The following is a 56,118-nucleotide window of genomic DNA, read 5'->3' on the forward strand; positions in this document are numbered from 1 at the left end:
GCCAGGGGTCCAGGGGACGCAGTCCCCGCCAGGGGTCCAGGGGACGCAGTCCCCGCCAGGGGTCCAGGGGACGCAGTCCCCGCCAGGGGTCCAGGGGACGCAGTCCCCGCCAGGGGTCCAGGGGGCTTCGCCCCCTGGTGGGGGCGAAGGGGCGGAGCCCCTGGGGATGGGAACGGGTAGGGGCGGCGGGGGCGAGGAAAGGCTGGTGCAGGACCCCCCGACAGCCGGCCGCCTCCCCTCACCCCGAACGACCAACCCCCTAGCCCCCAAGCTCCTGATACCGAGCCGCCAGTCCCCCCGCCCCCTCCTCCGTCAGCGAGCCGAACAGCCGCAGCCGGGCGATCCCGCCGTCCGGATAGATGTCCACGCGCGCGTGGGTGCCCGTTGCCGGGGACGGCAGGACGAAGCGGTGGTTCGTGTCGGGCTGGAGGCGGGTGCGCGGGAGGATCTCCGTCCAGTCGCCGTTCTCGCCGTCCCGGAGCGACACCGTCGCCCAACCCGCGCTGTTCCCCTTCAGGTACGCCGTGTCGATCTCGATCGCCCGGATCTCCGACCGGGCCACCAGGCGGTAGCGGATCCAGTCGTTGCCCTGGTCTCGGCGGCGGCGCGTCTCCCAGCCGTCGTCCATCTTGCGGGACCGCCCGGGCTGAATGGTGTTCGACGCCGGTGAGTAGAAGAGGTTGGACGCGTCCTCGGCCCAACCGCCGTTTTCCAGGGCGACCACGTCGAAGGTGCCGAGCACCGCCAGCCACGCCGGGTCGGGGACGACCTCGCCGTACACCCGCAGGCGCGCGATGCCCCCGTCGGGATGTTGGTTGACGCGCAGGTGCGTGAAGCGTTGCTCCAGCGACACCTCGAAGCCGTTCGCCGCGTGGCCGCCGACCTTCGTGCGCGGTACCAGCGTCGTCCACTTCACGTCGTCCGCAAGCAACTCCTCGGGGGACGGGGAGCCGGGCACCGACACCCCCTCCACAGACACCGCCTGCGGATAGTTGCCGCGGAAGTGGGCCGTGTCGACCACGATGCCCCGTACGACACCCGGCGCGCCGAGCCGGACGAGGGCCCAGTCGTGGTCCTCCGCCGTCGGCCACGGGTGCTCCGCCGACGCGCCGCGCCTGCGCCGTGTCTCCCAGCCGTCCATGACCTTGCCCTTGTGGCCGAAGTGCTCGGGCACGAACTCGGCGGGCCCGGGCACGAGCATGTTCTCGCGGTGGGCGAAGAACTCGTCGTTGGCGGCGATCACCCCGGCTCCGAGACGGCGGTCGGCGAGGTCGGCGTACTGGGTGAAGGGGAAGTCCGCGGTGCGGTAGTCCGCGTACGGGTCGCCGCCTCCGTACGGGTTCGCGTCGCCTGTGAAGCTCGGAATCGCGGTCACGGTGATCAGTTCTGCCTTTCGGAGTCGGCCGCTGCGGGTGCGGAAGCGGAAGCAGGAATGGGTTGGGATCAGTGGGGGCGGGTCAGGAGTTGTCCCTTCGGTTCCGTGAACTCGCCCTCCGCCACGATGCGTTCGCCGCGCAGCCATGTCGACTTGACGACACCGGTGAGGGTCTTGCCCGCGTACGCCGTCACGCGGTTGCGGTGCTGGAGGGCTGCCGGGTCCACGGTGAACGTCTCGTCCGGGGCGAGCACCGCGAAGTCGGCGTCGCGGCCCGCCTCGATCGCGCCCTTGCGTGCGTCGAGGCCCACCAGGGCGGCCGTACGCGTGGACATCCAGCGCACGACGTCCTCCAGGGAGTGACCCCTCCCCCGCGCCTCCGTCCACACCGCCGCGAGGCTCAGCTGGAGCCCCGAGATGCCGCCCCACGCCGTCGCGAAGTCGGCGGTCTTGAGGTCGGCGGTGGACGGCGAGTGGTCGGTGACCACGCAGTCGATCGTGCCGTCGGCGAGCGCCTGCCACAGCAGGTCCTGGTTGGCGGCCTCACGGATGGGCGGGCAGCACTTGAACTCGCTGGCCCCGTCGGGGACTTCCTCGGCGGTGAGGGTCAGGTAGTGCGGGCACGTCTCCACCGTGATCCGCACGCCCTCCGCCTTCGCCTCGGCGATCAGTGGCAGCGCGTCGCTCGACGACAGGTGCAGCACGTGCACGCGCGCGTGCAGCCGCTTCGCCTGTTCGATCAGGTTCGCGATGGCCTTGTCCTCCGCGCCGCGCGGGCGCGAGGCGAGGAAGTGTGCGTACTCGGGGCCGCCCTGCTGGGGGGCCGTGTCGAGGTGGTGCGGGTCCTCGGCGTGCACGATCAGCAGTCCGCCGAAGCCGGCGATCTCGGCCAGCGACAGGGCCAGTTGGTCCTGGTCGAGGTGCGGGAACTCGTCCACGCCGGACGGCGACAGGAACGCCTTGAAGCCGAAGACCCCGGCGTCGTGCAGCGGGTGCAGGTCCTTGACGTTGTCGGGCAGCGCGCCGCCCCAGAACCCGACGTCGATGTGCGCCTTGGAGGCGGCCACTTCCCGCTTCGTACGGAGGTGGTCGACCGTCGTCGTCGGCGGGAGGGAGTTGAGGGGCATGTCGACGAGGGTGGTGATGCCACCGGCCGCCGCCGCGCGCGTGGCGGTCCAGAAGCCCTCCCACTCGGTGCGGCCGGGGTCGTTGACATGCACGTGGGTGTCGACCAGTCCGGGCAGCAGGACGTCGTCGCCGAAGTCCTCCAGGCGCGCGCCGGGCGGCACCTCGGCCTCGTACGGGAGTACGGCCGTGATCCGGCCGTCGGCGACCGCGACCGTGGCCGCGCGCGTCCCCTCGGGCGTGATGACGCGCGTCGAGCGCAACACCAGTTCGACGTCGGACACTCGGAGACCCCTCTCTGCCACCGTGAATCCCGCCGTTAACTTCCACGTAACGGAATTCAACGTTCTGTTGAAGGAGTCTTCACCGCCCACCTCATACCGTCAAGAGTGACCCCGGCGACAACCTGGATGTTTCCACAGAACGGAATTACAGTTCCAGAAATCAGAACGTAGCCACATACAAGCAGGCCGTCAAGCAACCGCCCGGTAGGCTGCATCATCGCCTGTCAGCCGTGAAAGGAACGCGCCGTGCCGACGCCCAGCGCCAGCTCCACCGACGCCGCCAAACCCGCCGCCGCCAGCGGTGGTGTGCAGTCCCTGGAGCGTGCCTTCGATCTGCTGGAGCGCATGGCCGACGCGGGCGGTGAGGTCGGCCTGAGCGAACTCTCCGTGAGCAGCGGACTGCCGCTGCCCACCATCCACCGGCTCATGCGCACGCTCGTGGTCTGCGGCTACGTCCGACAGCAGCCCAACCGCCGGTACGCGCTCGGCCCGCGCCTCATCCGCCTCGGCGAGTCCGCGTCCCGGCTGCTCGGCACCTGGGCCCGCCCCTATCTGGCCCGGCTGGTCGAGGAGACCGGCGAGACGGCGAACATGGCGCTCCTGGACGGCGACGAGATCGTGTACGTGGCGCAGGTCCCGTCCAAGCACTCGATGCGCATGTTCACAGAGGTCGGCCGACGCGTCCTGCCGCACTCCACCGGCGTCGGCAAGGCCCTGCTCGCCGATGTCCCGCCGGACGAGGTGCGTGCCCTGCTCGCCCGTACGGGCATGCCGGCCGCGACGGACAAGACGATCACGACCCCGGACGACTTCCTGACCGCTCTGGAGGACGTGCGCCGACTCGGCTTCGCGGTCGACGACAACGAGCAGGAGATCGGCGTCCGCTGTCTCGCGGTCTCCGTGCCCAACTCCCCCACCGCCGCCGCGATCTCGATCTCGGGCCCGGCGGGCCGGGTCACGGAGGAGGCGACGGAGAAGATCGTCCCCGTACTGAAGCAGGTCGCCACGGAACTGTCGGAGGCACTGGCCAGCTCGGGCAGCCCCGCGCACTGATCTCGGGTGCGCCACAGCGCCCCAAAGGGGGCGCGGGGCTGTGTCGATCTGCGGCTCCGCCGCGGGGCGCGACCAGCCCCCACCGGGCCCGCAGCAAACGACCCGCCCACCCAGCGGCTCGACGAACCCCGGCGCAGCACAGCGCCCCAAAGGGGCGCGGGGAACTGCGCGACCAGCCCCCACCGGCCCGCGGCGTACAAACCACCCGTCCAACGGAGTTCTCAGCGCCGCTGGTCCCCGAACAGCTCCACCGCCGCCCGCACCTCCGACAGCCCCCGAGCCAGCGCACTGACCGAGCCGATCGCGCCGACGACCAGGAGTAACGAGCGGCGCAGGCGCGGGATTTCGGGGCGGCCGGTGATGGCCATCGCGGCCAGGGAGGCCAGTTCGTCCTCGGCGATGCCACGGTCGGGGAACTCGGCCGGGTGCGCGGCGAGTTCGCGGCGCAGCCGGGACACCGCGGTCCGCAACTCCGCCACTCTCGGATCCTCGTCGCTGCCGGTCACCGACCTCTGCCCCAAGCTCCGCAACACAGCTCCCCCACGGCCCCCAGACACGCCCCGCACGCCCCCATCGCGCTGGTCGGGCGCCGGGGACGCGGGACAGTAAACGCCACCCGCGCGACAGGCGCCACACCATGGGCCGAAATTCAGCCCGCGAACGTCCGTGAACACCGCCGGTTCGCCTCCGCGTCAGGTATGCAGGAGGCATGACGGAGAAGCCGGACCAGGTACCGGACCAGGTGGCGGGGCTGCTGCTCGCGGCGGGCGGGGGGCGACGGCTCGGCGGACACCCCAAGGCCCTTCTCGAACACCGCGGACGCCTCCTCGTCGAACACGCGGCCGACGCCCTGCGTACGGCGGGCTGCGATCCGATCCATGTCGTCCTCGGGGCGCAGGCCGACGACGTACGGAAGCGGGCCGTCCTACCCGGGTGCGTCCTGATCGACAACCCGGAGTGGACGGAGGGCATGGGCTCCTCGCTGCGGGCCGGGCTGACGTCCCTGCGGGCCACGTCGGCCAGCGCGGCCCTCGTCTCGCTGGTCGACCAGCCGGGCATCGGACCGGAGGCCATGGCCCGCGTCCTCGCCGCCCATACGTCCGAGGAGTCCCTCGCGGCGGCCTCGTACGGGGGAACGCGCGGCCATCCGGTGCTGTTCGGCGCCGCGCGCTGGGCGGGTGTCGCGGCGGTCGCGGTCGGGGACCGGGGCGCGCGGGACTATCTCAAGGCCCACGGCGACGCGCTCACCCTCGTCGAGTGCGGTGACGTGGCACAGCCGTACGACATCGACACGGCGGCCGACCTGGACCGGCTGGAGTAGAGAATCTCGACATCAACAAATTATTGAACTTCCACGATGAGGAAACTAGCATCCGTTCAGCAGAAACACCCGTTCCAAGCAGCACCCAGCAACCCACAGCCCAGCCCGCTGAAGGAAGTGACCGCTCATGTCCGCACCAGCGCCGTCCCCGCTGGCCATCGTCGACGCCGAGCCCCTGCCCCGGCAGGAGGAGGTGCTCACCGACGCGGCGCTGGCCTTCGTGGCCGAGCTGCACCGGCGGTTCACACCCCGGCGTGACGAGCTGCTCGCGCGCCGTGCGGAGCGCCGCGCCGAGATCGCCCGCACCTCGACCCTCGACTTCCTCCCCGAGACGGCCGCGATCCGCGCCGACGACTCCTGGCGGGTCGCCGAGTCGCCCGCCGCGCTGAACGACCGGCGGGTCGAGATCACCGGCCCGACCGACCGCAAGATGACGATCAACGCCCTCAACTCGGGCGCCAAGATCTGGCTCGCGGACTTCGAGGACGCCTCCGCGCCGACCTGGGAGAACGTGGTCCTCGGGCAGGTCAACCTGGCCGACGCCTACACCCGGAACATCGACTTCACCGACCCGAAGAGCGGCAAGTCGTACGCCCTCAAGGCCGATGCCGAACTCGCGACCGTCGTCATGCGGCCCCGTGGCTGGCACCTGAACGAGCGCCACCTCCAGGTCGACGGGGAGCAAGTGCCCGGCGCCCTGGTCGACTTCGGCCTCTACTTCTTCCACAACGCGCAGCGGCTCCTCGACCTCGGGAAGGGCCCGTACTTCTACCTCCCCAAGACCGAGTCGCACCTCGAAGCCCGGCTGTGGAACGAGGTGTTCGTCTTCGCGCAGGACTACGTCGGTATCCCGCAGGGCACGGTCCGCGCGACCGTCCTCATCGAGACGATCACGGCCGCGTACGAGATGGAGGAGATCCTCTACGAACTCCGCGACCACGCCTCGGGGTTGAACGCGGGCCGCTGGGACTACCTGTTCTCCATCGTGAAGAACTTCCGTGACGGCGGCGCCAAGTTCGTCCTCCCGGACCGCAACGCCGTGACGATGACCGCCCCGTTCATGCGCGCGTACACCGAACTCCTCGTCCGCACCTGCCACAAGCGGGGCGCGCACGCGATCGGCGGGATGGCGGCGTTCATCCCGTCCCGGCGCGACGAAGAGGTCAACAAGGTCGCCTTCGAGAAGGTCAAGGCCGACAAGGACCGTGAGGCCGGGGACGGTTTCGACGGCTCCTGGGTCGCCCACCCCGACCTCGTCCCGATCGCCCTGGCTTCCTTCGACGCGGTCCTCGGCGACCGGCCGAACCAGAAGGACCGCCTCCGCGAGGACGTCCACGTCGAGGCCGCCGACCTGATCGCCGTCGACTCGCTGAAGGCGAAGCCGACGTACGACGGGCTCGTCAACGCCGTGCAGGTGGGCATCCGTTACATCGAGGCGTGGCTGCGCGGGCTCGGCGCGGTCGCCATCTTCAACCTGATGGAGGACGCGGCCACCGCCGAGATCTCGCGCTCCCAGATCTGGCAGTGGATCAACGCGGACGTCGAGTTCGAGAACGGCGAGAAGGCCACCCCGGAGCTGGCCCGCAAGATCGCCGCCGAGGAACTCGCGAACATCCGCGCCGAGATCGGCGAGGATGCCTTCACGGCCGGCCACTGGCAGCAGGCCCACGACCTGCTGCTCACGGTCGCCCTCGACGCCGACTACGCGGACTTCCTGACCCTGCCGGCGTACGAGCAGCTCAAGGGCTGACGTCCTCCTGAGAGACCTTGTCCGAGTGGCCCAGGGACCTTCCCGGGGCCACTCGGTCGCGTACGACCTGCTTCACGGCCGTGGGCTCCGGGAAGCCCTGTTCCTTGCGGTCCCAGACCACCTCGCCGTCGACCCGGACGACGAACACGCCGCCCGTGCCGGGCTTGAGCGACAGCTCGCCCAGCTCCGTCTCGAAGGTGGTGAGCAGCTCCTGTGCCAGCCAGGCCGCGCGGGGCAGCCAACGGCACTGGGTGCAGTACTCGATCTGTACGACGGGTGCGTGGGGGCTCATCCGAGATGCACCGACCAATCCTGTTCCGCCGCCGGCTTGCCGTGCAGGTCGGGGACCCGCTTGAGCCAACTCGGGCGGTCTCGCTGTGTCTTCGCCGCCCGGAGGGCCTCCTCGGCGGCGAGTTCCTCCCGGGTGGGGAAGTCGGTGGGCAGCCAGGCCGCCGAGGCCCGCACACGCGCGTGCAGGTAGCCGACGTACGCCTCTCTGACGTCGTCCGGTGTCGCGAAGCCCGGTTCGCCTGCCAGCCAGGCGTCCGGTACCTCGGCCGCGATGCCGCGCAGTAGGTCCTCGGTCACCCGGGGAGCCAGTTCGGTGTCGGCGGCCCGGGTGTCCGGGGTGTAGTGGCCGAGGGCGTGGTGGCGGAAGTCGTAGGCCTTCGCGGGGTCGGCGCCGTCCCAGCGGTGGTGGAAGACGAGGGCGGCGCCGTGGTCGATGAGCCACAGGCGCGGGGGCGCGATGCCGAGCGTCGGCCAGATCATCAGGTTGGAGCTGTGGACCGTACGGTCGACGTTGACGGTCAGTGCGTCGAGCCAGATGATCTTCCCTGCCTCCAGCGGGTCGACCGTGCAGTTCGCGGCGACCTCCGGGGTGAAGTCCCGCGCGCCCGGCAGATAGTCCATGCCGAGGTTCAGGCCTGCGCTGGCGCTGTGCAGGTCCCGTACTTCCTGGTGGGGTTCCTCGTCGGCGATCGCCGGGTCGAAGTGCACGAGGACGAGTTCGGGGAAGCGCAGTCCCAGGGCGCGGGACAGCTCTCCGACGATCACTTCGGCGACCAGTGCCTTGCGGCCCTGCGCGGAGCCGGTGAACTTCACGACGTAGGTGCCGAGGTCGTCGGCCTCGACCACGCCGGGGACGGAACCGCCCGACCTCAGGGGCTCTACGTAGCGGGTTGCCGTGACCTCTCTCATGCCGCGAGCATAGTGATCAGGTGTGACAGCCACTACGGCGTTTCTCGGCGCCGACCTCAGCGCCAGGAAGGGTGCCCCTCCGGTGTGCTGCCGGTGGTGAGCTTGCGGGCGCCCGTGCCGTCCGCGCGGATCGCCCAGATCGCCGGCCGGTCGAACGGCCCCCGCACGAAGGCCACCCACTTGCCGTCCGGTGACCAGACCGGGTCCATCTCCTGGGCGGCCGTCCGCACCAGTGCCCTGTCGCCGCTGCCGTCGGTCTTGGTGATGTGGATGTCGCCCCCCGTCCCCTCGTCGGGTGCTCCGGCGGTGTACGCGAAGTAGCGGCCGTCCGGGGACCAGACGGGGTCCAGCGCCCGCCGGGACTGGTGGGTCACCTGCCGGGGTTCGGCGCCCGGCTGCGCCGGATCGACGACGTGGACCTGCCAGCCCGACGTCTTCTGCAGGCAGACGGCGATGAGCTTGCCGTTGGGGGACCAGGCCGGGTCGTCCACCTTCCCGGTGCCGGTGGTCAGTTGCTGCGCGGAGCCGTCCGAGACGTTCACGGCGAACAGTTGCTGCACACCGTCCGCGTCGCGGCGCAGGACGGCCAGTCGCTCGCCGTCCGGGGACCAGGAGACCCGGCCGCCCGAGATGTCGGCGACCTTGCGGACATCGGTACCGTCCGCGTTCGCCGTCCACACGGCGGACCCTTCCGACGTCTTACGGGTGAACGCGAACGACTTGTGGTCGGGGGACCACTGCGGGAGGGCGTCGCAGGTCCCGTCGATCAGCTGTTCGGGGTTGTCCTTGGTGGAGTCGCGGCGGCCGATCACGCTGTGGCAGTCCGCCGATCCGGGTTCGGTGTCCAGCCGGACCAGCAACGGGTCGTCGGGGAACGCGGCGGGGGCCGAACTCCGGGGCGACGGCGAGGCTCCGCCGGCCTTGTCGGCTCCGGGCTCGCCGGAACCGGTCCAGGGATGCCACACGAGCAGCCCCGCGACGGCCGCCGCGACCAGCAGCGCCGCCAGGGCGACCGTCCCTCGACGCCCACGCCGCGCCCCGGCACCGCCGGACGGGACGAACCCTCCGGGCGGCTGTACGGACGTGACGTCCGGCGGCGGCCCGAAGCCGGGGCCGGGCGGCGACTGGTCGGTCCGGGGGTAGGCGGCCACGGCCCGGCCCTCGGCGGACGCAGACGTGGCGGAGTGCGGGTCGGTGGCCATTGGCCGCCGTTCGGCGCCCGGGGGCGGCGCGGAGACGGTCGCGCGCTGATCCATCGCCAAGGCCGGTCCGTCGGCGCCCGGAGGCGGCCCGGAAACCGTCGCGCGCTGATCCATCGCCAGGGGCTGTCCATCGGCGCCCAGCGACGGCCCGGAGACCGCCGTACGCGGATCGGTGGTCAAGGACTGCGGATCGGTGGCCACGGACTGTCGATCAGCGACCGGCGGCGGCGCGGACGCCGACGCACGCTGGTCACCGGCCAGTGCCCGCCCATCGGCAACCGGGGGCAGCGCTGACACCGTCGCACGCCGGTCCGGCGCCAGGGGCTGCCCATCGGCGCCCAGCGGCGGACCGGACACCGCCGTACGCGGGTCCGTGGCCGATGCCTGCCCGTAGGCGACCGGCGGCGGCCCGAACGCACCCGCGCGCGGGTCGGTGGATGTGGATGCCGGAGACGGGCGGTCCGCCGCCGGGGCCTGTCTCCGCAGGAGCGCGGTCGCCTCGGCCGGGAGCCAGGTGTCCGACGGGTGCCGGACCGTGAGCTGGTCGAGGAACTCCCACGGGCCGGGGCGGTCGAGCGGGTCCTTGGCCAGGCAGGCCGCGACCAGTTCGCGCAGCCCGCCGGGAAGGCCCGTGAGGTCCGGCTGTTCGTGGACGACGCGGTAGGGCCAGGCGGCCGACGCCCCGTCGCCGAAGGGAGCGTGGCCCGCCGCCTGGCTGAGCACCACGCCCAGGGCGAACATGTCCACCGCGGGAGTGAGCGTGCCGCCGGTGAGCTGCTCCGGCGCGAGGAAGCCGAGGGTGCCGATCTGGAACCCGGTCTGGGTGAGGGCCGTACCGTCGAGGGCGCGTGCGATGCCGAAGTCGATGACCCGGGGACCGTCCTCCGCGACGATGATGTTGGCGGGTTTCAGATCGCGGTGGATGACCCCGGCCTGGTGGATGGCGGCCAGCGCCTCGGCGAGCCCGGCGGCCAGCACGGTGAGCGTGTCCGCGGGCAGGGGGCCCACCTGGTCGAGCACGTCCCGCAGCGTGGGACCGGGTACGTAGGCCGTCACCAGCCAGGCCGGGTCGCCCTCCGGGTCGGCGTCCACGACCGGCGCGGTGTGGAAGCCGCCGACACGGCGGGCCGCGGCCACCTCGTCGGCGAATCTGCGCCGGAAGCCCGGTTCCGTGCTCAGTTCGGGCCGTACGACCTTGACGGCCACCGCCCGGCCCGACCGCGACCGGCCGAAGTAGACGACGCCCATGCCGCCCTGGCCGAGCCGTCCGACCAGCCGGTATCTGCCCTCCCCGACAGAGGTGGGATCACCTGCTCCGAGCGGTTTCATGACTCCCCCATCCCCCCGTCGAGCGGCCACAATCAGCCGCAAGTCTCCCCAATACCGGCCATCAGTCTAGATGTCTCGCTCATGACGTCACCGGGTCCGGAACGGTTCCCCTCCGCCCCACCGGTTCACTCCGCCAGCGGATTCCGCAACGGCAGATAGCGGGCGTCGGCCCCGTCCGCGCCCGTCCAGCGCAGCAACAGGTTCGTCTTTCCGGGGAGCGTGGGCGCGGCGAGCAACTCGGCGGCCTCGGGAAGGCCGTGGCGGGACAGCTCCCGGCGTACGGCCTGCCAGGGGTCGAAGCCCGGGTGGCGTTCCCGCAGCACCTCCGCGACCTCCGTGAGGTGGTTGACGACCAGGCAGTACACGAGCCGCTCCCAGCCCGCCGCCCGTGTCACGTCCGGCACCAGCTTCACGCCCTCCGCGTCCCGGTACAGGGCCTGTACCGGGGTTCCGTGGGCGTCGACCGCGATCAGGCAGTTCTGGAGGTGGGCCTCGATGACGACGCCGGAACGCGCGAACAGTTCGACGACCGGTGGCACGGCACAGCGCAGATACGCCGTCCACCAGGCGGCCGGGTCGGCGAGCCCGTCGAGCGGGTTGCCGTCGAAGCCCTCGACCAGCGCGGCGGCGAGCAGCGGGGTGGCGCCGGGGACGACGTGGTCGCGCAGGCCGTCTCGGACCAGGACCGCCAGCTCCTCGAAGGCGAAGTCGGCGGTGCGGTAGCCCCGGTCGCTGAGCCAGACCGGCCGGCCCTCGGCCGCGGCGACGACCGCCGCGTCCGTGCGGCGCAGTGTCAGCAGGTCGTGGCGCCAGAGCCGGCGTACGTCGTTGGTGATGCGGACGTCGAGGCTGAACTTGACGAAGAGGTCGTGCTCGGGCGCGTACAGCGTGCGGATGGCGGCCGTGGGCCAGGTGTCGGACGTGGTCGTGCCGAGCCGGATCAGCCGACCGTCCGCGAAGGCGTCCGTCAGGCTCGGGCCGACGAGGTCGAGCTGCCAGGGGTGGGCGGGCAGCAGCCGGTAGCCGGGCGGGGCCGTGCCGAAGGCGTCCAAGGCGGATACGTCGCCCTCCTCGGCGACCGCGTCCTCTCGCACGCCGAGCAGCACCAGCGGGAAGGCGGCGTACGCCTCGGGCGCGTACGGCAGCCAGCCCGCGACCGGGCCGCCACCGCGCGCCTTGGGCGCCGGATGGTAGGGGTGCCCGGTGAGGAGGGACTGCTCGGAGCGGCGGTACGGGTCGTCGGGCGGGATGGCCAGGTCGCGGGCGGTGAGCAGCGCGGCGACCGCGTCCCGGCTGTCGGCCATCTCGGCGGGCAGCTCGGGGTTGGAGAGGCCGGTGTGCGCCTGGAGTTCCTCGGCCACGAGCTTGACGAGTTCGGCGTGGCCGACCGGGTGCCAGGTGCCGTCGCCCGTGTTCACCTCGGGCGCGGCGGGCCGCCGTGCACCGTTCACGCGTAGCAGGCGCTGTCCGCTCGGCAGCCGGTACACGTGCGGCTCGCCGGTGCCGGGGACCGGCTGTGCCACTTCCCGGAGCAGACAGTTGAGCAGGGGCGCGGTCGCGTAGGCGTCGGCACGCCCTCCGGTGCCGTCGTGCGCGGGCACGTCCGGGGGTGCGGTGGGGGGCATGGTGGGGTCCACGCGTTCCCTCGTTTCTTACGGTGCTTCCCTACGGTGCGGTTTCCCGCGGTGCACTGACGATCAGTATGTCTGTCGTCGGCCCACCCGCTCACCAGCACATACCCGCACCCAAACCCGCACCTGAGGAGCCCGCCGTGCACCGTCCCTCCAGCGCAGAGGCCGAGGTCGCCGACGAACTGGCCGCCGTACGCCCGGACCTCGCGTCGCGGTACGCGGCCGAGCTGCCCGGCGCGCGGGCCGCCGTACTGACCCGTCTGTGGCGGGCGCTCGTCCATGAGCCGCTGCCGTGGATCGTGCGCCGCGAGGGCGGGGCGGGTCTTCTGCTGGCGGACGGCCGCCGTCTGGAGGGCCCGTACGCCGATCCGTACGCCGTCGACGGCCGCGTGACCGCCGTACGGCTCGGGAGGGTCTCGTACGACGATCCGGCGCGGCTGATGACGGACCTGGCCGTCCCGCACGGTCCCGCCTTCGCGGCCGAACTGGGCCACAGCGTCGCCTCGTTGGCGCTCTCCCGCGCGAACCAGGACGGCTCCCTGCCTGCCCCTCCGGCGAGCTGGGAGTGGGAGCAGCGGGTCGTCGACGGGCATCCCTTCCACCCCAACTGCCGTTCCCGGCCCGGGTTCTCGGTGGCCGAGCAGCTCGCGTACGGGCCCGAGCACCGGCCGGTCGTGGAGCTGGCGCTGGTGGCGGCGGACGACTGTGCCGTGCGGGGCGAGTGGCCCGAGTGGCTGTGGGACGGGGAGCGTCCGCTGATCCCGGTGCACCCCTGGCAGTCGGCGCATGTGCTCCAACTCCCCGGCAGGGGCAAGCTGTCGACGCATCCCCTGATGTCCCTGCGCAGCCTCGCCCTCCCGGACGGGGGCCCGCATCTCAAGACGGCGTTGAGCGCCCGGCTCACCTCCTCGGTACGGGACATCTCCCCGTACTCGATCGAGACGGCGGCGACGGTGTCGGCGTTCATGGAGTCGATGGCCGCGCGTCTCGACGGACTGCTGCACATCACCCGCACGCTGGGCGCGGTCACCGCCAACTCGCCCGATCTGGCGGCGGTGTTGCGGGAGCCGCCGGACCAGTACGCGGACGTGGTGGCGGGCGAGCGGGTCGTTCCCGTCGGGGCACTCGCCGCCACGGGACTCCACCGATCCCCCTCCTGGCTGGCCGAGTTCACACGTCTCGCCCTCACCGTCGGTCTGCGCCTGCTCGATCTGGGCGTCGCCCTGGAGGCGCACGGCCAGAACCTGCTCGTCGTGCTGTCGGCGGACGGGGACCCGCTGCGGCTGGTCTACCGCGACCTCGCCGACATCCGCGTCAGCCCGGCCCGGCTGGCCCGGCACGGCATTCCGGCGCCGCAGCTGACCGGACGGATCGTCACCGACGACGAACCCACTCTGCGCCGCAAGCTGTTCGGCTCGCTGGTGGCGGGGGCGCTGGGCGCGACCGCCGGTTCGGAGGCGGCACTCCGGGAGGCGCTGGAAGCGGCCGTACGAGGGCTGCCGCGCACGCCCGATCTGCTCGCGCTGCTCGAACAGCCCCTGCCCACCAAGGCGTTGACGCTGATGCGGTTGTCGCCGGAGACGCCCGGGGACCAGTGGACCCAACTCCCCAATCCCCTGGGGGAAGTCAAGCCGGCGGGCGACTGACGGGACCCGTTTTGAAGCGCGTCGCCCTGGGTCAATAGGATCCGTCGATGATCACAAGACAACGGCTGGCGGTGGGCGCCTGTGCCCTGCTCGCCGCCCTGGCGGCCGGGATCGCGGTCCCGGCCGGAGCCGTCGCCGACGAAACCACCGCACTCGCGCCCAAGGTCAACCTCCTTCTCGACGTCAGTGGTTCGATGCGGGCGAAGGACATCGACGGGCAGTCGCGGATGGCCGCGGCGAAGCAGGCGTTCAACGAGGTGCTCGACGCGACCCCCGAGGAGGTCCAGCTCGGTATCCGCACGCTGGGCGCCAACTACCCGGGCGACGACCGCAAGGAGGGCTGCAAGGACACCGCGCAGCTCTATCCGGTGGGCCCGCTCGACCGCACCGAGGCCAAGACGGCCGTCGCGACGCTCACGCCCACCGGCTGGACGCCGATCGGCCCCGCCCTGCTGAAGGCCGCCGACGACCTCGACGGCGGCGAGGGCACCAAGCGCATCGTGCTGATCAGTGACGGCGAGGACACCTGCGCACCGCTCGACCCGTGCGAGGTGGCCCGGGAGATCGCGGCCAAGGGCATCGGTCTCACCATCGACACCCTCGGTCTGGTCCCGAACACCAAGATGCGGCAGCAGCTGAGCTGTATCGCGGAGGCGACCGGCGGGACGTACACGTCGGTCGAGCACACCGACGAACTCGCCGACAAGGTAAACCAGTTGGTTGTCCGCGCCGCCGACCCGGTGGTGACGCCGGTGGCCGTCGAGGGCGCCGCCGGGTGCACGAACGCCCCGCCGGTGAAGTCCGGTCTGTACACGGACCGCGAGGAGTTCGGGCAGCAGCGCTGGTACAAGGTCGAGGTCCAGCCGGGGCAGGAACTGCGGGCCTCGGTGAGCGTGTCGGCCGACCGGGCCGTCAACCCCGACTACGGGGTGCTGCTGCGGGCGATGACCGCGAAGGGCCGCGAGATCGTGCGCGGCGAGGGCAACGGCACCGGCCGTACCGATGTCATCTCGACGGGTCTGCGCTATGCGAAGGCGGAGGCCGACAACGAGGACGACGCCGAGCAGACGGCCACCGAGACCGTGTGTCTCCAGGTCACCAACTCCTTCTCGGCGGCGAGCGGTGTGGCGTCCACGCCCGGTCTGCCGCTCGAACTGACCGTCGACGTCGTCGACGGTCCGAGTCAGGCGAGCGATGTGGCCTCCTTCGGCCTCGGCCGTGGCTGGTGGCTGCTGGGCGCACTCGTCCTGGTCGGCTTCCTCACGGGCGTCCTGTGGGGCTGGATCTCTCGTTGGCGGCTCGCGGTCTGGAGGACCAACTGATGCGTGCTCTCAACAAGCAACTGATGTGCGGCACCCGCGTGTTGGGCTCGACCTTGCTCCTGTTGGGGCTTGCCGTCACCCCGGCCGTCGCCGACGAGACGCCCTCCGCGAGCCCCTCGGACGACAGCTCGGCCCCCACCTCGGCGGGCACGTCGTTCCGTACGGCGACGGAGATCGACCAGGGGCAGCAGGCCACCGCGAGCGGCTCGGCGGGCGACTACCTGTACTGGTCGTTCCCCGCCGACGCCGGTCAACGTCCCACCGTCAAAGCGACGGTGAAGCTCCCGGACACCCACGCGTCCGAGGCGTGGCAGCTCGACGTGTACGACGGTCTGCGGCGCCGTCAGGCCTGCCAGTACGGCGCCCAGACCCGCACCGCCGCCGCGGGCGTCGCCTCCGTGGAGCTGGCGTGCACGCTGCGCACGGTCAGGGCCTGGTCGGAGCAGTGGGCCAACGACCCGCTGCCGGGCACGTATTACGTCCGTCTGACGGCCGTGAACCTCCCGACCTCCGACCTCGGCCTCCCGGTCGAGGCCGAACTGCGGGTCGACTCCAAGGACATCGGCGGTTCGGCGGCCGTGGACGGTTCGCTGGCCGAGCCGCTGGTGCCCGGGATCGCGGTCAAGTCCGAGAACTCCGAGGACACGGAGGACAGTTCGACGACATCCGCCGTGCTGTCGAGCATCGAGCCCGACGACGGCTGGGCCTCCGGCTGGTGGTCCGACCGCTGGGTCTGGACGGCGATCGGCGGCGTGCTGGCGGCCCTGGCGGGCGTCGGCGGCTACGCCCTGACGCGTGGCTCGGGCCGGCCGAGGCAGGTCCCGCCGGGGGCCTGAGCAAACTCTGACGGTTTGTCAACATGCCCGCCGCGCACGGCAGTACGCGGCGGGCATGTCCCGTTCCTGACCCCGGTCCCGCGTCTCACGCCTCGCGCAGGGCCTTGGCGAGCGTCCCCTCGCCGGTCACCTCGATACGTCCGCCCCGGACCGCGTCCAGCACGCTCACGTCCCCCCGGCCGACCGCCGCGCAGGTGCCGGTGTCCATCGACAGCCGGGCGTCGGGCTCCTCGGGGGCGGGCCCGGCCCCGTACACTGGAACGTCCTCGGCACCGACGTACAGATGGAACTCGCCCTCCTCCAGCCGGACTTCGACGAGTCCCCCGCCACTCACGCCCTCCAGCCCGCGCAGCAGCGGCAGTGCGAACCAGTGGGCGCGGACGGCGTCCGTGGCACGGCGCTCGGTCAGCTCGGGGGCGCCCCACTCCCCCAGCGCCTGGAGGACCGGCAGCAACTGCCGTCCCCGGGCGGTGAGTTCGTAGACGTACGCGGCACCGGGCGGAGGCAGCCGGCGCCGGGTCGTCAGCTCCTCGCGCTCCATGTCCTTCAGCCGGGAGGCCAGTACGTCCGTGCTGACGCCCGGGAGATCCGCGTGCAGGTCCGTGTAGCGGCGCGGGCCGGCCAGCAGTTCGCGGACGATCAGGAGGGTCCAGCGGTCGCCGACGACGTCGAGGGCGCGCGCGGTGGAACAGTACTGGTCGTAGCTTCGGCGAGGTGACATGCGACGCAGTCTAGACATGTCGTTGGACTTTCCAAGCTGGAACTTGGTAAAACCAAGCAACACACGAAACCGGAGGGGCGAGCGCGCATGGAGTTCCGGCAGTCGAACAAGCTCAGCGAGGTCTGCTACGAGATCCGCGGCCCGGTGATCGAGCACGCGGACGCGCTGGAGAAGGCGGGCCACAGCGTGCTGCGCCTGAACACCGGCAACCCCGCGCTGTTCGGCTTCGAGGCGCCGGAGGAGATCCTCCAGGACATGATCCGCATGCTGCCGCAGGCCCACGGCTACACGGACTCGCGCGGCATCCTCTCCGCCCGCCGCGCCGTCGCCCAGCGCTACCAGACGCTCGGCCTGGAGGTCGGCGTCGACGACGTCTTCCTCGGCAACGGCATCTCCGAGCTGATCTCGATGGCCGTACAGGCGCTGGTCGAGGACGGCGACGAGATCCTCATCCCCGCCCCGGACTTCCCCCTCTGGACGGCGGTGACGACCCTCGCGGGCGGCAAGGCGGTCCACTACCTCTGCGACGAACAGGCCGACTGGTACCCGGACCTGGACGACATGGCGGCGAAGATCACCGACCGCACCAAGGCCGTGGTCATCATCAACCCCAACAACCCCACGGGCGCGGTCTATCCGAAGGAGATCATCGAGGGCATCCTCGACCTGGCCCGCCGGCACGGTCTGATGGTCTTCGCCGACGAGATCTACGACCAGATCCTGTACGACGACGCCGTGCACCACTCGGTCGCCGCGCTCGCCCCCGACCTGGTCGTCCTCACCTTCTGCGGACTGTCGAAGACGTACCGCGTGGCCGGCTTCCGCTCGGGCTGGCTGGTGGTCACCGGCCCGAAGCAGCACGCGAAGAGCTACCTGGAAGGTCTGACGATGCTGGCCTCCATGCGGCTGTGCGCCAACGCGCCCGCGCAGTACGCCATCCAGGCCGCGCTCGGCGGTCGCCAGTCCATCCACGAGCTGACCGCCCCGGGCGGACGGCTGCACGAACAGCGCACCGTGGCCTGGGAGAAGCTCAACGAGATCCCGGGCGTCTCGTGCGTGAAGCCGAAGGGCTCGCTGTACGCGTTCCCGCGCCTCGACCCCAAGGTGCACAAGATCCACGACGACGAGAAGTTCGTCCTGGACCTGCTCCTCCAGGAGAAGATCCAGGTCGTGCAGGGTACGGGCTTCAACTGGCCCACCCCCGACCACTTCCGCATCCTCACCCTCCCGTACGCGGACGACCTGGACGTCGCGATCAGCAGGATCGGGCGGTTCCTGAGCGGTTATCGGCAGTAGTGGCAGCCGGGCGGTCGACCGCTGTCCGTCATGGGTAACCCTTCCCCATGACGGACCGACCGCTGCTGCTCCTCGACGTCGACGGCCCCCTCAACCCGTTCCGCGCCCGATTCCTGCGCCCGCGCGGCTATGTGACCCGCCGGGTGCATCCCGCGAGCTGGTCGGCCAAGCAGAAACCGGGCTCCCGGAGGCTCCGCCGGGGCCTACGGCTACGACTGCACCCGGGGCACGGCGCCCGGCTGCTCGCCCTGCCGTACGACCTGGCGTGGGCAACGGTCTGGATGCACGGGGCGAACAAGATGATCGGCCCGGCGATCGGACTGCCGGCCGACCTGCCGGTCATCGAGTTCACCAATATGTTCGCCGAGGATCCCGACGGGCTGTTCTGGAAGACGCGCCGCGTCGTGGAGTGGGCGGACGGACGCCCCTTCGCCTGGGTCGACGACATGATCACCGACCTCGACGTCCGCCATGTGGCCGAGCATCACCCCGGGCAGGCGCTGCTGCTGCGGATCGACCCGCGCAAGGGGCTGCGGGAGCGCGAGTTCGCGCAGCTGGAGCGCTGGGCCCTCGATGTCAGTGCCGGGTCGTAGTCTTCGAACGGGTCGAATCCACCGAATCGGCACATGACCGAGGAGACCCCTGACCGGGGAGGAGTGCGCCATGACCCGACCGCCGACCGCCGCCCAGCGACGCGTCATCGACGCCGCCGACCCCGTCACCGGACGGCTGCGGGGTACGGAGTACCAGCTCGCCGCACTGGTGAAGCGCGGGCTCGCCTTCCGTCACCCGCGACCACCGCACGACCACTTCCTGACCCCGACAGGCCATCGCATACGGGAGGGACCAGAGGAAGCGCAGCCCACGGACCCGGCCTCGGCCACGGACACTCCGACCGCCGCAGGGGTGTTCGCCGCGCGGGTGGGCGGCGAGGAGGAGATACCGGCCGCCGGGCCCGCCCGGACGCGTGAGGTGCACAGTGCCTGGCAAGGGCTGCTGGAGCTGCGCCGGATGACCAACACGGACGGGGCCATGGACCGTCCGTGCGGCTGGGAGCGTACGCATCTGGTGCAGGCCGCCGCGCTGGCGCTGGAGGCGGCCGGTCACCGCCCGGCCGACGGGGGTGGGAGCGGCAGTGGCTATCGGGTGCGGGCGACCCCGCAGCCGGAGGCCGTCGCCGTGCGCGAGCCCGACGGTGACGCGCTGCGGGCCTGCGCGGCCACGCTGGAGAAGGCGGGCTGGCAGGTCGGCGAGCACACCGAGCCGCGTACCGGCGCCCGCTATCTGCTGGCGTCGCCCCGACGGACGTAACAGCTGTTCACACAAAGGCAGTTGACGCCTATGAGCGACCGCTCAGTACGCTGGCTCCGTCATCGTGAAGCCGAGCAGTCGTGAAGGGGAAAGTCGTGGCCGAACCGTTTTCCGTCCCGGTGACCGTGCGCGGGTACGAGACCGATGTACAGGGGCACCTGAACCAGAGCGTGTACGTCAACTACGCGGAGCACGCCCGCTGGGCGTTGCTCAAGGAGGCCGGGATCAGCCAGTCGGGGCTGATGTCGAAGGGCGTCGGACCGGTGGCCCTGGAGACCACCATCCAGTACCGGCGGGAGCTGCTCGCGGGCGACGAGGTCGAGGTGACGTGCGACTTCGCGTGGGGTGAGGGCAAGACGTTCCGCATCCGGCAGACGATCCGCAAGACCGACGGCACGGTCGCCGCCGAGATCACGGCGGTCGGCGGACTGATGGACCTCAAGGCGCGCAAACTGGTCGCGGACCCCAAGGAGTACTTCCGGGCACTGGCGTCGGAGCCGCAACTCTTCGGACTCTGACCGGTACTCACAGCGACCTCCTACCCGTACCCCACGGCATTCCCAACTTGGCGCGCGACCCTCGACCTCTTCCTTTCGCGCCCTTTTGGAGTTCACGTGCCGATGAAGCACAGAGCCGCCGCCCGCCGTACGCTGCTGGCGGCGCTCGGCGCCACCGCGATCCTCACCACCCAGCGGATCGCGTCCGGCGCGACCACCGACGCGACCGGGACCGGGCTCGACGACCCGGCCAAGAAGGACATCGCGATGCGGCTGGTGTGCAGCGCGGAGAACTCGTCCCTGGACTGGCGGGCGCAGTACAAGTACATCCAGGACATAGGCGACGGGCGCGGCTACACGGGCGGAATCATCGGCTTCTGCTCCGGTACGAGCGACATGCTGGCCCTCGTCGAGCTGTACACCGAGCGGGACCCGGACAACGTCCTGGCCGCCTATCTGCCCGCCCTGCGCGCGGTGGACGGCACTGACTCGCACGAGGGCCTCGACCCTGGCTTCCCCACCGCCTGGCGCCAGGCCGCGAAGACGTCCGTGTTCCGTGCGGCCCAGAACGACGAGCGCGACCGTGCCTACTTCACCCCGGCCGTGGCCCGCGCCAAGAAGGACGGTGTCGGCACGCTGGGCCAGTTCGTCTACTACGACGCCATGGTCATGCACGGCCCCGGCACGGACGGCGTCTCCTTCGGCGGGATCCGCACCCGGGCCCGCGCGAACGCGGCCACTCCGGCCGAGGGCGGCGACGAGACGACGTATCTGAACGCCTTCCTCGACGCCCGGGTGTGGGCGATGGAGCAGGAGGCCGCCCACGAGGACACCAGCCGCGTGGACACCGCCCAGCGGGTCTTCCTCGACCAGGGGAACCTCAACCTGGATCCGCCGCTCGACTGGAAGGTGTACGGGGACAGTTACTACATCGGCTGACCGATCACTGCTGATCGGTACAGCAGGACTCCGGCCGAGGGCCGTCCCCCTCGGCCGGAGGTCTCTTCGGGCCCCTGTTTCAGGCCTGCGCCGCGATGGCCGCCAGCCGCCGGGCCTCGGTACGCGTCGAGCGGGCGATCTCGTCCTCGTCGACGCGCAGCAACCGCCCGTTCTCGACGATCTGTTCGCCGTTGACGAAGGACGCGGTGACCGGGGCCGCCGCGCCGAAGACAAGGGCGGTGACCGGGTCGGCGATCGACGCGTGGGCCAGCGTGTCCAGGTTCCAGAGGACCAGGTCGGCGAGCTTGCCCGGCTCCAGCGAGCCTGTCTCCCTTGCCCTGCCCAGGACTTGGGCCCCGCCGTACGTTCCGAGGCGCAGCGCCTGTCGGGCGTTCAGGGCCGCTTCCCGGTGCGCCCCGAGGCGGTTGATGAGGAGGGCGTTGCGCAGTTCGGTGTGGAGTTCGCCGGACTCGTTGGAGGCGGTGCCGTCGACACCGAGGCCGACCGGGACGCCGGCCGCCAGCATGTCGGGGACGCGCGCGATGCCCGCCGCCAGACGGGCGTTGGAGGACGGACAGTGGGCCACCCCCGTCCTCGTACGGGCGAAGGCGGCGATGTCCGAGTCGTTCATGTGGACGCAGTGCGCCATCCACACGTCCTCGCCGAGCCAGCCGGTCGACTCGAAGTAGTCGGTCGGGCCCATGCCGAACAGTTCCTTGCAGAACTGCTCCTCCTCGACGGTCTCGGAACCGTGCGTGTGCAGCCGTACGCCGAGGCGGCGGGCCAACTCGGCGCCCTCGCGCAGGAGTTCGGTGGACACGGAGAAGGGCGAGCAGGGGGCGACCGCGATCTGGGTCATGGCGTCGAAGGAGGGGTCGTGGTGCTCGTCGACCGTGGCCTCGGTGGCGGCGAGCGCGCCCTCCAGGGTCTCGACGGCGAAGTCCGGGGGCAGACCGCCGTCCTTCTCGCTGCGGTCCATCGAGCCGCGCGCGAGGGTGAAGCGGACGCCCATCTCGCGGGCCGCGCCGATGATCGCGCCGGACAGGTCGCCGGAGCCCTTCGGGAAGACGTAGTGGTGGTCCATGGCGGTGGTGACTCCGCCTCGGGCCATCATGGCGAGCGAGCCCTGCGCCGCCGCGCGGACCATCGGCTCGTCGATGCGCGCCCAGGTCGGATACAGCGCCACCAGCCAGTCGAAGAGGTTGTGGTCGGTGGCCAGGCCCCGGGTGATCCACTGGTAGTAGTGGTGGTGCGAGTTGATCAGGCCGGGCGTGACCAGGTGGCCGCTCGCGTCGATGCGCCGGACCACGTCCGTGAGGCCCTCGGGGGCCTTGCCCGCGCCGACCGACTCGATCCGGTTTCCGGCGATCACCACATGGCCGGACGCGTACTCGGTGTCGGCCGCGTCCACGGTCGCGATCGCGCAGTTCTCGATGACGATGCGCTGACTCATCGTACGAACGTCCTTAGAGGTCTCAGAGGTTGGGGAGGTCGGCGGGGATGCGCGCCTCGGCGCCGTCGCGCAGGATCGTGCCCTCGATCAGGCCGTAGGGCCGATCGGCGGCGAAGTACACCTCGTTGTCGTTCTTGAGCCCGAAAGGCTTCAGGTCCACAAGGAAATGGTGCTTGTTGGGGAGGGCGAACCTCACCTCGTCGATCTCGTCGCGGTGTTCGACGATCCGCGCACCCATCTGGAAGAGGGTCTGCTGGAGGGAGAGCGAGTAGGTCTCCGCGAAGGCCGAGAGCAGATGCTTCCGCGTCTGCTCGTACGACTCCTCCCAGTCCGGCATCTCCTGTGCGTCGTCGGACCAGTTGAAGCGCCAGCGTGCGGACACCTGGGTCGCCAGGATGCGGTCGTACGCCTCGGGGAGCGTCGTGTACTTGTCCTTGACGTAGCCCCAGAACTCGGAGTCGGTCGTGTTCATCACGACCAGGTCCTTGAGCCCGGAGATCACCTCCCACGACGAACCGTCGTAGGTGATCTGGGTCAGCCGGGTCTCCTGGCCCTGCCGGGCGAAGGAGTGCTCGCCCTCGCCCGCCGCCTCGATCCGCGCCCAGGAGTACTCCTCGATCCGGATGCGTGCCTTCTCGATCGGCTCCTGGCTGGTCACGAAGTGCCGGGCCAGATGGATGCCGAACTGCTCGGCGGAGTCGATGCCGTGCTCCTTGGCGAAGGCGTACACCGTGTTCTTGGTGGTGTCCGTCGGCAGGACGTTCGCGTTCGAGCCGGAGAGATGGACCTCGTCCATGTCGCCGGAGAGCGACACGGAGACGTTGAGATCCTTGATGTGGTGGGTGGCGCCGTCGCGGGTGACGCGCACGACGCGGTTCTCGGCCTTGCCGTACTGGTTCTGTCCCAGGATGGGCATAGAGCTAGCTCCCTCGGTATACGGAGTAGCCGAACGGGTTGAGCAGCAGCGGTACGTGGTAGTGCTCGCCCGGTACGACGGCGAACGTGATCGCCACCTCCGGGAAGAACGCTCCCGCCGCACCGCTGTCCCGATTCGCGGGGGCGTCCTGCTGCGCATCGGCTTGCTTCTTCTCGAAATACGGCTCCACGGCGAAGTCGAGCCGTACATGGGCGGTCCCCTCCGGCAGCGCCGGGAGGTCCTTGCACCGCCCGTCCGCGTCGGTCGCGGAGCCGCCGAGCGCCTGCCAGTCCGCGTCCCGGCCCGAGCGGGCGGAGAGCTGGACGGCGACTCCCACGGCGGGTCGGCCGATGCTGGTGTCCAGGATGTGCGTGGACACGGAGGCGGTGGTGTCGGTGCTCATGCCCGCTCTTCCTGTACGAGGTTGCCCAGCCGGATGCGGTTGATCTTGCCCAGTTCGGTGCGGACGATCTCGCGCTCCCGCTCCGGCGTGTTCCCGATCCGTTCCCTGACCGCGTCGCGCATCTGCTCGCCGGTGCGGCCGGTCGCGCAGATCAGGAAGACATGGCCGAAGCGTTCCTGGTAGGCGAGGTTCAGTTCGAGCATCTCGGACTTCAGCTCGTCGGAGGCACCGGCCATACCGCGCTGCTCGCGGGCGGAGGTCGGGTCACCGGGCTTGGGGCGGCCGATCGGCGGGTGGCCGGCCACCGCCTCGGCGAGGTCGTCGGCGGTCAGGTCGGCCATCGCCGCGTCGCTCGCCGCGTAGAGGTCCTCGGTGGTGGCGTACGGGCGTCCGGCGAGCAGGTGCTGTCCCCAGGCCGTCGAGGCGCAGGCCTCGTGGAGGGCGGCGCGGGCCGCGGAGTCCGCCAGGGCGTTGAACCGGGCGAGGCCACCAGGGGTCGTACTCGACGTCACGGCAAGCCTCCGTGGCCTTGTGCGTACTGGACGGGCTCCGCACAGCTAACGCCTTCCGGCGACAAGACGTCAACACTTTGTTGAAAATTCCGGGTTACGGCGTCGCTCCGACGGCCTCACCCGGAGCCCGTCAGGCCTGTTTCTCGCGGTTCAGGTAGTTGTAGACCGTGAAGCGGCTGACCCCGAGGGCGCCCGCCACGGTCTCGACCCCGTGCCGCACGGAGAAGGCGCCACGCGCCTCGAGTATCCGGACGATCTCCTGCTTGGCCTTGCGGTCCAGTTCGGCCAGCGGCTTGCCGTGCTTGCGCTCCAGGGCGGCCAGGATGTGATCGAGCGAGTCGGCGAGCTGCGGCAGGCGTACGGCGACCACGTCGGCGCCCTCCCAGGCGAGCACGACGTCGTCGGGGCCCGCCTGGCCGGGCGGGACCATCTCGCCGCCCATGGCGTCGACCAGCGGTTTCACGGCCGCGACGAAGGCCGCACCGGCGGACGCGTCCCCCGCGCCGGTCACTGACCGCCCTCCCCGTCGATCACGTTGACCTGGAGCGAGATCCGCGTCGCGCCGGCCTCCAGGGTCTTGCGGAGCAGCGCGTCGAGGGCGGTGAGCACGGCGTCGGCGCGGCCCTCGGCGGTGTTGCCGAACGGGCCGACGTCCACCGCGTCCAGATCGGCCGCCTCGATGACCTCGCGGGCGACCAGCGCGTGTGCGGGTGCCTCGTCGAGGTCGAAGGGCTCGGTCGTGAACTCCACTCTCAATCGCACTGTGCCCCCATGGCATCGGCTCCCGGTCGCTCGGGCTCGACCCTAACGGACTCCCCGGCGGCAATCACCAGCGATGCCCGCTCGGGCCGAGGACCATGCCCCCGAGGCCACCAACCGGCCTACAGCCGAAGGGAGTTCACCTCCAGGGAAGTGTCCTGGGCGGTGTCACGCGCGCCGGTGACACGCCCCCGGCGGGCGAGGGAGACGGCCAGCGCCGTCAGCGCGGCGAGTGTCGCCAGGCAGGCCGCCAGAGCGGGCAGCGGGGTAGCGGCTCCGCCCGCCTGCCGTACGTAGGCGAGTGTCGCCGAATCGGCGTGTACGCCCAGCAGTTGGGCTGCGGCCAGAGCGCCCGCAATGAGCACGGCAGCGGCGGCCACGACCGACGACCGGCTGAACCAGAGCGCCGTACCGGCCAGCAGACACAGCGCGGAGATCCCGAGCGAGGCGGCCAGTCCGTGCTTCGGCGCGTCGACCCAGTCGAGCGGGAAGTGGGCCGCGCCGCAGAGCAGGACGAGGACGGCGGCGGCACGGCGGAGCCAGAGGCGGGCCGGCTGTTCCTGGCCGTGAGGTGCGGTGTGCGCGGGGGCGGGTACGGGGGTGGGCGTGGCCGCGGATTCCCGGTCCCGGCCATGGACCTCGCCGCCGCCCTGGGCCTCGTCGAAGCGGCCGATCAGCTGGACGAGGTCCTCGACGGGTCTGCCGGTGGCCGCCGCGTGCAGTGCCTGGGCCTTGGCGTGTGCGGCGTGCGGGGCCGCGTGCAGGAGGGCGACCAGGCGGCCGACCTCGGCGACGGGCCGCTGCTCGGCGGCCGTCCGGATCGCCTCGTCCATCCGGTCGACGCCTCGCTGCGGCGGGCCCAGCAGTTCCACGAGGCGCGAGACGTCCTCCACGGAACGCGCCACCGCCGCCACCCGCAGGACCGAGGCCGCGATCGGCAGGCCGTCGGGCGACTGCTCCAGGAGGGTGACGAGTTGGACGACGTCGTCCAGGGGTCTGGCGACGACCGCGGTGCGCACCAGCTCGTCCGTACGTATTCGGGTGACGGGAGGATGTTCGCCTGTTCCGGCGTTCTCCGGGCAGACAGGGAATGGCTCGACGGCCATGTTCGCCTCACAACTTCAGGGCACTGACACACGGGCAACGTGCGCCCCGCTCATATGAACGTTTCACCTGTCTAACCGCCCTCTTCCCGCCCCGCCACTCGGGAGACCACTTGGGAGAGCCCTCTTGACAAGCTCCGACACCCGGCGGCAATCTTCCAATAGACAGAAACATATTTCCACAATACGGAATTTGAACGGCATCGAGAAGGGCGTCGGCGGCCATGGGATTCACAGAGCAGCGCTTCAACGTCAACCTGTCGATCCTCTTCACGGAACTCCCGCTCCTGGAACGCCCGGCGGCGGCCCGGGCGGCCGGTTTCACCGCGGTCGAGCTGTGGTGGCCCTGGCTCGACTCCCCCACCCCGGAACAGTCCGAGCTGGACTCCCTGCGGGCCGCGGTCGAGGACGCGGGCGTCCGGCTCACCGGCCTGAACTTCTACGCCGGACAGCTGCCGGGCCCGGACCGGGGCGCCCTGTCGGTGCCCGGGGCGGAGTCCGAGCGGTTCCGCGTCAACATCGAGGTGGCCGCCGGTCTGGCCGGGTCGCTCGGCTGCGGCGCCCTCAACGCGCTGTACGGCAACCGGATCGAGGGCGTGGACCCGGCGGAGCAGGACGCGCTGGCGCTGGAGAACCTGGTGCTCGCGGCCCGCGCCGCCGACCGCATCGGCGCGACCCTCCTCGTGGAGGCGCTCAACAGGCCGGAGTCACCCCGGTACCCACTGGTCAGCGCCCCGGCGGCCGTGGAGGTCGTCGACAGGGTCAACGCGGCGACGGGACTCGACAACGCCCGTTTCCTGATGGACCTCTACCACCTGTCCATGAACGGCGAGGACCTCCCGTCGGTGATCGACGAGTTCGCGGCCAAGACGGGCCACGTCCAGATCGCCGACAACCCCGGCCGTGGCGCCCCCGGCACCGGCACCCTGCCCCTCGCCGACCACCTGGACCGGCTGCGCAAGGCCGGTTACGCGGGCTGGGTCGGCCTGGAGTACAAGCCGGGCGACCGGCCGAGCGCCGAGGCCTTCGACTGGCTGCCGCGCGAAGCGCGCTGAACCCCTGACCTGGATATCGACATCGACATCGACATCGCAGAGAGGCACCCCACCATGAGCAGTCTCCCCCGGGTCGCCTGGATAGGCCTCGGCATCATGGGCTCCCCCATGTCCGAGAACCTGATCAAGGCGGGTTACGACGTCACCGGCTTCACCCTGGAACAGGACAAGCTCGACCGGCTGGTCGCCGCCGGCGGCACCGCGGCCGGCTCGATCGCCGAGGCCGTGCGCGACGCCGACGTGGTGATCACGATGGTCCCCGCGTCACCGCAGGTCGAGGCGGTCGCGTACGGCCCCGAGGGCATCCTCGCGAATGTGCGGCCCGGTGCCCTGCTCGTCGACATGTCGTCGATCACCCCGCAGACGTCGGTGGACCTGGCGAAGGCGGCGGCCGAGAAGGGCGTCCGAGTGCTGGACGCGCCCGTCTCGGGTGGTGAGGCGGGCGCGGTCGAGGCCGTGCTGTCCATCATGGTCGGCGGCGAGCAGGCCGACTTCGACACGGCGAAGCCGATCTTCGAGGCGCTGGGCAGGACCATCGTGCTGTGCGGTCCGCACGGCTCCGGCCAGACGGTGAAGGCCGCGAACCAGCTGATCGTCGCCGTCAACATCCAGGCGTGCGCCGAGGCCGTGGTCTTCCTGGAGAAGTCGGGCGTGGACCTGGGGGCGGCGCTGGAGGTGCTGGGCGGCGGACTGGCCGGCTCGACGGTGCTGGCACGCAAGCGGGACAACTTCCTGAACCGTGACTTCGCGCCGGGCTTCCGGATCGACCTCCACCACAAGGACATGGGCATCGTGACGGACGCGGCCCGTTCGGTCGGCGCCGCGCTGCCGGTGGGCGCGGTGGTCGCCCAACTCGTGGCGTCCCTGCGTACCCAGGGCGACGGGGGCCTGGACCACTCGGCGCTGCTGCGGGGCGTGGAGCGCCTGTCTGGCGCCGAGGTCTGACGCCCCCGCCCTTCCCCTCTGATCTTCCGGGCGGCGCCGCCGCTGACAACTGTCCTGTCGCGCCCAGGCGTTGGCGCCGCCCGGAATCCCACGGCGCTTCCCCCTGCCCGCGTGGCCCGGTTCCCGATGTGCGGAACGGGTGCGCGGGCAGCACGCTGGGAGCATGGACGTACCCAACATCGTCGTGCATCCCCCGGCCCTGGACGGATCGAGGCGGGTGACGGCCGGGGACGAGACACTCGGGGTCGCCTCCCACCTCGACGATGTCGTCGAGGCGCTGCGACTCGCCGATCTGGAGTGGATCGACCCCGAGACGAGCGACCTCGTCGAGTGGCAGGGCGGCGGACCCGAGGACTGGCCGGGGCTCTCGGAGCATCACGGGCAGTGAGGGCGCCGCGCTACGCAGCCCTCAATGCACGAGGGATCACCGCACGGGGGAAAACAGGGGAAACAAGAGGGGGTGCCCATGTGGGCACCCCCTTCTCGCGTGTCGTCGCGGTCAGACCTTCAGTGGTCTGATCGATGTCGGCGCGTGCCCCGGTTCGGTGGCGATGTCCTCGAACTCCACCACGTTTCCTATGTCGTTGGTGGTCGACATGGAGATGTTCGTGACGCGTTCCAGGATCGCCTCGACGACCACCGGGACCCGGTGTTCGGCTGCCAGCTTCTTGGCCTGCTCGAAGGCGGTGGCCAGTTCGGCGGGGTCCGTCACGCGGATCGCCTTGCAGCCGAGGCCCTCGGCGACCTTGACGTGGTCGACGCCGTAGGCGCCCAGCTCGGGCGAGTTGAGGTTCTCGAACTCCAGGTTGACCTGGAAGTCGATGTCGAAGGCCCGCTGCGCCTGCCGGATCAGGCCGAGGTAGGAGTTGTTCACCAGGACGTGGACGTACGGGATGCGGTGCTGGGCGCCGACCGCCAACTCCTCGATCATGAACTGGAAGTCGTAGTCCCCGGAGAGGGCGACCACGGAGGCCTCCGGGTCGGCGACGGCGACGCCCAGCGCGGCCGGGATCGTCCAGCCGAGGGGGCCCGCCTGGCCGCAGTTGATCCAGTGCCGGGGCCGGTAGACGTGCAGCATCTGGGCACCGGCGATCTGGGAGAGGCCGATCGTGGTCACGTACCGAGTCTCGGGGCCGAAGGCCTTGTTCATCTCCTCGTACACGCGCTGCGGCTTGATCGGGATGTCGTCGAAGTGCGTACGGCGCTGGAGGCGGGCCCTGCGCTCCTGCGTGGCCGCCGCCCAGTCGGAGCGGTCGGGGAGGTCGCCCGCGTCCTTCAACTCCCTTGCCACCGTGACGAAAAGCTCCAGCGCGGCCTTCGCGTCGGAGGCGATGCCGAAGTCGGGGGCGAAGATACGGCCGATCTGGGTGGGCTCGATGTCGACGTGCACGAAGGTGCGGCCGGCCGTGTAGACGTCGAGGCGGCCGGTGTGGCGGTTGGCCCAGCGGTTGCCGATGCCGAGGACGAAGTCGGACTCCAGGAAGGTGGCGTTGCCGTAGCGGTGCGAGGTCTGGAGGCCGACCATGCCGGCGTTCAGCTCGTGGTCGTCCGGCAGCGCGCCCCAGCCCATGAGAGTCGGAACGACCGGAACGCCCGTCAACTCGGCGAACTCGACGAGGAGTTCGGCCGCGTCGGCGTTGATGATGCCGCCGCCCGCCACGATCAGCGGCCGGTGCGAGGCGTTGAGCAGCGCGAGCGCCTTCTCGATCTGGGCGCGGGTGGCGGCCGGCTTGTAGACGGGCAGCGGTTCGTAGGTCTCCGGGTCGAACTCGATCTCCGTCTGCTGGACGTCGACCGGCAGGTCCACCAGCACCGGCCCCGGGCGACCCGACCGCATCAGATGGAAGGCCTGCTGGAGGACGCCGGGCACCTGGGCCGCCTCCAGCACGGTGACAGCCATCTTGGTGACCGGCCGGGCGATGGAGGCGATGTCGACGGCCTGGAAGTCCTCCTTGTGGATCACGGCGGTGGGCGCCTGTCCGGTGATGCAGAGGATCGGGATCGAGTCGCCGGTCGCGGAGTACAGCCCCGTGATCATGTCGGTGCCTGCGGGGCCCGAAGTGCCCACGCAGACACCGATGTTGCCGGGGTGGGTGCGGGTGTAGCCCTCGGCCATGTGCGAGGCGCCCTCGACATGGCGGGCGAGGGTGTGACTGATCCCGCCGGAGGCCTGGAGCGCCGCGTAGAAGGGGTTGATCGCCGCGCCGGGCACCCCGAACGCGTGCGTGACGCCCTCCCGCTTGAGGATCTCGACTGCCGCGCGGGCAGCGGTCATACGTGCCATGGAGCAACTCCTCGGATTCGTACTCCCGTCGCGCCCCGCGGAGAGTTGAGTCTTCCGTGACGATTTCCATATTGTGGAAATCAACTTCTGCTATCTGGAAACAATGTAAGTGGGGCCGGAAAGGCCGTCAAGAGACGGACAAGCGGGGGTTCCGTGCAGCACGATGGGGCTCTGACCCCGACATCACGTAGTGGAGTGGGCCATGGCCGAGAGCATGCCGGTGCGCTGTCCGGCCTGCCTGCGCGAGCATCTGTACGCGGCACCCTCCTATCCGTGCGCGTGCGGTACGCCCGTCAGCCCGTCGCTCGACGAACGAGCGCCCGCGACAGCCGTCACCCACCGTGTCTGGGACGAGGAATGGGTCACCGTGCGCTGCTCGGCCTGCGGCCGGGGAGACCAGTGGCCGCACCCCGAACTGGGCTGCCCCTGCGGCACGGTCCTGCGCATCCCGGTGACACGGGCCGGCCAGGACACTCCTGAGGACCGTCCCGCCCCGGAGACCCCGACCCCGCCGGGCGGCACCGCGAAACTCCCGGGCGTTCTCCGCGCCCCGCGCCCCCACCCCTCCGCCCGCCCCCGGCGCGCCTTCCAGCCCGTCACCATCCGCACCGCACGGGACGCCGTCACCGCCGCCGCCCTCTATCTGCGCTGGCTCGGCTACCAGGACATCCGCCGCGCGGACCAGCGGCCCCCGTCCGGCGTCGGGCTCGCCGCGCGCGGCGTCCTGGCCCAGGTCGACCCGACGGTGAGCCCGGCCTCCCTGCGGGACATCGAGTGCCTGTGGCTGACAGCGATGACGGAGTCCTCGAACTGCGTCTACTTCTCCCTCGCCGGCTACGACAGCGACGCCCGAGCCCGAGCCGACACCCTCGGCATCCCCCTCTTCGTCCTGGACCTGACGGGCACTCCCCAACCGGTCAACAGCCCGGCAGACGACCTGGACGCCACCGGAGTCTGAGCCCGAAAACCCGGGTGCCCGAAGCACACGCCCGCCGGATACTCGGCGCATGCACATCCGCCCGGCCACCCCCGCCGAACTCCCGACGCTCCGAGCAATCGAACGGGCCGCAGGAGCCCTCTTCCGCACCCTGAGCGCGCCCCAAAGGGGCGCGGGGAACTGCGCGACCAGCCACGACGGCGCAGCACCAAACCAACAACCCCTCACGGCACCCCCCGACATGGCGGAGATAGCCGACGACGAACCACCCTCCCTCGAAGTCCTGGAGCGATACCGAAAAGCAGGCCACGCCTGGGTAGCCGCCGACAACGAGAACCACCCCGTCGCCTACCTGATCGCAGAACCCGTGGACGGCGCCCTCCACATCGAACAGATCTCCGTACACCCCGACTTCGCCCACCACCGCATCGGCGAAGCCCTCCTCGCACACGCCACCGACCGCGCCCACAAGGAAGGCCTGACCCACCTCACCCTGACCACGTTCACCGAGGTCCCCTGGAACGCGCCCTACTACGCCCGCCTCGGCTTCCGCACCCTCGACGAGGCCGAACTCACCCCGGGCCTGCGGAAGATCCGCGCCGCCGAGGCCGAGCACGGCCTCGACCGCTGGCCCCGCGTCTGCATGCGCAGGCCCTGAACCACCACCGTCAGCCTTCCCCGGCGAACCTCTCCCGCAGCTCCACCTTCCGCACCTTCCCCGACACCGTCATCGGAAAGGCGTCCAGCACCTGCAACCTGCTCGGGATCTTGTAGTGGGCCAACCTGCCCTCGCAGAAGGCCCGCAGCTCGGCCAGCGTGGGCGGTTCGGTCTCCGCTCGGGGGACGACACACGCGAGGACCTCCTCGCCGTACCGCTCGTGCGGCACTCCGACCACCTGGACGTCGGCGATCTTCGGATGGCCGTACAGGAACTCCTCGATCTCGCGCGGGTAGATGTTCTCGCCGCCCCGGATGATCATGTCCTTGATGCGGCCGACGATCTCGACGTAGCCGTCCTCCCGCATCACCGCGAGGTCGCCGGTGTGCATCCAGCGGCCGGCGTCGACCGACTCGGCCGTCTTCTCGGGCTGTTGCCAGTAGCCGAGCATCACGCTGTAGCCGCGGGTGCACAACTCCCCTGCGGTGTCGCGCGGTTGAGTCACTCCGGTCGCCGGGTCTACGACCTTGACCTCGATGTGCGGGAGGACCCGGCCGACCGTGCCGGTGCGGTGTTCCAGGTCGTCCTCCCGGCGGGTCTGGAGCGACACCGGGGACGTCTCCGTCATGCCGTAGCAGATGGACACCTCGGCCATGTGCATCTCGGCGACGACCCGTTTCATCACCTCGACCGGGCACGGCGAGCCCGCCATGATGCCCGTACGGAGGGACGACAGGTCGTACGCCGCGAAGTCCGGGAGGGCCAACTCCGCGATGAACATGGTCGGTACGCCGTACAGCGAGGTGCAGCGCTCCTGTGCCACCGCCCGCAGCGTCGCCGCCGGTTCGAAGGACGGGGCCGGGATCACGATGCACGCGCCGTGCGAGGTGGCCGCCAGGTTTCCCATCACCATGCCGAAGCAGTGGTAGAACGGGACCGGGACGCACACCCTGTCCTGCTCGGTGTAGGCGATCAACTCCCCGACGAAATAACCGTTGTTGAGGATGTTGTGATGGGAGAGCGTGGCCCCCTTCGGGAAGCCCGTCGTGCCCGAGGTGTACTGGATGTTGATCGGGTCGTCGCAGGACAGTTCCGGGAAGGCCGCCGGGGTGCCGCGTGCGATCAGTGCGTCCCAGCTCGGGTCGCCGATATACACCGTCTCCCGCAACTGCGGGCATCCGCCCCGCACTTCCTCGACCATCGCCCGGTAGTCGCTCCCCTTGTGGCTGAGGGAGGCGAACAGCAGTGAGATCCCAGCCTGGTTGAGGACGTACTCGACCTCATGGGTGCGGTAGGCCGGGTTGATGTTCACCATGACCGCGCCGATCCGCGCGGTGGCGTACTGGACCAGCATCCACTCGGGGCAGTTGATCGCCCAGATGCCCACCCGGTCGCCCCCCGCGATCCCGCTCGCGATCAGCGCGTACGCCAACTCGTCGACGTCGGCGGCGAATTGGGCGTAGGTCCAGCGACGCCCTGACGGTACGTCGACGAGCGCCTCGCGGTCCGGCCAGGCGGTCACCGCCCGGTCCAGGTTGGCGCCGATCGTCTCCCCCAACAGCGGGGTGTCACTGATCCCGTGGGCGTAGGAACTCACCGAAGTCGCCGCACTCGTCGAACTCGTCGAACTCGTCGAACTCGTCGAACTCACCGGAAGTCCTCCTCGCGGTACTCGTTCGCCGAGCCCGCCGCCGTCGCCTCACGCAGTTCGATCCGGCGGATCTTGCCGGAGACCGTCTTGGGGAGGTCGGCGAACTCCAGGCGGCGCAGGCGCTTGTAGGGGGCGAGAACCTCCCTGCTGTGCTCGAACAGCACCTTCGCGGTGTCGGGTCCCGGCTCCCAGCCCGCCGCGAGCACGATGTACGCCTTCGGTACGGCCAGGCGCAGTTCGTCCGGCGCGGGGACCACGGCCGCCTCCGCCACCGCCTCGTGCTCCAGGAGCGCGCTCTCCAGCTCGAAGGGGGAGATCTTGTAGTCGGACGCCTTGAAGACGTCGTCGGCCCGGCCGACGTACGTGATGTAGCCGTCCTCGTCGCGCGAACCGATGTCCCCGGTGCGGTAGAAGCCGCCGGCCATCGCCTCCGCCGTGAGGTCGGCGTCGCCGTGGTAGCCGGTCATGACGCCGACCGGGCGGGTGGCGAGGTCGAGTGCGATCTCGCCCTCGTCCGCGCCCGGTTCGCCCGAGACCGGGTCGAGGAGGACGACCTTGTAGCCGGGGCTCGGGCGGCCCATGGAGCCCGTCTTCAGGGGCTGGCCGGGGCTGTTGGAGACCTGGACGGCGGTCTCCGTCTGGCCGAAGCCGTCCCGGATCGTGACACCCCAGGAGCGGCGCACCTGTTCGATGACCTCGGGGTTGAGCGGCTCCCCGGCGGCCACGGCCTCGCGCGGCGGGGTACGGAGTTGGGTCAGGTCGGCCTGGATGAGCATGCGCCAGACGGTCGGCGGGGCGCAGAAGGAGGTGACGCCCGCGCGGTCCATCTCCGCCATCAGCCGGGCCGGGTCGAAGCGGGTGTAGTTGTGGATGAAGACGGTCGCCTCGGCGTTCCAGGGCGCGAAGAGGTTGGACCAGGCGTGCTTGGCCCAGCCGGGCGAGGAGATGTTCAGATGCACGTCGCCGGGCTTGAGGCCGATCCAGTACATGGTCGCCAAGTGCCCGATGGGGTACGACGCGTGGGTGTGCTCGACCAGTTTGGGGCGGGCCGTCGTGCCCGAGGTGAAGTAGAGCATCAGGGGGTCGTCGCAGTGGGTCGGCCCGTCCGGCGTGAACCCCGCGGGGGCGTCGTAGGCGTCCTCGTACGGCTGCCAGCCCTCGGGGGCGCCGCCCACCGCGATCCGGGTGTAGCCGCCGGGCACCTCGTCGAACTTGGCGGTGTCCTCGGCGCGGACGAGGACATGGGCGACCCGGCCGCGGTCCACACGGTCGCGCAGGTCGGCGGGGCCGAGGAGGGGTGTGGCGGGGATGACGACGGCGCCGAGCTTCATCGCGGCGAGGGCCGTCTCCCACAGCTCGGTCTGGTTGCCGAGCATGACGAGGAGCCGGTCCTCGGGGCGGACCCCGCGCCCGCGCAGCCAGCCCGCGACCCGGTCGGAGCGGGCGGACAGCTCGGCGAAGGACAGCTTGGCCTCGGAGCCGTCCTCCTCGACGATGTGGAGGGCGGTGCGGTCGTTCCCGTCCGCGATGACGTCGAACCAGTCCAGGGCCCAGTTGAAGCGCTCCGGGCGGGGCCAGCGGAAACCCTCGTAGGCGGTGGCGTAGTCCTCGCGGTGGGCCAGCAGAAAGTCCCGTGCCTCTCGGAAGCGCTCGGTCACCGTCGTCATCAGTCCTCCTCGATCCCGGACCATTGCCGGGCGACTCTCCGGCAGCGTGTAATCCGTGTCGCAGGACTCACTACCCCCGAACAGGGGTGGGCGCCACGTCCGATCGGGCAACGTCTTGCCATCAGCGAGAATCCTTCGTCACGCTCCGCACACGCATACGGCGTATTCATTCACAAGTGACTTGAATTTCCCCATGCCGCTACCGTCCTGTTATTCGGCTCACCACACCGCCGGTCCGAAATTCAAAGATCTGTTGCCTAATATTGGGGCCCACACGACACAGGAGGGGAGCGGTGACCGTGCGACGGGACTTCCAGGAGTCTGGCCGATGCCGCTCTGACCTGCTCATAGGCCGGGACGAGGCACTCATCGCGGCCCGCGAGCAGCTTGCGCGGGGCGGCAGCGTACTGCTGCACGGACCCGCCGGAATAGGAAAGTCCACCGTCCTGCGGACATTGGCCGCGGAATACGGCGAATCGGCACGAACCGTGTTGCGCTGCTCCGCCACCGAGTCCGAATCGCATCTCCCCTTCCTCGCACTCGCCGACCTTCTCGGCCTCGCGCTCGACGAGGTGTCCGCCCAACTGCCCGTCGCCCAGCGTGTCGCCCTGGAGGCGGCGCTCACCGGCCGCGGCGAGTCCACGCTCCAGCGCGACGGCCTCGCGCTGCGACTGGCCGTGCTGTCCGCACTGCGCGCGCTGGCCGCCAAGGGCCCCGTGCTCGTCGTCGCCGACGACCTCCAGTGGCTGGACACCGCCAGCACCGAACTGCTCGGCTTCGCCGCCCGCCGGCTGGCCGACGCCCCCGTCCGAATGGTGTTCGCCGGTCGGTCGGACGGCCAGGAGTACGACCGCTATCTACGCGCGTCCACGCCCGACACCCTCGCGGTCCGGGTCAACCCCCTGACCCACTCCCAGGTGGCCGCGCTCCTCGACCACCGGGGCTACGGCGGCCTCCCGCGCTCGACCGTGCGGGAGATCCACCGCACCAGCGCCGGCAACCCGCTGTACGCCCTCGAACTGGGCCGGGCCCTGGCCGAGAGCCCCACTCCCCCGCGCCCGGGCGAGCCCCTGCCGGTGCCGACCTCGCTGCGCGCGCTGGTCCTCAGCCGCCTGGAGATGCTCTCGGACGACGCCCGCCGCACCCTCCTGGTGGTGAGCGCCGGCGCCCGTCCCACCCTGGCCCTGCTGCACGAGGCGGGCCGGAAGAACGCCGAGGCGGAGACCGCCCAGGCCGCCGCGCTCGGGCTGCTGGCCACCGAGCCCGAGGGTCCGGCCGTACGGTTCGCGCATCCCCTCGTCTCGGCCGCGCTGTACGCGGAGGCGAGCGCCCAGGAGCGCCGGGCCGCGCACGCCGCGCTGTCCACGGCCGCCTCCGACCCCATCGAGCGGGCCCGGCACCTCGCCCTGGCCACCGAGGGCACGGATCCGGAGGTGGCCGCCCGGCTCGCCGAGGCCGCCGACCTGGCCCGGGACCGCGGGGCGCCGTCGGTGGCGGCCGCGCTCGGGCAGCTCGCCGTGCGGCACACCCCGGCCGACAGCGTGCCGAGCCCGGACGAACACCGGCTGCGGGCCGCCGAGGACGCGATCACCTCCGGTGACCTCGATCTCGCGCGGGACATCGCCCGCCAGGTGCTCGACGGGCCGGCCGTGCCCGACGAGCGGGTGCGGGCCTGGATGATCGTGATCGACACGGCGGGCCACGCCATGACGGAGGTCGACTCCGTCTTCCCGCAGGCGCTGGCCGACGCGGGCGACGACCCCCGGCTGCTCGCCCTGGTCCACTACCAACTGGCCTGGCGGGCGGTGCTCGTGGAGGGCGACTTCGCCGAGTGCCGGAAGGAGGCGGCGCGCGCGGCGGAGCTGGCCGCTCTCGGCGGCGACCGGCACACGGAGCTGATGTCGCTCTCCTTCCAGGCCCAGACCGAGACCCTGATGGGCCACCCGGACGCGCCCGCGACCATCAAACGCGCGCTGAAGGAGCCCCAGGACCCGGAAGTGACGGTCCATCACAACGGCATCGGCTCGACCCGGTTCCGCTGGCTGATCATGAGCGACCAACTGCCCGAGGCACGGGCCACCATCACCACCCTGCTGCGTGAGGTGCGCCGGCGCGGATCGGTCGAGAGCGAGGTCCACTTCCTGCGCGGCCTCGCCGAGACCGAACTGCGCTGCGGGCACTGCGGCCGGGCGCTCGACCTGGCCCGGGAGAGTCTGCGGCTGGCCCGGGACACCGGCATCGGCGAGGTCGCCTCCGCGATGCTCGCCGCGCTGGCCGAGGCGTCCGGCGGGGACGTGGACCGGGCGCTGGCGCTGGCCAGGGAGTCGGTCGAGCAGGCCGAGGAGAACGGCGACCTGATCTATCTGTCCCGGGCCCAAGCGGCCCTGGGATACGCCCGGTTGGTGGCCGGGGACGCGCCTGGCGCGGTCCAGTCGCTGCGCCGGGCGCGGGAGTTGGAGCAGGATCTCGGCGTCGACGACCCGGCGCGCGGGCGCTGGCAGGGCGATCTCGCGGAGGCGCTCGTAGGGGTCGGCGAGATCGACGAGGCGCAGGAGGTCATCGATGTGTCGCGGGCCCACGCACTGCGGCTGGGGCGTGAGAGCGTGCTCGCGGTGCTCGACCGGGCCGAGGCGCTGGTGCGTGCCGCGCGCGGCGAACACGACGCGGCGCTCGCCCAGTTGACGTCCGCGCAGGACCGACTGGCCAAGCTGGGCTATGGACTTGAGGAGGCGCGCGCCGCCCTCGCGCTGGCCGAGCTGCGCACCGGCCCCCCGGGGCCGACGCCTGCCCCGACCTCGTACGACGAGGCCGCACGGCTGTTCAGACGTTCCCGCGCGCTGCCCTGGCTGCGTCGGGTGGACGCGGCCACCGTGCCCAACCCCGCGCCGCAGCCCCTCGTACAGCAGCCGCAGGCCGCCGCCGCGCTCGACGGGCTCGCCGCGATGGAACGTCAGGTCGCGGCGCTCGTGATGGAGGGTGCGACCAACCGCGAGATCGCCGGACGCCTGTTCATCAGCGTCAAGACGGTCGAGGCGACGCTCACCCGGGTGTACCGGAAGCTGGGGATCCGGTCTCGGGTGGACATCGTCAGGCTGGCGGCGGGGCGCCACACCAAGTAAGGCACACATACCAGGTACGGCCGCTCCTGCGCGGGATCCATCCTTGCGCTCTCACCGTACCGCGCTGTCGAGCCCGTACGACCGAGGGTTTTCCCTCCCCCAACTCCCCTAGGGGGTTCCCTCATTGGGGAGGCCCTTATCCGGCTCCTACCTTGTGGATGTGCCGCAACGCCGGGCACACGGGGCAGCACCACCGCCCCGTGCCTCACCCCCACACCCGCGCGTCCCCCCACCGGCAATTCCCCAAGAGGAGAACCCATGTTCGGGCTCGCTCGTGCCAAGAAGGCCGCCGCTGTGCTGACGGCCATCGCCGCAGCCGCTACGACCGCGTTGATCGCCGCCCCCGGCGCCGTCGCCGCTCCCCAGCCCATCGTGGGCGGTACCACGACCACCGCCGCGACGTACCCCTACGTCATGCAGATCACGGACTCCTCGCAGAACCAGTTCTGCGGTGGCACCCTCGTCTCGGCCACCAAGGTCGTGACCGCCGCCCACTGTATGGTCGACGAGACCACGAGCAGCGTGAGAGTCGTCGGCGGCCGCACCTACCGCAACGGCACCAACGGCACCGTCAGCCGGGTCACCAAGATCTGGATCCACCCGAGCTACGTCGACGCCACCGAGGGCGACGACGTGGCCGTGCTGACCCTCGCCACCTCGATGCCGTACACCACGGCGTCGTACGTCACCTCGTCCCAGACGGGCGTGTACGCGGCCGGCACCACCGCCCGCATCATCGGCTGGGGCACCACCTCCTCGAACGGCAGCTCCTCCAACCAGCTGCGCACGGCGACGGTCCCGACCGTCTCCAACGCCAGCTGCACCAGCTCGTACGGCTCCAGCTACATCGCGAGCGACATGGTCTGCGCCGGCTACACAGCCGGTGGCGTCGACACCTGCCAGGGCGACAGCGGCGGCCCGCTGATGATCGGCGGCGTCCTGGCAGGCATCACTTCCTGGGGCGAGGGCTGCGCTGCGGCCGGCTACCCCGGGGTCTACACCCGGCTGACCACCTTCTCCAGCCTGGTGGCGACGCAGGTCGCCTCCTAGCCGGTAGGGGTACAGCCACCACAGTCTCCTGAGCACCCCTCAGGTGAATGCCAGGGGGCGTTGCGGACCGGCCACGAGCGGTCCGCAGCGCCCCCTATCCATGTCTCCGGATCACTCTCATCCTCGTACGACGGTGCCGAACCGGATGTCGTACGCCGTACCCGCGTGCAGCGTCCCGAGCATCCGCTCGCCTTCCTCAACCACCGCCGCCCGTACGCCCTTTGTGAGGCTGCCGAAGGGCTCGACGGTGAGCGTGCCGTCCGCGAGGCGCCACAGGCCCGCGACGAGGCCGTCGACCAGCAGGACGCAGTGCGCCTGATTGCCCGTCCACGTACGGCCCTTGAGGTCGGCGGGGACCAGGCGGGTGCGGTCGGCGTGGGAGAGGAGCAGGTTGTCGAACTCGGGCAGGAAGCGCGGCGGGGCCGGGGTGTCCGGGTCGGGGCGGGGAGCGTCGGGGACGTCGAACAGCTCGGTGCCGTGCTCGTCCCGGAAGGTGAGGAGCTGCGGGCGGAGGCGTTCGAAGGCGTCGCGGAGCCGGGTGAGGCCGGCCCAGGTCTGCATGTCCTTGACGGAGGCGGGGCCGAAGGCGGCGAGGTAGCGGAGCACGGTCGCGTCGATCGTCGATGCCGGGTCGGGGTCGGGTTCGGCCCGGCGGCCGAGCCAGTGTTCGGCGGTGGTGAGGGCGACCTGGCCGCTGTGGCCCCACAGTCCGCGCGGGGTGACCTGGACGAGCGGGAGCCGGCAGCGGGCGGCGACGCTCAGGGACTGCGGATCGGCGTCCGGCCACTCGACGAGAAGCGCCTCGCGCAGCTGCTTCATCGTGCGCGGCTCGGTCTCGACGAGGTCGCGGGCGAGGGCGGTGAGGCGGTCGAGGTCGACGCCAACAAGTCCCTTGCGGAAGTAGGTGAGTTCGCGGTCCCGGGCGGGCTGGACGAGCGGTCGCAGGGTGAGGCAGTCGTCGGCGGTGTGGGTGTGGATGGTCGAGCGCATGGTGACGATCCGGACGGCCTCGCGGTCGGCCATCAGCCGGGAGAGTTCCTCGGGGTCGAAGCCGTCGAGGCGGGCGGCGAGCGCGTAGTACGGGGGCTTCACGTTCTGCGCCTGGAGACCGAGGAGGTGCGTGAGGGCGTCTTTGGCGGACATCGGCGACCTGGCGAGGAGCAGCTGCCGGGCGAGGGTGGCGCGGTTGAGGGCGCGGGGGCCGAGGACGGGAGCCGAGGCGGCCGAGGTGCTCGCCGTGGTGCCGGTTGCCGAGGTCGTCTTCGTCATGTTCCGCACGCTAGCCCTACTTGCGGACAGCTTCGGTCCGCAATCCTTGTCCGAATACGGACCGGACGCTTGCCCGCCCCGGGGGTCCATGTCATTTGACCCGTATATCCTGCTCCGTGATCGACTCAGCCGCACCTGAACGCATGTTCGAGCACCGTCGAGACGGGAGCCAGCCGCGATGTCCGAGCGACGTGCCCGCCAAGCCTCGAAGACCGGACGGAAGCCGGCCTGGCGACGCGCCCTGACGCCACCCTCCGCACCGCCCGCGAAGCCCGCCGTCCCCCGGACCGACGCACCGCCCCCGGCACCGGCCGAACCGGTCGACAGCATCGTGCACGCGGCCCTCTACCGCGACGGCGTACGCGTCTCGACGCCCAGCACCCTCGCGGAGACCTTCCGTGAGCTGCGCGACGAGCCGGCCGGCATGGCGTGGATCGGCCTGGCCCGCCCCACGGAGGCCGAACTCCTCTCCCTGGCCGACGAGTTCGACCTGCATCCGCTCGCCGTCGAGGACGCGATGGAGGCGCATCAGCGCCCGAAGCTGGAGCGGTACGGCGACACGCTCTTCGTCGTCCTGAGCGCCGCCCGCTATCTGGACGCGGTCGAGGAGGTCGACTTCGGCGAGCTGCACGTGTTCGTCGGCGCCGACTTCCTGATCACGGTCCGCCATGGCGCGGCCCCTGACCTGTCGGCCGTACGCCGCCGGATGGAGGAGACCCCGGAGCTGCTGAAGCTGGGCCCGGAGGCGGTGCTGTACGCGATCCTGGACGCGGTGGTCGACGGCTACGCGCCGGTCGTGGAGGGCGTCCAGATCGACATCGACGAGATCGAGACGGAGGTCTTCCGGGGCGACCCGGAGGTCTCCCGGCGTATCTACGAACTCTCCCGCGAGATGGTCGAGTTCCAGCGCGCGACCCGCCCCCTGGTCGGCATGCTGCACAGCCTGATGGCGGGCTTCGCGAAGTACGGCACGGACGAGGAACTCCAGCGCTACCTGAGGGACGTGGCCGACCACGTCACCCACACCAGCGAACGCGTCGACGGCTTCCGCCAGGCCCTGGCGGACATCCTGACGGTCAACGCCACCCTGGTGACCCAGCAACAGAACGCGGAGATGCGGGCGTTGGCGGAGGCGGGGTTCGAGCAGAACGAGGAGATCAAGAAGATCTCCTCGTGGGCGGCGATTTTGTTCGCCCCGACGCTCGTCGGGACGATCTACGGGATGAACTTCGAGAACATGCCGGAGCTGGGCTGGAACCTCGGGTATCCGTTCGCGATCGGCCTGATGGGGGTCGTCTGCGTGAGTCTGTACCTGATTTTCAAGCGGCGGGACTGGCTCTAGGCGGCCGTTCGTCCAGTGCGGGACGGTACACGTCAGGGAACCCTTCGATGGATCGGGGGAGCCGGACGGAACGGGGCAGCCGCGAGTTGGAACCGTACGTTCATCCGGGCCACGAGATGTCGTCGGCGTACAGGGAGATCGCCTTGTCGACCGCATCGGGGTTCTCGCTGTGGAAGTGCGCATCGATGATCTCCTCGCCGGCGAGGCTGGTGAAGTAGCCGTAGCGGTGCTGTTTTCCGGTCAGCCGGTCGTCGAGGCGGGGTATCTCCACCGGCCGGTCCGTCAGGCGCTCGACCTTGGTGGAGCCGCACGCCGAAGAGCATGCCGGAGCCCGCGAACCAGTTGTACGTTCGCGGATCCTCCGGGTCGATCGGGTTGGGATTCGAACCGACCCGCAGGAACCGCCCGTTCGGCTCCTCGGGGATCTTCCCGACCGCCTCCAGGTCACGGGCGGTCACCTCCTGCGCCACCGGAGCGAACGGACCGGACCCGTCCGTCGCCCTCGGCGGAGGGGGTCCCTGACGCGTCCCTCACTCTTCGCCCGCCACCGGCACCGCCCTCGTACGATTCGCCCGATCGCCCCGTGACCGACCGCTCCGCCGGGAATCGGCTCAGCGGAAACCCCGCTCCCCCACCGCCGGCATCCCGTGCAGCGCTTCGGTGAGCAGCGACTCCAGCGCGTCCCGGGTGACCGGCCGGGGGTTGGCGTAGGGAGCCGCGAGGACCTGCTCGATCACCCGTGGCAGGTCCGTCGCCGTCAGGCCGAGGGCGGTGAGCGAGGGCGGGGCGCCGAGGGCCGTGGAGAGCCGGGCCAGGTGTCCCGGCACGTCGAAGGTGTCGGTCGCGCGGCGCAGGATCCGCTCCGCCGCCGGGGCCGCGGGGAGGTTGAAGGCGGCGGTGTACGGCAGCACGACCGTGTGCGTGGCGGCGTGCGGGAGGCCGAAGGTGCCGCCGAGGACATGGCAGAGCTTGTGGTGCAGCGACATCGTCGTGGCGCCCAGGCAGGCGCCGCACAGCCATGCCCCACGCAGCGCCTCGACGCGGGCGTACGGGTCGTCCGCGTGGATGGCGAGGGCCGGCAGGGCCGAGAGCAGGGACCGTACGCCTTCCTCGGCCATGAGGGAGACTATCGGTGAGGCGTCGGGGGCGTAGAGCGCCTCGATCGCGTGGGCGACGGCGTTGAAGCCGCTGGTGGCGGAGACCTCCAGGGGCAGCCCGACGGTCAGCTCGGGGTCGTAGACGACAGTGCGCGGGAGGACGGCCGGGTCGCGGCCGGTCCGCTTGCGGCCCGCTTCCGTGAGGCCCCACACGGGTGTCATCTCCGAGCCCGCGTAGGTCGTGGGGACCGCTATCACCGGAAGGCCGGTCTCCAGGGCGATCGCTTTGCCGAGGCCGATCGTCGATCCGCCGCCGACCGCGAGGCAGCCGTCGGCGCCCGCGTCCTTCGCCGCGGCACGGGCCGCCTCGGCGGTCTCGACGGGCACGTGCTCGCGTGCCCGGTCGAAGACTCCGGCCGAGGCGTGGCCGAGCGACTCGGCCAGCCGGTCGGCCAGTTCACGCCCTCGGGGTGTCGACAGGACCAGTACCCGGCGCAGCCCCAGCCGAGCCACCTCGTCGGGCACCCGTGCGAGGCTGCCCGCGCCGAAGACCACCCGCATGGGCAGCGCCTCGTAGGTGAACGCCGTTTCACCCATGATCGGCCCCAGTCGCGGTGACTGCCTCCGGCGCCAGCACGATGTCGAACCGCGCCCGGCTCCACGTACGACCGTCCAGGTCACGTCCGTCCGGCGCGGGGATGCCCGGGGGCTGCGGCTCGAACCGCTTGACGAGCGACTCCTTGACCCCGAACACCGCGTCGGAGCCGAGGAGTTGGTCGCCCTCGACGAAGATGTGCGTCACCAGAGTGCGCAGCCCGGGCGCGGTGGCCAGGAAGTGCAGATGGGAGGCGCGCATCGGGGAGCGCCCGGTCTTCGCCAGCAGCGCGCCGACCGGTCCGTCGTGCGGGATGGGGTACGGGACGGGGGTGAGTCCCCAGAACGCGAACGTGCCGTCCTCGTCGGTGAACAGGTGGGCGCGCCCGGCCGTCCGGTCGTCGTCGTACTGAACGTCGTAGAAGCCGTCGGCGTCGGCCTCCCACACCTCCAACCGGGCCCCGGAGACCGGGTTTCCGTCGGTGTCGGTCACCGTGCCCTCGACCCAGCAGGGTTCGCCGGGCGCGCCGCCGGCGAGGTCGCCGCCCCGTGGGATCTCGGGTGACTTCTCGACGAAGAAGGGGCCGAACACGGTGGCCTCGGTGGCGTCGGCGTACGCCTCGTTGTTGACGTTGATGGTCTGCATCGAGGCGCCGAGGACGTCGGAGAGCAGGACGAACTCCTGGCGGCGGTCGGTGGTGATGTGCCCGGTCGCGGTGAGGAAGTCGATGGCCTGCTGCCACTCCCCCTCGGTCAGCCGGACCTCGCGGATGAAGGCGTGCACATGGCGCACCAGGGCCTGCGTCAGCTCCCGCAGCCTCGGGTCCGGGGTGTTGTCGAACGAGGCCAGTACGGTGCGGACCAGGTCCGCCTCGACTCGGCGTTGCCGGACGCTGGGGGTGATCGGGGTCTCGGGCATGACGGCCCTACCTTCCTCGGTCGCGGCCACGGTCGCGGTCACGACGTCGTAGCCGTAGATCCAGCCGTTGGCCACCAGCGGGTCGCGGTCGGCCAGTTGTGCGTCGCGGGCCCGCTGTTCGGGCCCGTCGGGCAGATGGTTGACGCGGCCACGGTCGTGGCTGGCCTCCTGGAGCCTGGTCGTACGGTCGATCCGCGCCGACTCGTAACGCTTCAGGGCACGTTCGACGTCGTCCGGGTCCTCGGCCAGACAGGCCGCCAGAACGGCGCCGTCCTCGATGGCCTGTGCCGCGCCCTGGGCGAAGAAGGGGAACATCGGGTGGGCCGCGTCACCGAGCAGGGTGCTCCTCGCGCCGCTCCAGCGGCCCAGCGGCGCCCGGTCGAGGAGCGCCCACCTGCCGGGCGTACCGCTCGCCCTGATCAGGTCGGTCACGCGCGGGTCCCAGCCGTCGAACTCGGCGAGGAACTCCTCCACCGTGGCCGTGGCGCTCCAGGACTCCTCCGTGTCCGCCCCGGCGGGAGCGAAGGCGACGATGTTGACCGCCCGGCCGCCGCTCATCGGGTAGTGCACCAGGTGCCGGCCGGGCCCGATCCACAGGGTCTGCGCACGTCGGCGCGCGAAGTCGGGTGCCTGTTCGGCGGGCACGATCGCGCGGAAGGCGCAGATGCCCGAGTCCTCCGGCGGGGACGGCTCGCTGACCAGGCCGCGCACCACCGAGTGCACCCCGTCGGCGCCGATGACGACATCCGCCTCCACCGTGCTGCCGTCGGCGAAGCGCAGCAGTACGCCGTCCGGCAGCTCCTCGACCGCCGTGCAGCGCGCGCCGAGGCGCAACCACTCGGCCGGCACCGCCGACCTGACGGCGCCGAGCAGGTCCGCCCGGTGGACGACGTAGGTCTGCTCCCCGTACAGCCGTTCGCAGACGCCGCTGAGCCGCTCCGCGGAGAGCACCTCGCCGTTCTCCCAGCGGCGGAACTCCCATCCCCAGTCGAGCGGTACCGCGTCACGCAGGAACCGGTCCATCACGTCGAGCCCGCGCAGCAGCCTGGCCGCGTTGGGGGCGACGACGAGACCGGCGCCCACCTCCGTGAGGGCGGGGGCCTGCTCGTAGACGGTCGCGGTGAGACCGGCGCGGTGGAGGAAGGCGGCTGCGGCGAGGCCGCCGATGCCTCCTCCGACGACGGCGATACGCGGTCCGCCGGCGGCTGGGCCGGGCACGTTCATGGGCATCGGGCGGCTCCTTCGGCTCTGCGGCTGTGACGGTTCCGATGCTCACCGGCGCCCGACGAAGGCTGAAGCGCGATGTTCACCGAGTGAACATCCGGCTGGGAGACCGCCGGCGGCAGCGGGCAGAATCACTGATCGAAGGAGGCGGAAGACATGGCGCGGACGAGCGAGCCCGGGCGCAGTGTGGGCTCACGGTTGTTCGAGGTGCTGTTCGCCTTCCGCCCCGGCCGGTCCCGGCTGACCCTGGCCGAGCTGACCCGCGCGACCGGGCTGCCGCATCCGACCGTACGCAGACTGGTGCTCGAACTCGTCGAGGCCGGGGCGCTCGACCGGGCGCCGGACGGCGGCTTCACCGTCGGTATCCGGATCTGGCAGCTGGGCACACTGGCTCCGCTGAGCGTGCCGCTGCGCAGTGTCGCCCTGCCGTTCATGGACGACCTGCACACGGCCCTGCGCCAGCATGTGCAGCTCGCCGTGCTCGACGGCACGGAAGCGGTCCTCGTGGAGCGGATCTCGGCAGGCAACGCGGTCGACCTGATCTCCCGCGTCGGCGGCAGGCTGCCCCTGCACAGCTCGGGGGTCGGCAAGATCCTGCTGGCGCACGCGGGACCCGACCTGGTGGACCGGGTGATCGAGAAGGGCCTGACGGCACACACTCCGCGCACCCTCACCCAGCCGGCCCAACTGCACCAGGCCCTGGAGGAGTGCCGTCGGACCGGCGTGGCCGTCGTCCGCGAGGAGACCACCCCGGGCGTGGACTCCACCGCCACCCGCGTCATGAACGCCGACGGCGAGGTCGTCGCCGCGCTGTCGGTCGTGGTGGGCAGCGGGTCGGTGGATCTGCGCACACTGCGCCCGGCGGTCGTCGCGGCGGGCCTCGCCGTGTCCCGCGGGCTCGGCTGGCAGCCGTCGGCCGGGGTGCGGCAGGGGGACGGCTGACATCGCGGTGACACGTCCAGGTGGGCCGGGCCGTCCGTGCCTCCCCCGACGGACGCCGTCTCGCACCCCCCGGCGCGCGCCGCAGTGGATGCGCGTGGCCTTCGGCCAATGCACCCGGCCCGTGTGTCCCTCTTCTGGGCGAGGTCGTCGGCGGCTGCCAGGCTGAGGTACTCCGCAGACGCGCCCCGGGGGAACCCGCCCCGGCGGGCACCGGATGCGAGGACCGCCAGGAGGCGCCGTGAAATCCGTGAAGCGGTATTCCCTTGTCGCCGCCGTCTCGGGGACGGCGGCCTTCGCCCTGGTGCTGGCGTCCGCGCCGACGGCGGCCGCGGACTCCCTGCCGTGCACACCCCAGACGCTGGGGGACTGTCCGGCACCGGGGACGTACGCCCCCGGCGGTGACGGGGTCGTCCGCGTGGAGGCCGACTGGAGCCTGCACTGGTCGTGGTCGGTGGTGGAGAAGCCGCCGTCCGGCCAGGTGCCGCAGTACCTCCATGTCTACGTCACCTACCGCAACGACAGCGACCGCGTCCTGTACTTCACCTGCCGGGGCTGGGAGGACCCCAAGCTGTCCAAGGAGTGGTTCCTGCGCGACGGCCGGAAGATCGGGTACGTCGCCGCCGACGCGACCCTGTGCAGCACTCACCCCGAGACCAACTTCACCCTGGGGCCGGGGCGCAGCTTCGTCTCCTGGGCGACGTTCCACAACGTTCCGTGGAAGGGCGACCGGATCTCCGTGGAGTGGGGAAGCCTGGGCAGCAGCAGGTACCTGGATCCCTACTGGCCGCTCAACCCATGAGCGCTCGTCACCCCTTCACCGCGCCGGAGGTGAGTCCCTGGACGATGTAACGGCTGGCGAAGGCGAAGAGCAGCATCGTGGGTGCGATGGTGAGCACCGCCGCCGCCGACATCGAGCCCCAGTCGATGTTGAAGCTGGAGATGAAGCCGTTCAGCGCGGTCGGCACGGTCTTGTTGGCGTCGCTGTTCATCAGGGTGACCGACAGGAACAGCTCGTTCCAGCAGTTGACGAAGTTGAAGATGAACGCCGCGATGATGCCCGGCTGCATCACCGGCAGCAGCACCCGGAAGAGCGCCCCGAGCCGTGAGCAGCCGTCGATCATCGCGGCCTCCTCCAGCGCGTCCGGCACGTTCTCGAAGAACCCGCGGAGCATCACCGTGCAGAAGGGGATGCAGACCGCGACGTAGACGAGGGTCAACCCGAGCCGGTTGTCGACGAGTTGGAGTTCCGTCATCAGCATGTACAGCGGCCCGAGCGCGATGAAGGACGGGATCATCTGGGTGACCAGGGCCGCCATCAGGAGCGCGGTCCTGCTCCGGAACTCGAAGCGCGCAAGGACGTACGCCGACAGGAGGGAGATGACGGTCGCCACCGCGCCGGCGACCGTCGCGATGACCAGGCTGTTGGTGAGGTAGACACCGAACTGTGCCTTGCTGAACAGGCCGGTGTAGTTGGCGAGCGAGAAGTGCTCGGGCCAGTAGGCGATCGAGGGGCTGAAGATCGTCCCGGGGCTCTTGAGCGAGGTGATGGTGATCCAGTACAGCGGGAAGACCGTGACGATCAGCCAGCCCGTCAGGAACGTGACGCGGACGGCGCGTCCGGCGGTGGACTCCTTGTTGATCATGACGTCGTTCCGTTCCGCTCCCGGGTGGCCGTGAGGTAGAAGACCGAGAAGACCATCAGCATGGCGACGACGATCAGCCCGACCGCCGAGGCCTTCCCGTAGTCGCCCTGCTGGGTGATGGAGATCATCCAAGTCGTCACGATGTGCGTCTCGTTGGACGGGCCGCCGCCGGTCATGCCGAAGATGATGTCGGGGAAGTTGAAGATCCAGATGACCCGTAGCAGGACCGTCAGCGCCAGCGTCGCGCGGATGGAGGGGATGGTGATCTGGAAGAGCGTACGGACCTTTCCGGCGCCGTCGAGCGCCGCCGCCTCGTAGATCTCGTCGGGGATCGACTGGAGCGCGGCCAGGATCATGATGGTGAAGAAGGTGACGCCGTACCAGATGTTGGCGATGACGACGGCGGTCATCGCGGTCTTCGGGTCGGCCAGCCACGGGATCGGGGTGTCGATCAAGTGGGCTTTTTCCAGCAGGTCGTTGACGACTCCGAACTCGCTGTTGAACATCCAGCGGAACAGGATGCCGATCAGGAACCCGGAGATCGCCCACGGGAAGAAGATCAACGCCTGGTAGAGCCCCCGGAAGCGGAACTTGCGGCGCAGCCACAGGGCGATGGCGAACCCGATGACGAACTGGGGCACGATCGAACCGACCACCCAGACCGCGGTGTTGCCGAGGACGGTGTAGAAGACCGGGTCGTCCAGGATGCCCTTGAAGTTCTTGAGGCCGACCCAGGAGGTGTCGGTGAGGTCGTTGAGGTTCCAGTTACGGAAGGCCATCTGACCGCCCGCGATCATCGGGTAGTAGACGAAGACCGCGACGAACAGGGCGGCCGGCGCCATGAACGCCGCGATGCTCAGGCCCCGGCGGCCGCTGAAGACCGGCCTGCGCGGGCGCGGGGGCCTGGGCGTCGAGGTCTTCGCGGGTGGCGGTGCGACCTGCCGGGGCCCCGCGTCGGTGGTTGAGGGATTCACTTCCGGCCTTCCTGCCAGCCCTACTGGCTCTTCCACTTCTCGGTCCAGTAGGTGTCCCAGCCGGCCAGGAGCTCCTTGGGCGTCATCTTGCCGAGCAGCACCTTCTGGATCTCGGAGTCGGACTTCTGGATCCACTCGGTCCACCAGGAGGAGTTACGGGGCTGGGTGACCGTGATGTAGGTGTCCGGGTTCTCGGTCATCTTCACGTAGCTCGCCCAGGCACCGGTCTTGTAGAAGGTGTCGTCGGCGGAGCTCTTGAGGATGGGCACCAGGCTGTTCTTCTTGTCGAAGGTGGTGGCCGCGTCGCCCTCGGAGAGGAACTCGACCAGCTTGACCGCCTCCGCCTTGTGCTTGCTGCCGGACGCGATGCCCCAGCCCGCCGTCGCCACCGGCTGAACGGCCTTGCCGCTGGGGCCGGTCAGCAGGGGGGCCGTGGTCCACTGCTTCGTGGTGATCGACTTCGACTCGGCCACCGTGGCGATGACTTCCGGGTCCTGGAGGAGGAAGGCGGTCGAACCGTTGGAGAAGCCCTCGACCATCTCCGGGTAGCCCCAGGCGACGGACGACGGCGGCGACGCCTTCTTGAAGAGCTTGAAGTACGTCTCCAGGGCGGTGAGCGCCTCCGGCGCCGAGAAGATCGTCTTGCCGTCGGTCAGCTTGAAGCCGTTGTCACGGTCGATCTTGTCGGCGACGTACGCCTCGATGACCGCGACGGCGTTGCTGTTGGCGTTCGTCCCGCCGCGGAAGGCGTAGCCGTACCGGCGCTTGTCGGGGTCCTGGATGGCGGTGGCCTGCTTCAGCAGGTCGTCCCAACTCGCGGGCGGGGCGCTGAAACCGGCCTCGGAGACCAGGTCGGTGCGGTAGTAGAGGCTGAGGCCGTAGAAGCCGTACGGGATGTAGTACGTCCGTCCCTTGGCGTCCTTGGCGTACTTGACAGCGTTGTCGGTGAGCGCGTTCCAGCCGCTCCAGCCCTTCAGCTCCTTGCTCATGTCGTAGATCCAGCCGTTGGTCGACCACGGCCCGGCCGTGATGTCCCGGACCTCCATGGTGTCGATGCCGCTGCCGGACTGGAGCATCTGCTGGATCTTCTGGTCCGCCTGCTCGGTGGGCGGGGAGATCAGATCGACCTTGATCTTGGGGTTCTGCTTCTCGAACTGGCCGATGAGGGTCTTCAGTACGGCCGTACGGGCCGGGTTGGTGAGGCTCTCGACCATGTGGAGCGTGACGGTTCCGTCGCTCGTGCCGGAGCCACCGCCGACGGCACAGCCCGACACCGTCAACGCGGTGGCGAGCCCGAGGGCGACCGCTGCTGCCTTTCTGCTGCTCAACACTGTGTTCTCCCAGTTCCGGGGGGTCTGAAATGGATCCGATGGATCTGCTGGATCTGATGAATCCGATGGATCACTGCGATGTGAGGTGTGCGTCGTGCTGGGTGCGGGCCCATGCGCCGAGCACCGGAACGCAGTGCTCGGCGAAGTACTCGAAGTCGGCGGCCGTGTTGTACACGTGCGTCGACAGCCGGAGGTAACCGACGCCTCCGAAGCTGGTGAAAGCGGCCTCGACGCCCAGTTCGGCGGCGACGCGGTCGCGCAGGGCGTCGGCGGCGGCATGGGTGGTGCCGAGACCGTCGGGGAGCCGGACCAGGCGCAGCGCGTTGACCTGCATGCCGACGTCGACGGCGCTGTCGACGCCGGTGAGTTCGGCGAAGGCGTCGCCGACGATCCGTTCCGCGTAGTCGGCGAGCGTCCGCATGTAGGCGCGTGCCGTGTCCCAGCCCCAGGTGTCCTCGACGAAGCCGAGGGCGGCCGGCGCGGCGAGGTAGCTGGTGACGTCGACGGTGCCCTGGGTGTCGAAGCGGGCGGGGTACGGCTCCGGGGCGCCCCACGAGTCGATCAGCGGGTGGAGGTCGTCGCGGAGCGGACCGCGGGCGACCAGGGCCGCCGTACCGCGGGGCGAGCAGCCGAACTTGTGGAGATTGCCGACCCACACGTCGCAGTCCAGCCCGGCCAGCGGATCCTCCGCCAGTCCTGGCACATGCGCGCCGTCCACCAGCAGCGGGATGCCGCGTTCACGCGCCACGCGTCCGATCCGCTCCACCGGCATCCAGCGGGCGGTGGCCGAGGTGATGTGGTCGAGGACGATCAGGCCCGTCGCGTCGGTGATCCCGGCGAGGATCGCCTCGTACGCCCGGTCCTCGTCCGCGTCGAGCGGAACGTGCGCGGTACGGACGGTGCCGCCCCAGCGCCGGGCCAGACGCTGCGCGCCCATGGTGACGGCGCCGTAGCCGTGGTCCGTCACGAGAACCTCGCCGCCCGGCCTCGCCGGTACGTTCGTGTAGACGACGCTCGCGCCGCCGCTGGCGTTCGGCACGAGGGCGAGGTCGTCCACGGCGACCCGCAGGAACGCGGCGACCTCGGCCCGGGTGGCCGCGACCCGGGCCGACAGCCCCGGGAACCACACGCCCGGCGAGCGGTCCATCTCCGCCCGCAGCCGGTTCTGCTCCTGCTGTGCGACGACCGGAACCGCCCCGAACGACCCGTGGTTGACGTGCTTGTGCGCGGGGTCCAGCGACCAGGCCTCGGCCGCCGGTCTTCCGTCGGCGAGCAGGAGGGGGCTCGGCGCGGTGGTGACAGTGCTGACATCCAGCTCGCTCACGTATGACTCACGATCTCCCTGGCCCCACTACGGCAGGCCCACACATCGGACGGCGACGAAAATAGGTCAGATGACTTGCGGCGCATCGTGGCATCGACACCCTCGGACAGGCAAGGGTCCCGGGGGCTCCGACATCAGACGGTCACGCGGAAAGGAGGGGCGATCCAGCGCCGTACAGCACCCTCAGAGCCCAATAAGCACCCTTTCACCTGCAAAGATGCCGACGAGTGGGACTCGGGGACGCAATCCGCGAGGCGGCGCGCGACTTGATGGCCTCGTGACCGACCGATTACGTCCTCGAAATAAGTCATTGGATGACTTGAGGGGAGATGCCGTAACTCATCAGATGACTCTGTAGGCTGCCGAAGGCCGAGCGAAGCGGCCGAGTCCTCAGGAGGGGAAGAATGTCCGCAGTTGACCAGGCGTTCCACGGACTACGGCACATGATCTCCACCGGCCGTCTGGTGGCCGGGCAGCGGATCCCGCCGGAGGGCGAGCTGTGCGAGGAACTGGGCGTCTCCCGGGGCTCCTTGCGCGAGGCCGTGCGGATGCTCGCGGCCCTGCGGGTCATAGAGCCCCGGCACGGCTCGGGCACCTATGTCTCGCAGCTGCGGCCGGAGGACATCGTGGGCAGCCTGTCGCTCACCGTCGACCTGCTGCCGCTCGCCGGACTGCTGGAGATGTACGAGATCCGGCGGATCCTGGAGTCCCACGCGGCGGCGCAGGCGGCGGCCCGGATGACCCCCGAGACGCTGAAGTCGATCTTCGAGCACATCGAGGCGATGGAGGCGACCGAGGACCCCGAGCGGGTCTCCGCCCTCGACCAGAGCTTCCACGCGGAGATCGCCCGCGTCGGCGGCAACCCCACGCTCGGCTCGCTGCTCGGGGTGTTCCGGGCCCGGTCCCGCGCCTATCAGGTGTTCACGCTTCCCGACGGGCCGCACATCAAGCGCGCCAGCGACGAGGACCACCGCGCGATCGCCACGGCACTCGCCAACCGCGATCCGGTCGCCGCCGCGGGCGCGGCCTCGGCCCACGTGGCCCATACGGAGAAATGGCTCACGGCCTTCCTCCAGCAGGAGCCGGCCGCCGACAGCGATCCCAACGCCCAGGAGTAGCTGCCCCGGTCGGCGTTGTCCGGTGGTCGCCGCCTCGGGGAAACGCACGACCGTGGCCGGAGCAGCGCGCGGCGCTGTTCATTCGGGCCGCCCCTCCGGCCGGTCACGGCTGGTGACCAGGTGTTCCAGGCGGTCGAAACGGTCGTGCAGGGCGCGGGCGGTGTCCTCGCACAGTTCGTGGGCGGTGTGCGCGAGGCGATGCCGGCGTTTCTCCTCCCGGCCGACGAACCAGGTGGCCAGGGCCGCGGTGACCATGCCGTACGTGGTGATGCCGACGACCATCACCACGGCGCCGACGATCCGGCCCCACAGGGTCACCGGGTAGAAGTCGCCGTATCCGACGGTCGTCGCCGTCTCGACCGACCACCACAGGGCCTTCGGGTACGACGTCAGGTTGGCGCCCCTGGCCCCCTCCTCGGCGGCCACGACCGCCCACGAGCCGAGGAGCATCACCGCCCCGAGGGCCGCCGTGGCGCCACCCGCCGCCTTCAGATGCAGCGAGCGGCCCTCACGGCCGAGGAGAAACTCGACCGTCCGGGTCCAGAACTGGGGCAGCATGCCCCGGATCCTGCGGGACGGACGGTGGGATGGCCGTGCGGGCACGCGACGGTGCGCGGCATGTCATCCCATCGGCCGGTGCGGGCCGTCGGTACGGGCGGAGACGAAGGCCCGCGCGGGCTCAGGGCAGGGCTGTCTCGGCCTGCTTCGGGCGGGTGGCCATGGCCCTCAGTGTCTCGAAGGCGGCGGCCGTCGGGCTGGCCGGTTCGGCTTGGTAGACGACCAGTTGTTGGTGCGGGGCTCCGTTGACCGTGAAGGCCGCGAATTTGATGTGCAGGTCTCCGACCTGGGGGTGTTTCAGGTGCTTTCCCTCTTGGGATTTTCCTTTCACGTCGTGTCGCTTCCAGAGGTCGGCGAATTCCTCGCTCTGGGCGGAGAGCTGCGTCACGACTTCGGCGATCCGGGGCGATTCGGGGTCGTGGCCGTACGCGGCGCGGATTTCGGCGGTGCAGGAATGCGCGGCCCGCTCCCATTCCTGGTAGAACTCGCGCCCCGCCGGATCGACGAACACCATGCGGGCGAGGTTGTCGAACGCGTCGAACCCGCTGTGGAGGGCCGTGGCCAGGGAGTTGCCCGCCATGATGTCGAGGGCCGGGCCGATGACGAAGGCCGGGGTGTGCTCCCATCCGTCCATCAGCTGCAGCAGCTGCTGGCTGACGGCCGTCTCGCCCCGGTCGTGCGGGCGTTGCGAGGCGGTCAGGCAGAGGCGGTTGAGGTGGTCGGTGGCCTCCGCGTCCAGTTTCAGCGCCTGCGCCACCGCGTCGAGGACCTGCGGGGACGGGCTGTTCTCGCGGCCCTGTTCCAGCCTGATGTAGTAGTCGGAGCTGACTCCGGCGAGCAGCGCGACTTCCTCTCGGCGCAGGCCCGGCACCCGGCGTCGCCCGTGTTCGGGCAGACCCACGTCGTGCGGCTTGAGGGCTTCTCGGCGGGCTCTGAGGAAATCACCCAAGGGTGTCCCGTTGCTCATGGGGCAAGCCTACGGACTTTCGCCCTCGTGGGGACCCGGCGATCCTGGGTGTAACGCACCCACCGTCGGCAGAGCTCCGCCCGCCCTTCTCCGCCTAGCCTTGACGGTATGGACAACGACATTCGGCATGACCCGGTTGGAGGGCTGGGTCGGTTCCTCCGCTCCCGCAGGGAACGTCTCAGCCCTGACGCGGCGGGACTGTCCGGCGCCGGCCGGCGAAGGGTGCCCGGTCTGCGGCGTGACGAGGTCGCGACGCTCGCCGGTGTCAGCCCGAGCTACTACAGCCGGCTGGAGCAGGGCCGTGAACTCAGCCCCTCACGCCGAGTGCTGGAGGCCCTTGCCCGCGCGCTGCGCCTCGGAGACGAGGACAAGGGCGAACTCTTCCGGCTGGCACAGCCGGCAACCCGCCGTACGAAGTCCCCGGTCCGGGTCGAGCGGGTCCGCCCGCACCTGCGACAGCTGATCGAGAGCTGGACCGGTACACCGGCCTTCATCATCGGCCACGCCCAGGACCTGCTGGCGACGAACGCCCTGGCCGACGCCCTCTACGGCGACTTCGCCCAGCACGACAACGTCCTGCGCATGCTCTTCCTCGACCCCACGGCGAAGACCTTCTACCGGAACGCGGAACGGGCCAGGCACCGTGCGGTCGCCGACCTTCAACGGACCGCCGCGAGCACCCCCGAGGATCCCCGCATCCTGGAGCTGGTCGGTGAACTGTCGGTGCGCAGCGGCGAGTTCCGCGCGCTGTGGGCACGCGAGTACACCCGGGTCCCGCCCTACGACGTCAAGCATGTGCGCCATTCCGTCGTGGGAGACCTGGAGCTGCGGCACGAGGCGCTCACCATCCGCAGCGTCCCGGGACAGCAGCTCGTAGTCCTCCAGGCCGAGCCCGGGTCCCCCTCCGCCGACGGACTGGCCCTGCTGGGTTCCGTCACCGCACCAGAAGCACCTCGCTTTCCCTAGCCTTTCCTAGGTGTGGGACTCCCAGGAAAAGCGCGGCCTTCATCGCTCCTGGGCCGACGGGCAGACTCGAATTCGTCAACAGGAAATCCCCGAAACGGGGATCCCAGGAAAGACGAAAGAGGTTTTCCCATGGCTACGTGGTTCGTCACCGGCGCCTCCCGTGGAATCGGTGCGGAAATCGCCCGTGCCGCCCTGGCGGGAGGCAACGATGTCGTGGTCGCCGCACGGAATCCGGAGCGCGTACCGGACGATCTGAAGAAATCCGACAAGGTCTTCGCGGTCGCCCTGGACGTCACGGACAACGACAGCATCCCGCGGGCGGTCGAGGCCGCCGTGGAGCGGTTCGGCGGCATCGACGTCCTCGTCAACAACGCCGGCCGCGGTCTGCTCGGCGCGCTGGAGGAGATCACCGACGCGGAGGCCCGGTCGCTGTTCGACCTCAACGTCTTCGGGCTGATCAACGTCACCCGGGCCGTACTGCCCGTGATGCGCAAGCGGGG

Annotated in this window: 52 protein-coding genes and 2 pseudogenes (1 of these 54 running past the window's edge); 24 read left to right on the forward strand and 30 right to left on the reverse strand. The window is 70.7% G+C overall.

The genetic code is table 11. The annotated features are described in order from the left end of the window. Positions 1–259 precede the first annotated feature (259 nt). Together alc and allB are read right to left on the reverse strand one after the other, a co-directional pair. A complete protein-coding gene (gene alc, locus ACFYXF_RS39535) occupies positions 260–1,375 on the reverse strand; it encodes an allantoicase (protein WP_389356826.1) in 1,116 nt (371 codons plus the stop codon). A 68-nt stretch (positions 1,376–1,443) separates the two neighbouring features. Further along, the gene (gene allB, locus ACFYXF_RS39540) at positions 1,444–2,784 is read right to left on the reverse strand and encodes an allantoinase AllB (RefSeq protein ID WP_389356828.1); all 1,341 of its coding nucleotides are present in this window, start codon (positions 2,782–2,784) and stop codon (positions 1,444–1,446) included. Positions 2,785–3,030: 246 nt separating this feature from the next. Between allB and ACFYXF_RS39545 the strand changes: the two genes are divergently transcribed. Next, a complete protein-coding gene (locus ACFYXF_RS39545) occupies positions 3,031–3,837 on the forward strand; it encodes an IclR family transcriptional regulator (RefSeq protein WP_389356830.1) in 807 nt (268 codons plus the stop codon). Positions 3,838–4,058: 221 nt separating this feature from the next. On the opposite strand, the gene ACFYXF_RS39550 is transcribed toward ACFYXF_RS39545, so the two are convergent. Further along, entirely contained in the window at positions 4,059–4,343 is a 285-nt protein-coding gene (locus ACFYXF_RS39550) for a DUF5955 family protein (protein WP_389357022.1), read from the reverse strand. Positions 4,344–4,546: 203 nt separating this feature from the next. On the opposite strand from ACFYXF_RS39550, the gene ACFYXF_RS39555 reads away from it, so the two are divergent. Beyond that, positions 4,547–5,158 carry an NTP transferase domain-containing protein gene (locus ACFYXF_RS39555; RefSeq protein ID WP_389356832.1) on the forward strand — a complete coding sequence of 204 codons (612 nt, stop codon included), beginning with the start codon at positions 4,547–4,549 and terminating at the stop codon, positions 5,156–5,158. 127 nt (positions 5,159–5,285) lie between these two features. Further along, entirely contained in the window at positions 5,286–6,908 is a 1,623-nt protein-coding gene (gene aceB / locus ACFYXF_RS39560) for a malate synthase A (protein ID WP_389356834.1), read from the forward strand. Here aceB and ACFYXF_RS39565 read toward each other — a convergent pair. From ACFYXF_RS39565 to ACFYXF_RS39580, 4 genes are all read right to left on the reverse strand, one after another. Beyond that, positions 6,898–7,200 (reverse strand): SelT/SelW/SelH family protein, encoded by a 303-nt coding sequence (locus ACFYXF_RS39565; RefSeq protein ID WP_389356836.1) that lies wholly within the window; start codon positions 7,198–7,200, stop codon positions 6,898–6,900. The two genes, aceB and ACFYXF_RS39565, sit on opposite strands and share 11 nt — an antisense overlap. Then, the gene (locus ACFYXF_RS39570) at positions 7,197–8,108 is read right to left on the reverse strand and encodes a HipA family kinase (RefSeq protein ID WP_389356838.1); all 912 of its coding nucleotides are present in this window, start codon (positions 8,106–8,108) and stop codon (positions 7,197–7,199) included. Before ACFYXF_RS39570 ends, ACFYXF_RS39565 begins: the two co-directional genes overlap by 4 nt. A gap of 56 nt (positions 8,109–8,164) precedes the next feature. After that, positions 8,165–10,639: a protein kinase gene (locus ACFYXF_RS39575; RefSeq protein ID WP_389356840.1), complete on the reverse strand. Its 2,475-nt coding sequence runs from the start codon at positions 10,637–10,639 to the stop codon at positions 8,165–8,167. A 125-nt stretch (positions 10,640–10,764) separates the two neighbouring features. Next, positions 10,765–12,264 carry an IucA/IucC family protein gene (locus ACFYXF_RS39580; RefSeq protein ID WP_389356842.1) on the reverse strand — a complete coding sequence of 500 codons (1,500 nt, stop codon included), beginning with the start codon at positions 12,262–12,264 and terminating at the stop codon, positions 10,765–10,767. A gap of 146 nt (positions 12,265–12,410) precedes the next feature. Here ACFYXF_RS39580 and ACFYXF_RS39585 point away from each other — a divergent pair, with 146 nt between their 5' ends. From ACFYXF_RS39585 to ACFYXF_RS39595, 3 genes are read left to right on the forward strand one after another with little or no spacing between them, the layout of a single operon-like run. Continuing rightward, positions 12,411–13,916, forward strand: a complete 1,506-nt coding sequence (locus tag ACFYXF_RS39585) for an IucA/IucC family protein (protein ID WP_389356844.1) — start codon at positions 12,411–12,413, stop codon at positions 13,914–13,916. A 47-nt stretch (positions 13,917–13,963) separates the two neighbouring features. Continuing rightward, on the forward strand, positions 13,964–15,238 hold the full coding sequence (locus ACFYXF_RS39590) for a VWA domain-containing protein (RefSeq protein WP_389356847.1): 1,275 nt from the start codon (positions 13,964–13,966) through the stop codon (positions 15,236–15,238). Continuing rightward, entirely contained in the window at positions 15,238–16,074 is an 837-nt protein-coding gene (locus ACFYXF_RS39595; protein WP_389356849.1) for a hypothetical protein, read from the forward strand. The genes ACFYXF_RS39590 and ACFYXF_RS39595 overlap by 1 nt, the downstream gene beginning before the upstream one ends. 85 nt (positions 16,075–16,159) lie before the next feature. Here ACFYXF_RS39595 and ACFYXF_RS39600 read toward each other — a convergent pair whose 3' ends face one another. Next, entirely contained in the window at positions 16,160–16,795 is a 636-nt protein-coding gene (locus ACFYXF_RS39600) for a winged helix-turn-helix transcriptional regulator (RefSeq protein ID WP_389356851.1), read from the reverse strand. Between the two features lie 87 nt (positions 16,796–16,882). Between ACFYXF_RS39600 and ACFYXF_RS39605 the strand changes: the two genes are divergently transcribed. The 5 genes from ACFYXF_RS39605 to ACFYXF_RS39625 all read left to right on the forward strand — a co-directional run bounded on the left by ACFYXF_RS39605 (position 16,883) and on the right by ACFYXF_RS39625 (position 20,838). Next, positions 16,883–18,091 carry a pyridoxal phosphate-dependent aminotransferase gene (locus ACFYXF_RS39605; RefSeq protein ID WP_235473973.1) on the forward strand — a complete coding sequence of 403 codons (1,209 nt, stop codon included), beginning with the start codon at positions 16,883–16,885 and terminating at the stop codon, positions 18,089–18,091. A gap of 47 nt (positions 18,092–18,138) precedes the next feature. Next, positions 18,139–18,684: a hypothetical protein gene (locus ACFYXF_RS39610; protein WP_389356854.1), complete on the forward strand. Its 546-nt coding sequence runs from the start codon at positions 18,139–18,141 to the stop codon at positions 18,682–18,684. Positions 18,685–18,754: 70 nt separating this feature from the next. Beyond that, entirely contained in the window at positions 18,755–19,402 is a 648-nt protein-coding gene (locus ACFYXF_RS39615; RefSeq protein WP_389356856.1) for a hypothetical protein, read from the forward strand. A gap of 95 nt (positions 19,403–19,497) precedes the next feature. After that, positions 19,498–19,920, forward strand: a complete 423-nt coding sequence (locus ACFYXF_RS39620; protein ID WP_389356858.1) for an acyl-CoA thioesterase — start codon at positions 19,498–19,500, stop codon at positions 19,918–19,920. A 102-nt stretch (positions 19,921–20,022) separates the two neighbouring features. Continuing rightward, entirely contained in the window at positions 20,023–20,838 is an 816-nt protein-coding gene (locus ACFYXF_RS39625) for a chitosanase (RefSeq protein ID WP_389356860.1), read from the forward strand. Positions 20,839–20,917: 79 nt separating this feature from the next. On the opposite strand, the gene ACFYXF_RS39630 is transcribed toward ACFYXF_RS39625, so the two are convergent. The 7 genes from ACFYXF_RS39630 to ACFYXF_RS39660 all read right to left on the reverse strand — a co-directional run bounded on the left by ACFYXF_RS39630 (position 20,918) and on the right by ACFYXF_RS39660 (position 25,987). Beyond that, positions 20,918–22,291 carry an 8-oxoguanine deaminase gene (locus ACFYXF_RS39630; protein WP_389356862.1) on the reverse strand — a complete coding sequence of 458 codons (1,374 nt, stop codon included), beginning with the start codon at positions 22,289–22,291 and terminating at the stop codon, positions 20,918–20,920. Positions 22,292–22,313: 22 nt separating this feature from the next. Then, entirely contained in the window at positions 22,314–23,207 is an 894-nt protein-coding gene (gene pucL / locus ACFYXF_RS39635; protein ID WP_389356864.1) for a factor-independent urate hydroxylase, read from the reverse strand. A gap of 4 nt (positions 23,208–23,211) precedes the next feature. Further along, positions 23,212–23,610 carry a hydroxyisourate hydrolase gene (uraH, locus tag ACFYXF_RS39640; RefSeq protein WP_389356866.1) on the reverse strand — a complete coding sequence of 133 codons (399 nt, stop codon included), beginning with the start codon at positions 23,608–23,610 and terminating at the stop codon, positions 23,212–23,214. Then, positions 23,607–24,122: a 2-oxo-4-hydroxy-4-carboxy-5-ureidoimidazoline decarboxylase gene (uraD, locus tag ACFYXF_RS39645; RefSeq protein WP_389356868.1), complete on the reverse strand. Its 516-nt coding sequence runs from the start codon at positions 24,120–24,122 to the stop codon at positions 23,607–23,609. The genes uraH and uraD overlap by 4 nt, the downstream gene beginning before the upstream one ends. Before the next feature lie 130 nt (positions 24,123–24,252). Then, positions 24,253–24,633: a helix-turn-helix domain-containing protein gene (locus ACFYXF_RS39650; protein WP_389356870.1), complete on the reverse strand. Its 381-nt coding sequence runs from the start codon at positions 24,631–24,633 to the stop codon at positions 24,253–24,255. Next, positions 24,630–24,884, reverse strand: a complete 255-nt coding sequence (locus tag ACFYXF_RS39655; RefSeq protein ID WP_369030358.1) for a hypothetical protein — start codon at positions 24,882–24,884, stop codon at positions 24,630–24,632. The genes ACFYXF_RS39650 and ACFYXF_RS39655 overlap by 4 nt, the downstream gene beginning before the upstream one ends. Positions 24,885–25,003: 119 nt before the next feature. Further along, on the reverse strand, positions 25,004–25,987 hold the full coding sequence (locus ACFYXF_RS39660; RefSeq protein ID WP_389356872.1) for a hypothetical protein: 984 nt from the start codon (positions 25,985–25,987) through the stop codon (positions 25,004–25,006). A 221-nt stretch (positions 25,988–26,208) separates the two neighbouring features. Here ACFYXF_RS39660 and ACFYXF_RS39665 point away from each other — a divergent pair, with 221 nt between their 5' ends. From ACFYXF_RS39665 to ACFYXF_RS39675, 3 genes are all read left to right on the forward strand, one after another. Further along, complete coding sequence (locus tag ACFYXF_RS39665) at positions 26,209–27,039, forward strand: TIM barrel protein (protein WP_389356874.1); 831 nt, start codon at positions 26,209–26,211, stop codon at positions 27,037–27,039. A gap of 54 nt (positions 27,040–27,093) precedes the next feature. Continuing rightward, positions 27,094–27,984 carry a 2-hydroxy-3-oxopropionate reductase gene (locus ACFYXF_RS39670; RefSeq protein WP_389356876.1) on the forward strand — a complete coding sequence of 297 codons (891 nt, stop codon included), beginning with the start codon at positions 27,094–27,096 and terminating at the stop codon, positions 27,982–27,984. Positions 27,985–28,147: 163 nt separating this feature from the next. After that, a complete protein-coding gene (locus ACFYXF_RS39675; protein WP_235473984.1) occupies positions 28,148–28,372 on the forward strand; it encodes a hypothetical protein in 225 nt (74 codons plus the stop codon). Positions 28,373–28,483: 111 nt separating this feature from the next. On the opposite strand, the gene gcl is transcribed toward ACFYXF_RS39675, so the two are convergent. Beyond that, the gene (gcl, locus tag ACFYXF_RS39680; protein ID WP_389356878.1) at positions 28,484–30,268 is read right to left on the reverse strand and encodes a glyoxylate carboligase; all 1,785 of its coding nucleotides are present in this window, start codon (positions 30,266–30,268) and stop codon (positions 28,484–28,486) included. 202 nt (positions 30,269–30,470) lie between these two features. Between gcl and ACFYXF_RS39685 the strand changes: the two genes are divergently transcribed. Continuing rightward, positions 30,471–31,226, forward strand: coding sequence for a hypothetical protein (locus ACFYXF_RS39685; protein WP_389356880.1), 756 nt, complete (start codon positions 30,471–30,473; stop codon positions 31,224–31,226). Between the two features lie 49 nt (positions 31,227–31,275). Beyond that, complete coding sequence (locus ACFYXF_RS39690; protein ID WP_389356882.1) at positions 31,276–31,863, forward strand: GNAT family N-acetyltransferase; 588 nt, start codon at positions 31,276–31,278, stop codon at positions 31,861–31,863. Positions 31,864–31,873: 10 nt separating this feature from the next. Here ACFYXF_RS39690 and ACFYXF_RS39695 read toward each other — a convergent pair whose 3' ends face one another. After that, on the reverse strand, positions 31,874–33,460 hold the full coding sequence (locus ACFYXF_RS39695) for an AMP-binding protein (protein WP_389357024.1): 1,587 nt from the start codon (positions 33,458–33,460) through the stop codon (positions 31,874–31,876). Positions 33,461–33,510: 50 nt separating this feature from the next. After that, positions 33,511–35,181 carry an AMP-binding protein gene (locus ACFYXF_RS39700; protein WP_389356884.1) on the reverse strand — a complete coding sequence of 557 codons (1,671 nt, stop codon included), beginning with the start codon at positions 35,179–35,181 and terminating at the stop codon, positions 33,511–33,513. A gap of 293 nt (positions 35,182–35,474) precedes the next feature. On the opposite strand from ACFYXF_RS39700, the gene ACFYXF_RS39705 reads away from it, so the two are divergent. Further along, a complete protein-coding gene (locus tag ACFYXF_RS39705; protein WP_389356886.1) occupies positions 35,475–38,300 on the forward strand; it encodes an AAA family ATPase in 2,826 nt (941 codons plus the stop codon). 258 nt (positions 38,301–38,558) lie between these two features. Beyond that, a complete protein-coding gene (locus tag ACFYXF_RS39710) occupies positions 38,559–39,350 on the forward strand; it encodes a S1 family serine peptidase (RefSeq protein WP_389356888.1) in 792 nt (263 codons plus the stop codon). 117 nt (positions 39,351–39,467) lie between these two features. On the opposite strand, the gene ACFYXF_RS39715 is transcribed toward ACFYXF_RS39710, so the two are convergent. Continuing rightward, positions 39,468–40,619: a winged helix DNA-binding domain-containing protein gene (locus ACFYXF_RS39715; protein WP_389356890.1), complete on the reverse strand. Its 1,152-nt coding sequence runs from the start codon at positions 40,617–40,619 to the stop codon at positions 39,468–39,470. Positions 40,620–40,797: 178 nt separating this feature from the next. On the opposite strand from ACFYXF_RS39715, the gene ACFYXF_RS39720 reads away from it, so the two are divergent. Beyond that, positions 40,798–41,961 (forward strand): magnesium and cobalt transport protein CorA, encoded by a 1,164-nt coding sequence (locus tag ACFYXF_RS39720; protein WP_389356892.1) that lies wholly within the window; start codon positions 40,798–40,800, stop codon positions 41,959–41,961. Positions 41,962–42,061: 100 nt separating this feature from the next. On the opposite strand, the gene ACFYXF_RS39725 is transcribed toward ACFYXF_RS39720, so the two are convergent. The 5 genes and pseudogenes from ACFYXF_RS39725 to ACFYXF_RS39745 form a co-directional block, all read right to left on the reverse strand. Next, positions 42,062–42,232 (reverse strand): hypothetical protein, encoded by a 171-nt coding sequence (locus ACFYXF_RS39725; protein WP_389357034.1) that lies wholly within the window; start codon positions 42,230–42,232, stop codon positions 42,062–42,064. 28 nt (positions 42,233–42,260) lie between these two features. After that, positions 42,261–42,431: pseudogene (locus ACFYXF_RS39730) on the reverse strand (carotenoid oxygenase family protein); the annotation flags it as partial. A 141-nt stretch (positions 42,432–42,572) separates the two neighbouring features. After that, entirely contained in the window at positions 42,573–43,655 is a 1,083-nt protein-coding gene (locus ACFYXF_RS39735) for a maleylacetate reductase (RefSeq protein ID WP_389356894.1), read from the reverse strand. Beyond that, a complete protein-coding gene (locus tag ACFYXF_RS39740) occupies positions 43,648–44,571 on the reverse strand; it encodes a dioxygenase (protein WP_389357026.1) in 924 nt (307 codons plus the stop codon). Before ACFYXF_RS39740 ends, ACFYXF_RS39735 begins: the two co-directional genes overlap by 8 nt. Positions 44,572–44,751: 180 nt before the next feature. After that, positions 44,752–45,801: pseudogene (locus tag ACFYXF_RS39745) on the reverse strand (FAD-dependent monooxygenase); the annotation flags it as partial. Between the two features lie 150 nt (positions 45,802–45,951). On the opposite strand from ACFYXF_RS39745, the gene ACFYXF_RS39750 reads away from it, so the two are divergent. Both ACFYXF_RS39750 and ACFYXF_RS39755 read left to right on the forward strand, forming a co-directional pair. Then, the gene (locus tag ACFYXF_RS39750; RefSeq protein ID WP_389356896.1) at positions 45,952–46,737 is read left to right on the forward strand and encodes an IclR family transcriptional regulator; all 786 of its coding nucleotides are present in this window, start codon (positions 45,952–45,954) and stop codon (positions 46,735–46,737) included. Positions 46,738–46,975: 238 nt separating this feature from the next. Continuing rightward, positions 46,976–47,536 carry a hypothetical protein gene (locus tag ACFYXF_RS39755; protein ID WP_389356898.1) on the forward strand — a complete coding sequence of 187 codons (561 nt, stop codon included), beginning with the start codon at positions 46,976–46,978 and terminating at the stop codon, positions 47,534–47,536. Positions 47,537–47,543: 7 nt separating this feature from the next. Here the strand turns inward: ACFYXF_RS39755 and ACFYXF_RS39760 are convergent, their stop codons facing one another. The 4 genes from ACFYXF_RS39760 to ACFYXF_RS39775 form a co-directional block, all read right to left on the reverse strand. After that, positions 47,544–48,380 carry a carbohydrate ABC transporter permease gene (locus ACFYXF_RS39760; protein ID WP_389356900.1) on the reverse strand — a complete coding sequence of 279 codons (837 nt, stop codon included), beginning with the start codon at positions 48,378–48,380 and terminating at the stop codon, positions 47,544–47,546. Continuing rightward, the gene (locus tag ACFYXF_RS39765) at positions 48,377–49,222 is read right to left on the reverse strand and encodes a carbohydrate ABC transporter permease (RefSeq protein ID WP_389357028.1); all 846 of its coding nucleotides are present in this window, start codon (positions 49,220–49,222) and stop codon (positions 48,377–48,379) included. Before ACFYXF_RS39765 ends, ACFYXF_RS39760 begins: the two co-directional genes overlap by 4 nt. A 152-nt stretch (positions 49,223–49,374) precedes the next feature. After that, positions 49,375–50,682, reverse strand: coding sequence for an ABC transporter substrate-binding protein (locus tag ACFYXF_RS39770; RefSeq protein ID WP_389356902.1), 1,308 nt, complete (start codon positions 50,680–50,682; stop codon positions 49,375–49,377). Between the two features lie 73 nt (positions 50,683–50,755). Next, the gene (locus ACFYXF_RS39775) at positions 50,756–52,009 is read right to left on the reverse strand and encodes an aminotransferase class V-fold PLP-dependent enzyme (protein ID WP_389356904.1); all 1,254 of its coding nucleotides are present in this window, start codon (positions 52,007–52,009) and stop codon (positions 50,756–50,758) included. A gap of 404 nt (positions 52,010–52,413) precedes the next feature. Here ACFYXF_RS39775 and ACFYXF_RS39780 point away from each other — a divergent pair, with 404 nt between their 5' ends. Next, positions 52,414–53,127 carry a FadR/GntR family transcriptional regulator gene (locus ACFYXF_RS39780; RefSeq protein ID WP_389356906.1) on the forward strand — a complete coding sequence of 238 codons (714 nt, stop codon included), beginning with the start codon at positions 52,414–52,416 and terminating at the stop codon, positions 53,125–53,127. A gap of 78 nt (positions 53,128–53,205) precedes the next feature. On the opposite strand, the gene ACFYXF_RS39785 is transcribed toward ACFYXF_RS39780, so the two are convergent. Next, positions 53,206–53,685, reverse strand: a complete 480-nt coding sequence (locus tag ACFYXF_RS39785; protein WP_389356908.1) for a potassium channel family protein — start codon at positions 53,683–53,685, stop codon at positions 53,206–53,208. Between the two features lie 121 nt (positions 53,686–53,806). Continuing rightward, positions 53,807–54,652, reverse strand: coding sequence for a helix-turn-helix transcriptional regulator (locus ACFYXF_RS39790; protein WP_389356910.1), 846 nt, complete (start codon positions 54,650–54,652; stop codon positions 53,807–53,809). Between the two features lie 108 nt (positions 54,653–54,760). Between ACFYXF_RS39790 and ACFYXF_RS39795 the strand changes: the two genes are divergently transcribed. Next, a complete protein-coding gene (locus ACFYXF_RS39795; protein ID WP_389356912.1) occupies positions 54,761–55,618 on the forward strand; it encodes a helix-turn-helix transcriptional regulator in 858 nt (285 codons plus the stop codon). A 129-nt stretch (positions 55,619–55,747) separates the two neighbouring features. Continuing rightward, positions 55,748–56,118 carry the 5' end (the start) of an SDR family NAD(P)-dependent oxidoreductase gene (locus tag ACFYXF_RS39800; protein ID WP_389356914.1) on the forward strand. It continues 469 nt past the right edge of the window, so only the first 371 of its 840 coding nucleotides appear in the window; its start codon is at positions 55,748–55,750; its stop codon lies beyond the right edge, outside the window.

Origin of the sequence: Streptomyces sp. NPDC002680, assembly GCF_042889145.1 — a bacterium.
GTDB classification, from domain to species: Bacteria; Actinomycetota; Actinomycetes; order Streptomycetales; family Streptomycetaceae; genus Streptomyces; species Streptomyces adonidis.

What these genes read in the sequence shown, in the direction of transcription:
- ACFYXF_RS39590 (WP_389356847.1), top strand. Translation starts at nt 13,964, where the DNA reads ATGATCACAAGACAACGGCTGGCGGTGGGCGCCTGTGCCCTGCTCGCC.
- ACFYXF_RS39670 (WP_389356876.1), top strand. Translation starts at nt 27,094, where the DNA reads ATGAGCAGTCTCCCCCGGGTCGCCTGGATAGGCCTCGGCATCATGGGC.
- ACFYXF_RS39630 (WP_389356862.1), bottom strand. Translation starts at nt 22,291, where the DNA reads ATGAGTCAGCGCATCGTCATCGAGAACTGCGCGATCGCGACCGTGGAC.
- ACFYXF_RS39785 (WP_389356908.1), bottom strand. Translation starts at nt 53,685, where the DNA reads ATGCTGCCCCAGTTCTGGACCCGGACGGTCGAGTTTCTCCTCGGCCGT.
- ACFYXF_RS39610 (WP_389356854.1), top strand. Translation starts at nt 18,139, where the DNA reads ATGACGGACCGACCGCTGCTGCTCCTCGACGTCGACGGCCCCCTCAAC.
- aceB (WP_389356834.1), top strand. Translation starts at nt 5,286, where the DNA reads ATGTCCGCACCAGCGCCGTCCCCGCTGGCCATCGTCGACGCCGAGCCC.
- ACFYXF_RS39665 (WP_389356874.1), top strand. Translation starts at nt 26,209, where the DNA reads ATGGGATTCACAGAGCAGCGCTTCAACGTCAACCTGTCGATCCTCTTC.
- ACFYXF_RS39690 (WP_389356882.1), top strand. Translation starts at nt 31,276, where the DNA reads ATGCACATCCGCCCGGCCACCCCCGCCGAACTCCCGACGCTCCGAGCA.
- ACFYXF_RS39760 (WP_389356900.1), bottom strand. Translation starts at nt 48,380, where the DNA reads ATGATCAACAAGGAGTCCACCGCCGGACGCGCCGTCCGCGTCACGTTC.
- ACFYXF_RS39790 (WP_389356910.1), bottom strand. Translation starts at nt 54,652, where the DNA reads ATGAGCAACGGGACACCCTTGGGTGATTTCCTCAGAGCCCGCCGAGAA.
- ACFYXF_RS39765 (WP_389357028.1), bottom strand. Translation starts at nt 49,222, where the DNA reads ATGGCGCCGGCCGCCCTGTTCGTCGCGGTCTTCGTCTACTACCCGATG.
- ACFYXF_RS39600 (WP_389356851.1), bottom strand. Translation starts at nt 16,795, where the DNA reads ATGTCACCTCGCCGAAGCTACGACCAGTACTGTTCCACCGCGCGCGCC.
- ACFYXF_RS39780 (WP_389356906.1), top strand. Translation starts at nt 52,414, where the DNA reads ATGTCCGCAGTTGACCAGGCGTTCCACGGACTACGGCACATGATCTCC.
- ACFYXF_RS39555 (WP_389356832.1), top strand. Translation starts at nt 4,547, where the DNA reads ATGACGGAGAAGCCGGACCAGGTACCGGACCAGGTGGCGGGGCTGCTG.
- ACFYXF_RS39675 (WP_235473984.1), top strand. Translation starts at nt 28,148, where the DNA reads ATGGACGTACCCAACATCGTCGTGCATCCCCCGGCCCTGGACGGATCG.
- ACFYXF_RS39580 (WP_389356842.1), bottom strand. Translation starts at nt 12,264, where the DNA reads ATGCCCCCCACCGCACCCCCGGACGTGCCCGCGCACGACGGCACCGGA.
- pucL (WP_389356864.1), bottom strand. Translation starts at nt 23,207, where the DNA reads ATGCCCATCCTGGGACAGAACCAGTACGGCAAGGCCGAGAACCGCGTC.
- gcl (WP_389356878.1), bottom strand. Translation starts at nt 30,268, where the DNA reads ATGGCACGTATGACCGCTGCCCGCGCGGCAGTCGAGATCCTCAAGCGG.
- ACFYXF_RS39720 (WP_389356892.1), top strand. Translation starts at nt 40,798, where the DNA reads ATGTCCGAGCGACGTGCCCGCCAAGCCTCGAAGACCGGACGGAAGCCG.
- ACFYXF_RS39700 (WP_389356884.1), bottom strand. Translation starts at nt 35,181, where the DNA reads ATGACGACGGTGACCGAGCGCTTCCGAGAGGCACGGGACTTTCTGCTG.
- ACFYXF_RS39660 (WP_389356872.1), bottom strand. Translation starts at nt 25,987, where the DNA reads ATGGCCGTCGAGCCATTCCCTGTCTGCCCGGAGAACGCCGGAACAGGC.
- ACFYXF_RS39795 (WP_389356912.1), top strand. Translation starts at nt 54,761, where the DNA reads ATGGACAACGACATTCGGCATGACCCGGTTGGAGGGCTGGGTCGGTTC.
- uraH (WP_389356866.1), bottom strand. Translation starts at nt 23,610, where the DNA reads ATGAGCACCGACACCACCGCCTCCGTGTCCACGCACATCCTGGACACC.
- ACFYXF_RS39570 (WP_389356838.1), bottom strand. Translation starts at nt 8,108, where the DNA reads ATGAGAGAGGTCACGGCAACCCGCTACGTAGAGCCCCTGAGGTCGGGC.
- ACFYXF_RS39575 (WP_389356840.1), bottom strand. Translation starts at nt 10,639, where the DNA reads ATGAAACCGCTCGGAGCAGGTGATCCCACCTCTGTCGGGGAGGGCAGA.
- ACFYXF_RS39740 (WP_389357026.1), bottom strand. Translation starts at nt 44,571, where the DNA reads ATGCCCGAGACCCCGATCACCCCCAGCGTCCGGCAACGCCGAGTCGAG.
- ACFYXF_RS39685 (WP_389356880.1), top strand. Translation starts at nt 30,471, where the DNA reads ATGGCCGAGAGCATGCCGGTGCGCTGTCCGGCCTGCCTGCGCGAGCAT.
- ACFYXF_RS39625 (WP_389356860.1), top strand. Translation starts at nt 20,023, where the DNA reads ATGAAGCACAGAGCCGCCGCCCGCCGTACGCTGCTGGCGGCGCTCGGC.
- ACFYXF_RS39750 (WP_389356896.1), top strand. Translation starts at nt 45,952, where the DNA reads ATGGCGCGGACGAGCGAGCCCGGGCGCAGTGTGGGCTCACGGTTGTTC.
- ACFYXF_RS39735 (WP_389356894.1), bottom strand. Translation starts at nt 43,655, where the DNA reads ATGGGTGAAACGGCGTTCACCTACGAGGCGCTGCCCATGCGGGTGGTC.
- ACFYXF_RS39605 (WP_235473973.1), top strand. Translation starts at nt 16,883, where the DNA reads ATGGAGTTCCGGCAGTCGAACAAGCTCAGCGAGGTCTGCTACGAGATC.
- ACFYXF_RS39715 (WP_389356890.1), bottom strand. Translation starts at nt 40,619, where the DNA reads ATGACGAAGACGACCTCGGCAACCGGCACCACGGCGAGCACCTCGGCC.
- ACFYXF_RS39565 (WP_389356836.1), bottom strand. Translation starts at nt 7,200, where the DNA reads ATGAGCCCCCACGCACCCGTCGTACAGATCGAGTACTGCACCCAGTGC.
- ACFYXF_RS39595 (WP_389356849.1), top strand. Translation starts at nt 15,238, where the DNA reads ATGCGTGCTCTCAACAAGCAACTGATGTGCGGCACCCGCGTGTTGGGC.
- ACFYXF_RS39710 (WP_389356888.1), top strand. Translation starts at nt 38,559, where the DNA reads ATGTTCGGGCTCGCTCGTGCCAAGAAGGCCGCCGCTGTGCTGACGGCC.
- ACFYXF_RS39615 (WP_389356856.1), top strand. Translation starts at nt 18,755, where the DNA reads ATGACCCGACCGCCGACCGCCGCCCAGCGACGCGTCATCGACGCCGCC.